Here is a 54,297-nt window from a genome sequence, read left to right as displayed (position 1 = left end):
TCCTCGCAGGTCAGCTGGATGGCGGAATTGGCGCTGCCCGCGGCGGGATAGACCGTCTCAAACCGCTGGAGGGAGCGGTCCAGGTACGTGGTGACATCGGGGTTGGTAATGCCGAAGGGGCACACGCCGCCCACCGCGTGGCCGGTGAAGGCCTCCACCTGCTCCGGGGTGAGCATTTTGGCTTTGGTGTGGAACTGGGCTTTGAACTTGGTGTTATCCACCTTGGCGTCACCGGCACAGACCAGGAGCACGCACTTACCGTCCACCAGGAAGGAGAGAGTCTTGGCGATCCGGGCGGGCGCCACGCCCACCGCCTGGGCGGCCAGCTCCACCGTGGCACTGGAGACGTCAAATTCCAGAATGTCCTCCTCACGGCCCAGGGTGCGGAAGAACGCGCGGCACTGCTGAATGGACATGGTCAGTTCCCTCCCCGGCTCTGGGCCTTGGCGAGAAAGCGCTCATTCATGATGAGGAACCGCTCATGGGTCCCGCCGCCGATGGGGCCTGCCTCGTCATAGGCGCGGACGGAAAAGGTGAGCTTCCGGCCATCAATGGCGGTGAGCTCGGCCTCGGCGTAGACCTTCTGGCCGATGGGGGTGGCGGCGTCATGGGTAATGTTCAGGCAGGTGCCCACGCTGCCCTGGCCCTCTTCCAGACCGCCCTCACAGGCGTTGACCGCGGCATTTTCCATCAGCGCCACCATGGAGGGAGTGGCAAAGACGGGGAGGAGGCCGCTGCCCACGGCGGCGGCGGTGTTCTCCATGGTGACAACGGTCTCGGCACGGCCCTTACAGCCGATTTGAAGCGACATAAAACATCACACTCCTTATCATTACCAAATATTGTACACGGTTTCGCCACCCTTTGCAAGGCGCGAGGAAAGAAAAAGCCGCCGTCTCCCGCAAAGAGGAGACGGCGGCTTTCAGCGGGAAGGAGAGGGCGATCAGATGCCCAGCTCATTCCACAGGTCGTTATACAGGGTGCGGGTCTCTTCGGGGAGGCCCAGGTAGGACTCACACTTGTCCAGGATCTCCTGGGGCGCGGCCATGACCTCGTACAGGGCGGGGTCCAGAGGCTCGCCATTCTGCTTCTCATAGTAGGCGGGATACTGCTCCAGCGCCTCCTTGTTGGGAGTGGCGTACCAGATGAAGTCCATGTTCGCCAGAGAGGCCTCGGTGGAGGTGATGAAGTTGATCCAGGCCTCGGCCTCCTCCTTGTGCTCGGCGTCCTTCAGCACGCACATGGCGTCCACGAACCAGTTGGAGCCATTCTCGGGCACGGCCCAGCGCAGGCTGGGGTTGTTCTCATACATGACCAGATAGTCGCCGGCGTAGTAGGTGCACACGGAGGTCTCGCCGCCCTCCATCTTGTCATAGATCTCGTCCATGAAGAAGCCCTGGTACACGCCGTTGTTCTTGGCATCGGCGATGAGCTGATAGGCCTCCCGGATCTCGTTCTCATCCGTGGTGTTAATGGAGTAGCCCAGCTTCATCAGCGCGATGCCCAGAGCGTCCCGGGGATTGTTGATCATCGCGGTCTGACCGGCATAGGCGGGATCAAACATGATGTCCCAGCTGGTCACGTCCTCTTTCACCACATCAGAGTTATAGATAATACCCAGAGTGCCCCAGGTGTAGGGGACGGTGTACTTGTTCTCCGGGTCATAACTCAGATTCTTGAACCGGTCATCCACGAGAGAGAAGTTGGGAATGTTGTCGAAGTTGAGTTCGGCCAGCATATCCTCTTCGATCATCTGGGAGATCATGTAGTCCGAGGGAACGATGACGTCATAGTTGGCGCCGCCGTTCTTGATGAGGGCGTACATGGCCTCGTTGCTCTCAGCGGTCTGATAGTTGACCTTGATACCGGTCGCTTCTTCGAACTGGTCGATCAGTTCGGGCTCGATATTCTCGCCCCAGCCGCACACATTGACCACCCGGGCGTCTGCGGAGTTCCCGCCGCCGGAGCATCCGGCCAGCAGGGCGGTGGTTACAGTGAGGGTCAGCGTCAAGGCAAGCTTCTTTTTCAATTGATCATTCCTCCAGTGTGGGTAGATTTATCTCAGGGCCATACCGCGGCCGGGAGAACGGGGAAATCAGGACCGGGCGGCATTCTTGGCCTTGGCCTGGTGCGCCTCGCGCACATTGACGATCACCAGCAGGATCAGCACGGTCACAAAGAGCAGGGTGGACACGGCGTTGATCTTGGGGCTGATGCGCTTTTTGGTCATGCCGTAGATGGTCATGGCCAGGGTGGAAGTCGAGGAGCCGGCTGTGAAGTAGCTGATGACAAAGTCATCCACGCTCATGGTAAAGGCGATGAGCATACCGTTGACGATGCCGGGCTTGATCTCGGGGATAATGACCTTCCAGAAGGCCTGGCGCCAGGTGCAACCCAGGTCCTGAGCGGCCTCCACCAGGTGCTTGTCCATCTGCTGGAGCTTGGGCATCACCGCCAGCACCACATAGGGGGTATTGAAGGTGATGTGGGCAATCAGCAGGGTGGGGAAGCCCAGATAATACCGGGTGGGGAGGTTGGTGCCCAGGGTGTTGTTGAGCCACTGGGCCGCCGTACCGAAGAGGCCGAAGGCGGCCACGAAGAAGAGGCACAGGGACACGCCCATCACGATCTCCGCACTCATCATGGGGATGTTGTTGATGGTGATGAGGGGATTGCGCCAACGCCGGCGCATGTTGTAGAAGCCGATGGCGGCAAAGGTACCGGCCACCGTGGCCACCACCGTGGCGATCACCGAGACCAGCAGGGTGGTGTAGATGGAGCTCATGATGGCGCTGTCCTGAAAGAGCTCCACGTACCAGTCCAGGGTGAAGCCCTGCCACACAGTCCGGCTCTTGGAGTCGTTGAAGGAGAAGATGATGAGCAGGAAGATGGGGGCGTACAGGAAGAAGAAGACCAGGCCCATGAACAGGCGGTCCAGGATGGAGCTGCGCTGTTTCATAGCATCACCGCCTGTTCCTCGCCCTCACCGAAGCGATTCATCACATACATACAGATCAGTACCACCAGCATCATGACCAGGGAGATGGCGGAGCCCAGCTGGGCGTTGTAGGCGGAACCCAGGAACTGCCGCTCGATGAGGTCACCCAGCAGCAGCTCGTTGCCGCCGCCCAGCAGGCGGGAGATGGCAAAGGTGGACACCGAGGGTACGAACACCATCGTGATGCCGGAGAGCACACCGGGCAGGCTGAGGGGGAAGATGACCTTCCGGAAGACCCGGCCGGTGCTGGCGCCCAGGTCCCGGGCGGCCTCCAGCAGGGAGTGGTCCAGCTTCATGATGACCGAGTAGATGGGGAGGACCATGAAGGGCAGATAGTTGTACACCATGCCCAGCACCACCGCCCCGGAGGTGTTGATCATCTTGAAGTATTCCATGTTGGTGTCCCGGGCGGTGTTGAGGGAGAGACCCAGAAGGTCGTTGAGCCCGGCACAAAGATTGTTGAGCCAGCCGTTGATCAGATTGCCCAGATCGATGATGCCCACCGCCTGGAAGAACTGATTGAGGAGACCCGTATTCTCCAGGATGGACATCCAGGCGTAGGTGCGCAGCAGGAAGTTCATCCACATGGGGAGCATGATGAGGACCATGGCGATCCGCTGAAAGCCGGGGCCCTCCTTGGCCATGATGTAGGCCAGGGGGTAGCCGATGAGCAGGCAGATAAAGGTGGCGATGAGCGCCAGCTCGAAGGAGCGGACGAAGACCACCCAGTAGGTGCTCATCTTGGTGAAGTTATCCAGGGTAAAGCCGCCTCCCGCGCTGGAGAAGGCATAAATGACCACCAGGAAAATGGGGGCGACCACGAAGAGGGCCATCCACACCACATAGGGGCCGGCCAGAAGGGAGAGCCTATTCTTCATCGCCTTCCTCCTGCTCCTCCTCGGCGTCAGGATCATAGTCCGCGTCGCTGATCTCCTCGTACTCCTCACTGTAAGAGCTGTAATCGCCGAACATGCCGGAGTACTGACTCTTCTTCATGACATGGATGCCGTCGGGATCGATCTTGATTCCGATCACGGCGCCCACCGGGCAGAAATCGGTGGTCTGGATGAGCCACTTGAACCCGTAGAAATCCACGATGATGTCGTAGTGGACGCCCTTGAAGGTCACGTTGGTCACGGTGCCGCGGAGCTGGCCCTCGCTCTCGGGGACGATGTCGATGTCCTCGGGGCGGATAACCACATCCACCGGCTCGTCCTTTGCAAAGCCCTTGTCCAGGCACTGGAACTTCCGGTTGAAGATCTCCACCACACCGTCGGCGCGCATGATGCCGTCGATGATGTTGGACTCGCCGATGAAGTCGGCCACAAAGGCGTTTTTGGGCTCGTTATAGATGTCCTCGGGGGTGCCGATCTGCTGGATCTTGCCGCCGTCCATGACCACCACGGTGTCGGACATGGCGAGAGCCTCTTCCTGATCGTGGGTGACATAGATAAAGGTGATGCCCATCTGCTGCTGGATGCGCTTGAGCTCGTTCTGCATGTCCTTGCGCAGGCGCAGGTCCAGGGCGCCCAGAGGCTCGTCCAGGAGGAGGACCTTGGGCTGGTTGACCAGGGCGCGGGCGATGGAAACGCGCTGCTGCTGGCCGCCGGAAAGGGAGGCAATGGAGCGTTTCTCGAATCCCTTGAGGTTGACCACCTCGAGCATCTCCATGACACGGCGCTGGATCTCTTCCTCGGACAGCTTAATCTTCCGCTGCTTCTTTCCGTCCGATTCGGTTTTGGGGATGCGCAGGCCGAACGCGATATTTTCAAAGACGTTCAGGTGCGGGAAGAGGGCGTACTTCTGGAACACCGTGTTGACCGCCCGCTTGTGGGGGGGCACATCATTGATTTTGGCACCGTCAAAAAGCACCTCTCCGGAAGTGGGTTTCAAAAACCCGCCGATGAGGCGCAGGGTCGTCGTTTTGCCGCAGCCGCTGGGACCCAGCAGTGTCAAAAATTCTTTGTCATTGATGTAGAGATTGATGTGATCCAAGATGATGTCGTCGTCAAACTGGACAAAGCAGTCGGACAGGCGGATCAGCTCCTTAGCCATGTATCCTCCCCCATTTCAGTCGAAATAGAGGCGTACCCATACGGCGAATGGGTACGCCCCTTTGTGTCGAGACAACTATATCTGTTTCTGTGGGAAATGTCAATATGAATCGACATTTTTTTCAGAGTCTTTACCTGGGGCGGAAGCTGGTGGAACAGAATGGATAAAGTGTGTTCACTTGTCTCCAAAGTACTCGTCCACAAAGTCCACGTGCTCCACCTGGAAGGAGCGGCCGTTGAGATACTCCAGAAGCCCCCCGTCGGTGGTGAAGTCAAAGGAGAGCCGGTAGGAGTAGAGAGCCTGGAAGGAGCGCCCGTACTGCTTGTTGTCCCGCTCCCGGCCGTACTTGCCGTCCCCCAGGAGGGGGTGGCCAGCGGCGGCGAACTGGGCGCGGATCTGGTGGGTCCGGCCGGTGAGCAGGTCGCACTCCACCAGGGAGAGCCCTCCCTTCACCTTTAATGTCTTGTAGACCGTGGCGGCCGTCTTTCCGCCCGGGATGGGGTGGTCAAAGACCCGGACCTGCTTCTTGCTCTCGTCCTTGAGGATAAATCCCTCCAGCTTGCCGCTGGGCGGGTTCATCCTGCCGTGGATAATGGCCAGATAGTACTTGGAGAGCTCCCGGTCCTTGATCTTCTGGTTCATGATGCGCAGGGTCTCGGCGTTTTTGGCGGCAATGACGATGCCGCCGGTGTTCCGGTCAATGCGGTTGCACAGGGCGGGGGCGAAGGAGTTTTCCCAATAGGGGCTCCACTCCTTCTTTTGATAAAGGTAGGCCTGGATGTGGGTGATGAGGGTGTTGACCCGCTCATGCTCATCCGGGTGGACCACCAGGCCGGGACGCTTGTTGACCAGAAGAAGGTTTTCGTCCTCATAGACCAGGTCCAGATGGGGCTTGAACACCGAGAGAAAGGCATTCTCCGGCGTGGGGGCGTCAAAGAACTCGTCATTGATATATAGTTGAAGGAGATCCCCCACCTGGAGACGGACATCCCGCTTGGAGCCCTTTCCGTTGACCTTCACCCGCTTGAGGCGGATGTACTTCTGGGCCAGGGGCGCGGGGAGGAGGGGAAGGGTTTTGGCCAGCCAGCGGTCCAGCCGCTGACCCGCGTCATTCTTGCCGATGGTAAACTCTTTCATAGGTGATCCTCACAGTAGCGGGCCGGAGAGGGGCCCGGTGGTCTTGCAATTGGTACGAGTATAGCATAAAATCCCCCTGAGCGCAAAGGTTCTTCGTACACCTTTGGGGGTTGCATTCTCCCAAAAGAATGTGCTATGATATACGGGACGGCGGGCGTAAAGTAGTACAGCTTACCGTCCTATGAAAAAATACGGATTTTTTGCGAAAAAGTATTTGACAATATCCGTAGTATTCGTTATAATGTCTGCTGTGACATTGTGAGAGGTGTGCCATGCGACTGAATCTCCGCGACATCATCCATCAGCCGGGCGCCAGCGTGCCCTTCTCCTTCCAATTGGAGCTCTCTGAGCTGGACTTTTTCGGAAGCAAGCCCTTCGCCCATCCGGTGGAGGTCTCCGGCCAGGTCCGCAATCAGGCCGGGGCTCTGGTGCTGGAGGGGGAGGCCCATACCACGCTGGAAGTGGTCTGTGACCGCTGCCTCAAGCCCTTCTCGGAGGAACTGGTCCTCCCGGTGGAGCATCTGCTGGCTGAGACGCTGGAGGATGAGGAGAACGATGACATCCTGCTGCTGGACGGCGGAGAGCTGGACCTGGAAGAGGTCTTCACCACCGATCTGGTCCTCGCAATGGAACCCAAGCACGTCTGTTCGGAGGAGTGCAAGGGGCTGTGCCCCAAGTGCGGCGCCAATCTGAACGACGGCCCCTGCCAGTGCAGGGCTGAAGTTGATCCACGTTTTGCTGTCCTCGCACAGCTGTTGGATAAAGAGTCTGATGACTGAGAAATATTGCCCGGCCAGGGCATTGACCTAAGGAGGTGTCATAAATGGCAGTCCCTAAGAGTAAAGTGTCCAAGCAGCGCCGTAACAAGCGCCGTAGCTCCGTTTGGAAGCTGGAGACCCCCGGCATCACCACCTGCCCCAAGTGCGGTGCGTTCCGGCTCCCGCATCGGATGTGCAAGTCCTGCCTGAGCTACAACGGCCATGAGTTCGGCAAGACCGAGGCTGTGGCCGAGGCGAAGTAAATAGCCTGAAAAGAGGAGAGGGGAAGTGTCCCCTCTTTCTTTTTGCCCGGAAATGGAAGATCACACCAGAGAGTACTTGCGGCTTTTCCGGGTCTGTATTACAATGTATCTATATATGTCCCCTTCACCGTTGGGCCGCTGGGCGGTCCGGCGGCGGGGGAGAGTGAGGGAGCGCTATGAGCCTGACAAAGATCCAGAGCATCGATCCGGGCAGTCCGGCCCACCGGGCGGGCCTGCGCCCGGGTGAGACGGTCACGCAGGTAAACGGACACGCCATCGTGGATGTGCTGGACTACAAATTCTATACCTATGACCCCAGCCTGGAGCTGGTGCTCCGGGCGGCGGACGGAACGGAGCGGACGGTCTCCCTGGAGAAGAACGTGGGCGAGGATCTGGGGCTCAATTTTGAGACCTATCTGATGGATAAGGCCCGCTCCTGCGCCAACAACTGTATCTTCTGCTTTGTGGACCAGATGCCCCCCAACATGCGCGAGACGCTGTATTTTAAGGATGACGACGCCCGGCTCTCCTTCCTGATGGGGAATTATATCACGCTGACCAACCTGTCCGAGCGGGAGATCCAGCGCATCATCGACCTGCGGGTCAGCCCCATCAACATCTCGGTCCACGCCACCGACCCGGAGCTGCGCCGGCAGCTGCTGAAAAACCGCCGGGCCGGGGAGTGTCTGGACATCATGCGGCGCTTTGCCGGGGCGGGCATCACCATGAACTGTCAGGTAGTGGCCTGCCCGGGCATCAATGACGGCCCTGCCCTCCAGCAGACCATGGAGGAGCTCTCCGCCCTCTGGCCGGGCGTGAACAGCGTGGCAGTGGTGCCGGTTGGCCTGACCAAGTTCCGGGAGGGCCTGTGTCAGCTGGAGCCCTATACGCCCGAGGGCGCGGCCGCGGTCATTGACCAGGTGGAGGCCTTTGCCGCCCGCTCTCTGGCCGAGCGGGGGACCCGGATGGTCTGGTGCTCCGACGAGTTCTATCTGAAGGCGGGCCGTCCCCTCCCCGACGAGGAGAGTTTTGAGCGCTTTGTCCAGCTGGAAAACGGCGTGGGCATGCTGCGCCTGCTGGAGAGTGAGTTCCGTGCCGCCCTTCTCAGCGTGGAGGGGGACGAGGAGCCCTCCTCCTTTACCATCGCCACCGGACTGGCGGCCGCCCCCACCATTGAGAAACTGGTGGAGGAGGCCTGCGGGAAATGCCCCGGCCTCCAGGGCCAGGTGGTCCCCATCGTAAACCACTTCTTTGGAGAGAATATCAATGTGGCCGGACTGGTGACCGGACGGGACCTGATCGAACAGCTCCGGGACCGGACCCTGGGAGAGCGGCTGCTCATCCCGGTGAACATGCTCCGCCATGAGGAGAACGTGTTCCTGGACGACACCACCATCGAGGCGGTGGAGGAGGCCCTGCACGTGACGGTGGTCCCCGTGGAGCAGGACGGCGGCGCGCTGCTGGATGCTCTCTTTGACGTGGACTGGGACGACGGCGGCGCCGTGGAGTGGGTCTCCTGCGAGGACGAGGAAGACGAGGACTCCTGGGACGACGCCTATGAGGAAACCGACGGGGAGGGGGATGCCTTCCCGACCGATACGGAAGACTATTACCGCTATAACCCGCCGCGCAGACGGCGGACGGAAGAGGAGTGTGAGCCGAAATGAAACCGTTAGTCGCCATCGTGGGCCGGCCCAACGTGGGCAAGTCCATGCTGTTCAATAAGCTGTGCGGACAGCGGCTGTCCATTGTGGAGGATACCCCCGGCGTCACCCGGGACCGGCTGTACGCCGAGTGTGAGTGGCGCAACCGCAAATTCAATATCGTGGACACCGGCGGTATCGAGCCGGGCACCGACAATGAGATCCTGGCCTTCATGCGCGCCCAGGCGGAGATCGCCATCCAGAACGCCACGGTCATCATCTTCGTGTGCGACATCAAGACCGGACTCACCGCCTCCGACCACGAGGTGGCCAAGATGCTCCTGAAGTCGGGCAAGCCGGTGGTCCTGGCCATCAACAAGATGGACCAGGTGGGCCACACCAACCCGGACATCTATGAGTTCTACAACCTGGGTCTGGGCGATCCCATCCCGGTCTCGGCCGTCCACGGCCACGGGACCGGCGATCTGCTGGACGCCTGCTTTGAGTACTTCCCCCCCGAGGAGGAAGAGGAGCTGGACGACGACGTCATCAAGGTGGCCATCATCGGCAAGCCCAACGTGGGCAAATCCAGCCTGGTGAACCGCATCCTGGGGGAGCAGCGGGTCATCGTCTCCAACATGGCGGGCACCACCCGGGACGCGGTGGACAGCTACTTTGAGAATGACAAGGGCAAGTACCTGCTCATCGACACCGCCGGTATGCGGAAGAAGTCCAAGGTGGACGATCCCATCGAGAAGTTCTCCGTCCTGCGGGCCACCATGGCCATTGAGCGCAGCGACGTGTGCCTCATCCTGATCGACGCCAACGAGGGCGTCACCGAGCAGGACACCAAGGTGGCGGGTCTGGCCCACGAGGCGGGCAAGGCCTGCATCATCGTGGTCAACAAGTGGGACGCCGTGGAGAAGGACGACAAGACCATGGACCATATGCGGGAGGAGGTCCGCCGGGATCTCTCCTACATGCCCTACGCGCCCATCCTCTTTATCTCGGCCCTGACCGGCCAGCGGGTCCCCCGCCTCTTTGAGCTCATCAACTATGTCAACGACCAGGCGGCCATGCGCATCACCACCGGTATGCTCAACACCCTCCTGGCCGACGCTACCGCCCGGGTGCAGCCCCCCAGCGACAAGGGCCGCCGTCTGAAGGTCTTCTATATGACCCAGGTGGGGGTGCGTCCGCCCCACTTTGTCTGCTTCTGCAACGACGCAAAGCTCTTCCACTTCTCCTACCAGCGCTATCTGGAGAACCAGATCCGCAACACGTTCGGCCTGGAGGGAACGCCCGTGCGTCTCACCATCCGGCAGAAGAGCGACAAGGAGGGGTAAGGGATGCTGGACTCCTTTCGCGCGCTGGTCAACGGCGGGCCGGACTGGGCCATGAACGCTTTGCCCAACCCCATCCTGCTGGCCGTTCTGGCGGTGGTCATCGCGGTGTTCTCCTACTTCCTGGGCTGCTCCAACGGAGCGATCATCGTGTCCAAGTATATCCTGCACAACGACGTGCGAAATCACGGCAGCGGCAACGCGGGCCTGACCAATTTCCACCGGGTCTTTGGCGGAAAGCTGACGCTGGTGGTCATCCTCTCCGATGTGGTGAAGGCCATCGTGGCCATCTGCCTGGCCCTCTTCGCCGTGTGGCTGGTGGGCTGGCCGGGCCTGTCGGTGGGGGCCAAGTACTGGGCGGGCCTGTGGTGCCTGCTGGGACACATGTTCCCCTGTATGTTTGGGTTCAAAGGGGGAAAGGGCATCCTCTCCGGCGGCGCCATCGCCATCATGATGGACTGGCGCATCGCGCTGGTGGTCTGGGGGGGATTCCTGATCCTGGCCATCCTCACCAAGTATGTGTCCCTGGGCTCCTGCTGGGCGGGGGCCAGCTTCCCCTTCGCCACCTGGTTTGTGTACCACAGTGTGGCGCTCACCCTGCTGGCCGCGCTGATCGGCGGCCTGATCCTCTGGAAGCACCGGGGGAACATCCAGCGTCTGATCCAGGGAAATGAGTCCAAATTCAGCCTGCATAAAAAGAAGGAGGGGTCCCAATGAAGACGGCGGTATTGGGCAGCGGCGGCTGGGGCACGGCTCTGGCCATGGTGCTGCTGGAAAACGGAAATGAGGTCACGCTCTGGTCCTATCAGGAGGCCGAGTCCCGGGTCCTGCGGGAGACAGGTGAGAATCCCATGCTCAAGGGCGTGCCTCTGCCCCGGGAGCTGGCGCTGACCAGCGACCTGAACTGCGTCCGCGGATGCGCCATGGTGGTTCTTGCCACCCCGTCCTTTGCGGTGCGGACCACCGCCCGGAGCCTGAAGGGCGTCCTGGACCCCGGAACCGTGGTGGTATCGGTCTCCAAGGGCATTGAGAAGGACACCTCCCTGACTCTCACCGACGCCATCGAGCAGGAGCTGGGGCCGGACCATCCGGTGGTGGCTCTGTGCGGTCCCTCCCACGCGGAGGAGGTGGGGCGGAAGGTGCCCACGGCGGTGGTATCCGCCTCCCGGAACCAGAAGGCCGCCGAGCTGGTGCAGGATCTCTTCATGAACGAGCGCTTCCGGGTCTATACCTCTCCCGACATCGTGGGCGTGGAGCTGGGCGCCGCCCTCAAGAACATCATCGCCCTGTGCGCCGGCTGCTGCGACGGCATGGGCTTCGGCGACAACACCAAGGCGGCCCTGATGACCCGGGGACTTACCGAGATCGCCCGCCTGGGCGTGGCCATGGGCGGCCGGAAGGAGACCTTTGCGGGCCTCACCGGCGTGGGCGACCTGATCGTCACCTGTACCTCCATGCACTCCCGCAACCGCCGCTGCGGCATTCTGATCGGGCAGGGCGTCCCGGTGCAGGAGGCCATTCAGCAGATCGGCGCGGTGGTGGAGGGCTACTACGCCACCGCCACCGGAAAGGAGCTGGCCGAGAAGATGGGGGTGGAGATGCCCATTACCGAGGCGGCCTACTCCGTTCTCTATGAGGGGAAGGATCCCCGTAAAGTCATTACCGAGCTGATGACCCGAGCCAAAAAGCATGAGATTGAGGACAGCTGGCTGTAACGGTCATCGAAAAAGCCCTCGGCAGAGTTTTGCCGCCCGCAGGCGGCAAAAGAAGGTCCAAATCCGTTTTTTCCGAGGACATGTGCCTCGGAAAAAACACTTCTCAGCCCACAAGCGTGCGCGCTTTGCGCGTGCGACGCAGGGGGCTGTATCCCCTCGAAAAAATGCTTGCATTTTTGAGAAGCGTGTCGAAGTTTTTCGACACGCATAAAAAGGCAGACAGCCTGTGGCTGTCTGCCTTTTTGATCCTCGCGTTTTGATTACTTGCGCAGGGCGATCTCGTGGCGCTTGGGGCCGGTGGAGACGATGGAGATGGGGTAGCCGATGTGGCGCTCCAGGAAGTCCACATAGTCCTTGGCGGCCTGGGGGAACTGGCTGTAATCGGTGATGCCCCGCATGTCGCACTTCCAGCCGGGCAGAGTCTCGTACACGGGCTTAGCCTTCTCCAGCAGAGCGGGCACGGGGAAATCCGTGGTGACCTTGCCGTCGATCTCATAGCCGGTGCAGACCTTGATCTCATCCAGGTAGCCCAGGCAGTCGATGGCGGTCAGGACCACCTGGGTGGCACCCTGGACCATGCAGCCGTACTTGGTGGCCACGGCGTCAAACCAGCCCACCCGGCGGGGACGGCCGGTGGTGGCGCCGTACTCGCCGGCATCGCCGCCCCGGCGGCGCATCTCCTCGGCCTCCTCGCCGAAGATCTCGCTGACGAAAGCGCCCGCGCCCACGGAGGAGGAGTAGGCCTTGGTGACCACCACCACGTCGCGGATGGCCGTGGGAGGCACCGCGCCGCCCACTGTGCCGAAGCCGGCCAGGGTGTGGGAGGAGGTGGTCATGGGGCAGATGCCCAGGTTGGGGTCCTTCATGGAGCCCAGCTGGCCCTCCAGCAGGATCTCCTTGCCCTCGGCCAGGGCCTGGTGGACATAGGTCACCGCGTCGCCCACATAGGGCTTGAGGCCATCCCGATAGCCCATCAGCTCTTCAAAGAGGGCGTTGGGATCCAGGAGGGGCTTGTGATAGAGGTGCTCCATGAGCACGTTTTTCAGGGTGCAGATGTGCTCCAGCTGCTCCTTCAGGCGGGCCTCGTCGTAGAGATCGGCCACCTGAATGCCGATCTTGGCATATTTGTCCGAGTAGAAGGGAGCAATACCGGACTTGGTGGAGCCAAAGGCCTTTCCGGCCAGGCGCTCCTCCTCATAGGTGTCCAGCAGAATGTGGTAGGACATGAGCAGCTGGGTGCGCTGATCCACGATCACGTGGGGAGCGGGGACGCCGCCGTCCTCCAGGGTCTTGAGCTCCTTGAGAAACGCGGGGACATTCAGCGCCACGCCGTTTCCGATGATGTTGGTGGTGTGGGGGTAAAAGACGCCCGAGGGGAGCTGATGCAGGGCGAATTTACCGTAGTCGCAGATGATGGTGTGGCCGGCGTTGGCACCGCCCTGAAAGCGGATGACCACGTCGGACTTTTCGGCAAAGAGGTCGGTGATTTTTCCCTTACCCTCGTCGCCCCAGTTTGCGCCAACAATTGCTTTGACCATAATGAGCCTCCTGCCGCGGGGATTCGCGCATTGGCCTTTTCCCGCGCGCAAACGTCGCTGCCTGCGGATGTTGTCCCCAAAACAGCGGTGATATTATATCGCGTTTTTTCTGGGATGACAAGGCGTAAAAGTCGAAAAAATCACCTTATTTTTTCGTGACAGCAGCAGAAAAGGAAAAGCGCGGGGCGCCGGCCGAGGGGGCCGCGAGGGTGTCCGGTGCGAACCAGACGGTCACTCCTTCCGAGGTAAGAAAGAACTGCTCCGGCTGAAAATACCGGCGCAGCATGGCTGCGGAATCGGGGCGGAAGGGCTCACCCGAGGCGGTCCGGGCGGCCATTTGGTTCGAAATCTCTTCCAGCAGCCGATGCTTCCAGCGGCGTCCCCCTGGCAGGAAGCCGCGCAGGGGAAGGGGGGACCCATCCAGGAGGGACCAGGTATCCCCGTGCTGCTGGGCGCGTTGGACCCCGGACCGCTTCTCCTCCACCTGCCAGGTCAGACTGAGAACCTCCGGGGTTTGCAGGGTGAGGGTATAGTCCAATGTGGCCTCCCACGGGGAAAAGGAGGCTCCCTCCGCCAGGGCGGCCTTCTGGGCGGCGCAGGCCCGGGTATAGAGGACGCCGGTCCAGCGGCTTCGCCAGGCGTCGGAGAGCTGGCGGTAGTAGCGGTTGATCCTGCGCGCGCCCCGGCTGTCGCTCACCAGGCGGGGCAGACAGCAGGAGATGCGCAGGACGGGCGCGCCATTCAGCTTCAGCTGCTGCACAAAGCGGCTGGGCTGTATGGGGATCTGTCCGCCGTGGATGGATATGGAAGTCATGGGTCAGGCCCCCTTTTCTCATTCAAACAAACTCTGTACGCAGTATATGGGAGGAGATGTTAAAAGGTGTTTCTGTGAAAAAAATCGGAAAACCTGTTTACTTTGCCGATTCACTTTGGTAAAATACATATGGCCCTGTTGTTGAGCCGATCCGGTACGGGGCAAGCTTAAAAAAGCGGGAGGTAACCGTTTTGCCTAAAAACATGAAAAAGGAGCAGGGAGACCTGCTTTATGAGACCATTTTGTCTCTCAAGGATCTGGATGAATGCAAAAAGTTCTTCTCCGACCTGTGCACCATGGCGGAGCTGCGCGCCATGGAGCAGCGCTTTGAAGTGGCGCTGCTTCTCAGCGATGGAATGATCTACAACGACATTCTGGAGCGCACCGGCGCCAGCAGCGCCACCATCAGCCGTGTGAACCGCTCGCTCCAGTATGGCGCGGACGGCTATCAGACTGTTCTTCCCCGCGTCAAGGAGAAGCTGAAAGCCAATGGCCAGCTATGAGTTTTTGGCCGGGTGCTATGACGAGCTGACCACCGATGTGAAATACGCCCAGTGGGCTGACTATCTGGAGAAGCATTTTGCCCGTGCCGGGATCGGGATCCATACGGTATTGGATCTGGCCTGCGGCACGGGCAGTCTCACCTGGGAGCTTGCCCGCCGGGGCTATGAGATGATCGGCGTGGATCTCTCGGAGGAGATGCTGGCCCAGGCCAATGAAAAGGGCGTGGAGCAGGAAGTGGCCGAGCGGCCCATTTTCCTCCATCAGTCCATGGACCGGCTGGACCTCTACGGGACCATCGACGCCTGCGTGTGCTGCCTGGACAGCGTGAACTATGTCACCCGTCCGGCGCTGCTGCGCAAGGCCTTTGAGCGGGTCCATCTCTTCCTGATGCCGGGGGGCATGTTCATCTTTGACATCAACACGCCCGAGAAGCTGCGTGGACTGGACGGACAGGTCTTTCTGGACGAGACGGAGGACACCTACTGCGTCTGGCGGGCGGAGTACTCCAAGCGGAGAAGGATCTGCACCTACGCCATGGATCTCTTCTGCCGGACGGAGGACGGCCTCTGGGAGCGGGGCGAAGAGCTCCACGAGGAATATGCCTATGAGCCCGACGAGCTGGAGGAGATGCTCCGTGCCGCCGGGTTCCGGAAGATCACACGCTATGGAGAGCGGATCATGCGCCGGCCCCGGGCAGGGGAAGAGCGGATCTTCTTTGTGGCACGAAAGGAATTATAAGGAATATGTCAGATCAAATTGTACGGGTGCTGGCCAAAGATGCACCGATCAAGGCCAGTGCCATTTCAGCGCGGGACCTGGTGGAGCGCTCCCGACAGATCCATAAGACCCTGCCGGTGGCGACCGCTGCCCTGGGCCGGGCGCTGATGGGCTGCTCCATGATGGGCAATCAGCTTAAGGAGGAGCATGGCACCGTCACCTTGCAGATCAAGGGCGGCGGACCGCTGGGCTCCATCACGGTCACGTCGGACAGCGAGGGAAATGTCCGTGGCTATGTCCAGAACGGTGAAGTGGAGCTGATGGAGAAGGTCCCGGGCAAGCTGGACGTGGGCCAGGCGGTGGGCGTGGACGGCACGCTGACCGTCATCAAGGATATCGGCCTGAAAGAGCCCTATGTGGGCAGCATCGGCCTGCTGTCGGGGGAGATCGCGGACGACATCACCGCCTATTTCGCGGAGAGCGAGCAGATCCCCTCGGCCTGCGCCTTGGGCGTGCTGGTGGACACCGACCAGAGCGTGCTGTGCGCGGGCGGATATCTGATCCAGCTCCTGCCCGGCGCGGATGACGAGGTCATCAGCAAGATCGAGCGGGGCGTCCATGCGGTGGGGCCGGTCACCACGGCGCTGAAGGAGGGCATCTCCGCGCTGGAGCTGGTCCGCCGGGTCCTGAGCGATTTCGAGCTGGAGGTCCTGGAGGAGTCTCCGGTGGAGTACCGCTGCTATTGCAGCCGGGAGCGGGTCAGCCGCGCCCTGATCAGCATGGGGCGGGAGGAGCTGACCGCCCTGCTGGAGGAGCAGGGGAGTGCGGAGCTCACCTGCCAGTTCTGCGATGCGGTCTATCATTACAGCCGGGAGGACCTGGAGAAACTGCTCTCTGAGATCTGACCGGACAGGCCGCCGGACGGGATTTTTACCCGGCCCGGCGGCCTGTAAAAAGGCCTTAAAAAAATATGAAAAAAGTGGTTGACATCTCGGGGAAAGCCTGCTATAATAACATCCGTCGTGTGAGGCACGACAGTGAAAGAGAATGAATGAGGGAGCATAGCTCAGCTGGGAGAGCGCATGCCTTACAAGCATGATGTCACAGGTTCGAGCCCTGTTGTTCCCACCAGTATGGCGCGGTAGTTCAGTTGGTTAGAACGCCGGCCTGTCACGCCGGAGGTCGAGGGTTCAAGTCCCTTCCGCGTCGCCATATGCCTCTGTAGCTCAGTTGGTAGAGCAGGGGACTGAAAATCCCCGTGTCGCTGGTTCGATTCCGGCCGGAGGCACCAAAACCCTCTGAGATACATATCGTATCTCAGAGGGTCCCGAAAGGGTCTGCACGATGCAGGTGTAGCTCATCTGGTAGAGCGCCACCTTGCCAAGGTGGAGGTAGCGAGTTCGAGCCTCGTCACCTGCTCCATGTACGAAAGTACATACAAAAGAGAACAGTTACACTGTTCTCCATATGGCGCCATAGCCAAGCGGTAAGGCAGAGCTCTGCAAAAGCTTTATTCCCCAGTTCGATTCTGGGTGGCGCCTCCAAAGAAACACCAGCCAATCGGCTGGTGTTTCTTTTTGTACCTGGGAATTTTAAAATGTTCGTTTAGCCAAAACGTTTATAAGGGGCATCGGTCTGCTGACCGGTGTCCCTTGCTGTATTTTGGTGATTTGTTCCGGGCGGAAAGTCCCATGTAAAGCGGAGTGAATCAGAAGCTGCACCCAGTTCCAGCTCTGTTTTCAAACCATGCCTTTTATTTACAGTGCGATCGAAATTGCCATTCTGAAAAATAGAAGAAAACTAAGCGGAAAAGCTGGACAAACGACATAAAATGCGGGGGAATGCAATTCTGCGGCGGAATATGCGCCACGGCGCTGATTTTACAGGTGTTTTGCATAAGATGCGTTGTACAGTTTACACGGAGTTTTTAGAATAGTAGATGGACCGAGCCACGGGCGAGATCTCCCGGTTGGAGCGGTAATCTATAAAAAGGGATGGATAGAGACATGCACTGGAAACGCAATTTTTCTGGTATGCTGGCTGCGACTTTGCTGATCGGCACGATGCCTGCGGCGATGGCCTGGGAGGCCCCCGCGGTGGACGGCTGGCAGGAGGCCGGAAGAGAGGGCGTCGCCGCGCGCTTTTTTGTGGGCAGCGATACGCACATCGGCCGGGGCGGCGCGGATGAGAAGGTCGCCAATGCGCTGGATGTGTTTTATCAGGTAGACCCCCAGGCCGACGGAGTGCTCTTTGTGGGCGACCTGACCGACAGCGGCTCGGAGGCGCAGTATGACCGGCTCATGAGCATCATCAACGAGAGCGACCTGGGCGCGGCCGGAAAAGTCGTTCTCTCCATGGGCAACCACGACATGGGCGGGGGCATTGACCGCTTTGAGTCCAAGACCGGGCAGGAGTCCAGCGAAGTGCTGGACCTGGGCGGGATCACCGTCATCAAGATGACGCCGGTGGGCGGAAGCAATTACACCGGAGACTATGACATGGTCAAGGCGGCGCTGGAGCAGGCCGATCCCGATGAGCCGGTCATCGTCATGGGCCACCACGGCATCCGCGATACCGCATATGTGACCAACGAGTGGTACGGCAACTACGGAGAGGGCACGGACCGGGACCTGACCCAGCTCTTTGAGCAGTATCCCCAGGTGATCCACATCTCCGGCCACTCCCACTCCACGCTGGAGGACGCCCGCTCCATCTATCAGGATGACGGCTATACCGCCATTCAGGACAGCACCATCGGCGCCTATTTTGAAAATGAGAGCGGCAAGGTGGACCCGGTCACCGGGCAGGCCTCTACCTATCCCTACGATGCGGATTACTCCTCGCAGGCCCTGCGGGTGGATGTGATGGAAGACGGCACGGTGGAGATCTACCGGATGGACCTGACCGAAGGGACGTATATGTACGAGTCTGAGCCCTGGGTCTTTGACGGCGGAAACGATGGTGAGCGTCCCTACACCGAGGAGCGCACGTCTTCCGCGGCGCCCTCCTTTGCGGAGGGGTCTGTGGTGACCGTCAGCGATGTGACCGGCGACTCCATGGTGGTGCATTTCCCCACTGCCGCGGAGGCGACCGGGGACAATGCAGACATGATCCATGAGTACTGGATCACGCTGACCAACACCGCCGATCAGAGCAAGGTGGTCCGCAAGGTGTTTTCCGACTACTATAAAGAGGACCGCCAGAGCGAGATGTCCGTGAAGATCACCGATCTGAATGGCAACACCACCTATTCTATCCAGGTGGAGGCGGTGACCTCCTTTGATGCCATCAGCAATCCCATCGTGGCCGAGGAGGACGTGACCACCGGCGCTGGTTATGTGCCCACCTATCCCGCCGAGGCTATCTTTGACGTGGACTTTGCAGAAAAGGACAATGGCGCCGATGCCGCCGGCCACACCCAGACCGTGTTTGGCGAGCCCTCCTACCGCGTGGATGAGGAGCTCAACCGCACCGTGGCTGTGTTCGACGGCCAGAACGACGGCCTGCGCTACTCCATGACCAGCGAGGACTACGCCAAGCTCACCAAGAACTACACGGTGGAGCTCTTCTACAAGCCTCTGGACAACAAGAACAACAACCCCATGGGCAATACGCAGGTCTCCGGCTTCTGCTTCGAGCAGAAGGGCGGCACCAACACCCTTCAGTTCTGGTCCCATATCGGCGGCAGCTACAAGACCCCCGAGGTGGATGTGGCGGCCAATGAATGGAACCACATCGTGGGTACCTATGACGGAGAGAACGTCAAGATCTATCTCAACGGCGAGCTGAAGGACTCCGTTCCCGCCTCCGGCAGCATGAAGGAGCCCCCTCACTACCTCTTCCTGGGCGGCGACACCACCTCCGGCGGCGAGCTGGAGTACCAGGCAAACTGTGAGATCGCGCTGGCCCGGGTGTACACCGGCACGATGACGGCGGAAGACGTGCAGAAGGCCTATGAGGCCGCCGTGACCCCCGTGGAAGAGCCCGAGGAGACCGCTGTGACCGTCTCGGTCAGCGGCCCGGAGAAGGCGGGCCAGAACGCCCGCGTGTCCTACACCTTCGCACTCAACGGCGATGTGACCGGGCTCAAGACCGTGCATCTGACCTTTGACATCCAGGGACAGGGCATGTTCACCGACACCCAGGCCCTGGAGGCCGCCGAGGGCTTCCAGCTGCTGGGCCAGAAGAAGACCGCTCTGGAGGATGGCGTCCGGTATGACGTGGTTCTCAGCTACGGCCTGTCCGATGCGGAGGCCATGGCGGAGCTGAAGGAGATGCTGGAGCTGTATGTCCGCACCACGGAGCAGAGCGGGGAGGTGCAGGTCACCCTGCGCAATGTTCTGGTCAACGACGGCGTTCAGGCTCAGGTGGATGAGGCTGCGTCCGCAGTACACACGGCGGTGAGCGACCTGTTCGATGTGGACGGCGACGGCGATCTGGATCTCAACGACATCGCGGCGGCTCAGGACTACTACCAGGCCAAGGAGGGCGATGCCAACTGGACCGAGGCCCAGAAGGCGGACGTCAACCAGGACGGCGCAGTCAACCTGCAGGACCTGGTGGAGCTGGCCAAGGCCTACCTGGACGTGGTGTAAGGCCTGCTTATCTCCAAGAGAACGCATAAAAGATTCCCCCTGCCGCAGTCAAGCGGCAGGGGGAATTCGTTTATGGGGCGGAGGACTGCATCTCCTCCAAAGTCTGGCAGGAGCGCTCGGCCAGGATTTGCAGGGTGTGGAGCAGCTGCTCCTGGGTCTCGGGGGGGAGTTCCCGGGTCAGGGAGTCGGTCCAGTGGTCCCGCAGACGGTAGACCCGTTCGATCAGGGGACGGGCCTGCTCTGTGACATACAGATGGCGTACCCGCCGGTCGTGGGGGTCGGGCTCCAGATAGACATAGCCCTGCTCACTGAGCTTCTGCACGGCCTTGGTGACCGTGCCCTTGTCGAAATGCCCCAGCTTGGCCAGGTCATACATGGTAATGCCCTCGTGCTCCGCGATGCGCAGGAGAAAAAACTGCTGCCCGCTGCCGATTTGATTGGGCTCCAGGGTGAGATCAAAATACCGGTTGGTATTGCGCTGCAAGATGGAGATATACCGCAGGATGGTAATAGACTCGTGTTTCATGGATTTGCCTCGTATGGATGGAGCGTCACGGCCTGCTCAGAGGGAGTAGAGGCCGTCCCCACAGCAGGTAAAGGGACGCTGGTAGAAGGCACGGACCGCGGCGGTCATGTGGGCGATATCCTTGGTGCCGGCCGTCTCCACGGCGGAGTGCATGGCCAGCTGGGCCAGGCCGATGTCCAGCATGGGGGAGGAGACGCTGTGGCCCTGGAGATTGCCCAGGGTGGAGCCGCCGGGCATATCGGCCCGGTTGGCAAAGCGCTGGACGGGGATCTGGGCCTCCCGGCAGATCTGCTCAAAGAGGGCGGCGCTGACGGCGTCCGTGGTATATTTCTGGGAGGCGTTGACCTTGATGACCACGCCGCCGTTCATGCGGGGCGCATTCTGGGGATCGGACTTTTCCGGATGATTGGGGTGGATGGCGTGTCCGTTGTCCGCCGAGAGGATGAGGGAGTTGGCGGCGATCTGCCAGGCGTCCTGGGCATCCTGTCCCAGACAGTGCAGGATGCGGTGAAGGGTGTCGGACAGGAAGGTCCCCTCCGCGCCCTGGCGGCTGGAGGAGCCCACCTCCTCGTTGTCCAGCATGCCCCACACACCGGCAACAGCGGGCTGGGGCTCACTCCCCAGGAAACCCAGAAGGGTGGTGGCGGCGCACTCCAGATCATCGATCCGGGGACTCATGAAAAAGGCCCCGTCCGGTCCGATCCGGGTGGCCTTCTGCCGCACGGCCAGGCAGAGATCCCAGGTCAGGATGTCGGCGGGCGCGACGCCGGCCTCTTGAGCGATCAGCTCCAGCAGGGCCAGACAGCCGGCCTCGCCGTAAAGGGGCTGGAGATCCACCTGGGGATCCCATTTGCGCCCGTCGTTGACGCCCCGATCAAAGTGGATGGCGACGCTGGGGATGGTGAGGAGATCCCGGTCCAGATAGACCAGGCGGCTGGCCAGGCCCTCCGCTGTGCGGACCACCACCCGTCCGGCCAGGGTGAGGGGACGGTCCAGCCAGGTGCCCATCAGCATACCGCCGTAGCCCTCGGTCTCCAGCTTGGTGTACCCGGCCTGCTCCACACAGGTGTTCTTGACCCGCCAGGTGGGGGCGTCGCTGTGGGAGAGGGCAAGGCGCCAGCCGCGGATGGGCTGGACGGGGAGCCGGAAGGCCAGCACGGCCGAGCCGTTTCGGGTGACATAGTAGGAGCCGCCCGGCGCGAGGGCCCAGGGAGCGGATTCCTCCAGCCGGAGAAAACCCGCCTCCTCCAGGCGGCGGACGGATTCCGCCGCCGCGTGCCAGGGGCTGACGCCTGCATCCAAAAAGGAAAATACAGAGGAGATATGATCCATCAGTTCCAGATCCTTTCTAACAGAGAAGGTGATATCCGCTTGGGAGCGGCCCTGGAGAGGGCCGCTTGTTCTATTATACAGGGGATACTTGGAAAGAGCAACGTGTGGGCAGGGAACGGAGGATAAAACAAAAGAGAGACATGACTCACGTCACATCTCTCTTTTGGTACGGCTGAAGGGATTCGAACCCCCGACCTTTTGGTTCGTAGCCAAACACTCTATCCAGCTGAGCTACAGCCGCATACCGTTTCGCGATTACTTATCGCTGACAGCTCAATTATATTAGCACATCATTTGGAAAAATACAAGCCTTTTTTGCAAAAAAATAAAAAAAGAAAAAGCACGTACTCCGACGTGCCCGCTGAGATGGTCTGCCCCTGCGGCGGGGAACCGCTGCTCCCCGCCGCAGGACAGTGTGAATAGAAAAGAGAGGGAAGAGAGAGGAGGAGTTTTTTCTGTGTCATTTGCTTCCTGACGAGGATATCATACCAGCTTTGCGCGGGAAATGGATGGACAGTTTGCAAACGGTATATGAACTTTCTGTGAACGTCAATCAGACCAATGTAATGAAATCGGAACTGGCCCATCCCACCATCCCGTCAAACCGGACGGAATACCAGTCCTGCCACTGCCCCAGAACGGTGAGAGGCGCGCCGTCGTAGGCCTTGGCCAGGACGGAGGAGGCGGTGTCCGGGCGGTCCCGGATGTTGAGATAGCCCCAGTTCACATCCACCACCGCCGGTCTGGGGGGCTGTGGCTCCAGGAAGGGGAGGGAGAAGTACTCGGTCAGAGCCAGCACGATGCTGCGGGCGATGGCGTCCAGATTGCCCTTGACCCAAGCCGCGTCGTCGGGGTTGTCGTGATATCCAAGCTCCAGAAATACAGAGGGGGCCCGGACCCGCCGCACCTCGCCGATGGAGGTGGTGGGCTCCGCCCGGACCTTGTTGGGGAGGGGGTAGACCGTCTTCAGGTTATCGGCAATCAGATTGGCGGCCTCCTGGCCCTGGATGCTGCCGGGGAAGTAAAAGACCAGCACACCCCGGACCTGTCCATAGCGCCCCTCCGGCGCCGCGTTGGAGTGGAGGGCCAGGTGCAGGTCATAGGTCCCGGCGTTGGAAGCGCGAATGGAGGAGAGGGCGGTCATATCCGGCGTATTGCGGACATAGCGGATGCCGCTGGCCGAGAGGTAGGGGACCATAGCGTCGGCCAGACGGTTCATCCACTCCTCTTCGGTGCCCCCGGTGACATACAGGTTGTTCTCCTGGGTGGAGGGGGAGAGATAAATGATGGGCATAGGAACAGACCTCCTTTTAGCCCATCCTATGAATCGGGGGAGAAAGCGGTGCTAACGGGCGGGATCGATGCGCTCTGGGCAGGCGTAGAGGTTCATCCGCTCCCCGCGGATGAAGCCCGCCAGAGTGATCCCGTGGGCACGGGCCAGCTGGATGGCCCGGTCGGTGGGGGCCCCCTTGGAGAGCACGATGGGGATGGCGGCCCGGGCGGCCTTTTCCATCATATCGGCGGAGAGCCGCCCGCTGACCGCCAGAACACAGCGGCACAGGGAAACATGGTGGAGCAGGGCGTGCCCGATGATCTTGTCCACGGCGTTGTGGCGGGCCAGATCCTCCCGGGAGATGAGAGAACCGTCCGGGAGGGAGAGGGACACGCAGTGTACCCCGCCGGTGCGCTGGAAGAGAGCGGAGGCACTCAGGTTCCGTCCCATGATGGCGTAGGCCGCCGAGGCGGGCAGGCGGATGTCCTCCGGACGGTCCGGGGCTGAGGGCACGGCCGCGGGGGTACGCGTCACATAGGCGGTGTGCCGGTCAGGGGAGAAGGAGAGGGTATGCAGCTCCCCGGCCGACGACAGATATCTCCGGCAGAAGAGGTTCCCGGTCACCAGCTCCTCCAGGTGGGCGGGGGAACAGGAGAGCAGGAGGGAGTCGGTCCCGTCGATCTCCACCCGGAGGGGATGCTCGACCACCACCTCGTCCTGTCCGGGGGTGTCGGTGGAGCGGGAGATGTGGACCACGTCGCACAAAACAGAGAGAGCGTCAGTCATACAAAATCCTCGTAGAAAAAAGGGGCGGCCATGGGAACTCCCGTGGCCACCCACAGACGGTCAAAAGGTGTACTGCTGCGATCGGTGCTGCAAGAGCCTCGCAGAGTTCCGCCGTCCGCAGACGGCGGAAGAGAGTCAAATCGTGTTTTCCGGCGGCGTGTACGTCGGAAAACACTCTGCTCAGGCCACAAGTGTACGAGCGTCAGCGAGTGCATGCGGTGGCCTGTATCCCCAGGGTGGGTTGGTGGTTATGCCTTTGTGATCTGGATGGCGCAGACCTTGTACTCGGGGGCCCGCGCGATACGGTCCAGCGCCGCGTTGGTCAGCCAGTTGCAGTTCCCCTCCAGGTAGTGGAAGGGCATCCAGCACTCGCCCGGGGAGGTCTTGCCGCTGACCCGGGCCGTGGTCTCGATGGTACCCCGGCGGGAGGAGACCCGGATGGTGTCGCCGTCGGCGATGCCCAGGCGCGCGGCGTCCTGGTCGTTGAGCTCCAGGAAGGAGCCGCCGGCGATCTCCACGATCTCGGGCGTCTTGTCCGTCATGGCACAGGCGTTGTAGTGGTAGAGGATGCGTCCCGTCATCAGGAGGAAGGGATAGCTCTCATCGGGCAGCTCCATGGAGGGGACGTAGGCGTAGGGGGCGAAGAGGCCCCGTCCGCGGCTGAACTGTCCCACGTGGAGGATGGGGGTGCCGGGATGCTCCGGCGAGGGGCAGGGCCACTGGAGACCCTGGCCGTGGAGCTCCTCGCTGTCCAGCCGGGCGTGGCTGATGCCGCCGTAGCTGGGCGTGAGGGAGGAAATCTCCTCCATGATCTGAGCGGGGGTGAGGTGGGGCTGGGGATATCCCATCCGGTTCATGAGCTCGGTGAAGATCCAGGTGTCGGGCTTGGCATTCCCCGGGCTGGGAACCGCCTTGCGGACCCGCTGGACCCGCCGCTCGGTGTTGGTGAAGGTGCCTTCCTTCTCGGCGTAGCTGATGCCGGGCAGGACCACGTCGGCCAGCTTGGCGGTCTCGGTGAGGAAGAGCTCATCCACCACCAGGAAGTCCAGCGCACTCAGGGCGCGGCGGACGTGGTTGGTGTCGGGATCGGTGCGCATGGGGTCCTCACCGAAGATGAACAGGCCACGGATGGTCCCCTCCAGCATGGCGGGGAAGCAGTCGGTGGCGAACATGCCCGGCTCGGCGGGGAGGGAGACCCCCCAGGCCTGCTCGAATTTGGCCCGCACCTCGGGGTTGGTCACCTTCTGATAGCCGGGGAAGTCGGTGGGGGAGGCGCCCATGTCGCAGGCGCCCTGGACGTTGTTCTGTCCGCGGATGGGATTGACGCCGCAGCCGGGGCGGCCCAGCTTGCCCACCAGCATGGCCAGGTTGGACAGGGACATTACGCCCTCAGTGCCGCTGGAGTGCTCGGTCACGCCCAGGCAGTAGAGGATGGGGGCACGGTCAGCCTTGGCGTAGAGCCGGGCAGCGGTGCGCAGATCCTCGGGATCGATGTGGCAGATCTCGGCCACCCGCTCGGGGGTGTAGTCCTTGACCAGATCCCGCAGGGCCTCGAAGCCCTCGGTGCGCGACTCGATGAAGGACCGGTCCTCCAGGCCCTCCTCCAGAATGACGTGCATCATTCCGTTGGCGAAGGCCACGTTGGTGCCGGGCTTGAGTTTTAGATGGACGGCGGCCTGCTTGGACAGACCGATGTTGCGGGGATCGACGACGATCAGCTTGGCGCCGCGCTGAAGCGCCTGGCGGATCTGCATACCGAAGACGGGGTGAGCCTCCTCGGGATTGGAGCCGACGAGCAGAATCACGTCGGACTCACGGGTCACATCGGCGATGGTGTTGGTCATCGCGCCGGACCCCAAAGTGGTTGCCAGACCGGCAACTGTGGGGGCGTGTCACACACGTGCGCAGTTGTCGGTATTGTGATTACCGAAACAAGTGCGCACCATCTTCTGAAGCATGTAGATGTCTTCGTTGGTGGAGCGGGAACAGGCAAAGCCGGCCAGCGCGCCGTTGCCGTACTCCCGCTTGATGGCCTGGAACTTGGAGGCCACCAGGTCCAGCGCCTCCTCCCAGGAGGCTTTGCGGAATTCTCCGGTGGAGCGATCCTTGATGAGGGGATCGGTCAGACGTCCGTTGGAGTGGATGAAGTCATAGGAGCCGTAGCGGCCCTTGACGCAGAGGGTGTTGTGGTTGGAGGGGCCGTCCGCGGCCTCCACGCCCACGACCTTGTTGTCCTTGACCATCAGATAGTACTGACAGCCCACCGCGCAGTGGGGACAGGTGGTGAGCACTTTCTTCTCCACCTGCCAGGGGCGGTAGTTCTGCTTGCGCTTGGAGGTGAGAGCGCCGGTGGGACAGGCGGCCACGCAGTTGCCGCAGGACTCACAGTTGCTCTCCCGCCAGGGCATGCCGAAGGCCGGGCTGATGACCGACTCAAAGCCGCGCTCCATGGTGTCGATGGCGCCGCAGCCCACGATCTTGTGGCAGGTGTTGACGCACCGGTGGCACAGGATGCACAGGTTGGGGTCGTAGGTAAAGAAGGGGTTGGAGTCGTCCACAGGACGGTTGCTCATCTCGCCGGGGCAGGAGGTCTCCTTCACTCCGTACTCATAGCACAGGTCCTGAAGCTTGCACTCGCCGTTGGAGGGGCAGGAGAAACAGTTGGTGGGGTGGTTGGAGAGGAGCATGTCCAGAATGCCCCGCCGGGCTTTCACCACGGCCTCGCTCCGGGTCAGGATGGCATCCCCCTCGGAGCAGTGGGCGGAACAGGCGGTGTCCATTTTGGACCGGCCCCGGTTCTGGATCTCCACCGTACAGATCCGGCAGGAGCCGTCGGGCATGAGACCCTTGATGTGGCAGAGGGTGGGGATCTTGACCCCGACCCGCTCGGCCGCCTCCAGGATGGTCGTGCCCTTTTCTACCTCGACGGGGATGCCGTCGATGGTAACGTGCAGCAAACTCATAGCAGTGATTTCCTCCCTTAATCCACGTAGATCGCACCCACCGGACAGCCGGACAGACAGGTGCCGCATTTGATGCACTTGTCCGGGTCGATGGCGTGGGGCTGTTTGACCGTACCGGAAATGGCCTCCACCGGACAGTTGCGGGCGCACTTGGTGCAGCCGATGCACTTGTCCGGGTCTACCTTGTATTGCTTGAGGGCCTCGCAGACGTGGGCGGCACACTTGTGGTCCACGATGTGCTCTTCATACTCTTTGCGGAAGCGCTTGAGGGTACTGATGACGGGCAGGGGTGCGCTCTTGCCCAGGCCGCAGAGGGAATTCTTGCGGACGAACTCGGCGATCTCCTCCAGCTTGTCCAGGTCCTCCAGCGTACCCTTTCCGGCCACGATGCGCTCCAGAATCTCCAGCATCCGCTTGGTGCCGATGCGGCAGGGGGAGCATTTTCCGCAGCTCTCCCGCTGGGTGAAGCTCATGAAGAAGCGGGCCACTTCCACCATGCAGGTGTGCTCGTCCATGACCACCAGGCCGCCGGAGCCCACGATGGCGTCGTATTTTTTCACCGTGTCGAAGTCCAGGCCCACGTCCAGGTGCTCCCGGGTGAGGCAGCCGCCCGAGGGACCGCCGATCTGGACCGCCTTGAAATCGCCGCCGCCCTTGATGCCGCCGCCGATGTCATAGATGATCTCCCGGAGGGTGGTGCCCATGGGCACTTCGATCAGGCCGGTGTTGGCGATGGAGCCGGTGATGGAGAAGGTCTTGGTGCCGGGGCTGTTGTCCGAGCCGATGGTGCGGAACCAGTCAGCCCCCCGGAGGACGATGTTGGGGACATTTGCGTAGGTCTCCACGTTGTTGAGCACGGTGGGCTGCTCCCAGAGGCCGTGGTCCACGGTGCGGGGCGGCTTGGTCCGGGGCATGCCCCGGTTGCCCTCGATGGAGGCGGTCAGAGCGCTGCCTTCGCCGCAGACAAAGGCCCCGGCGCCCCGGTTCACATGGAGGTGGAAGGTGACGCCGCTGCCCAGGATGTTCTCACCCAGCAGACCGGCTTCCTCCGCCTGGGCAATGGCATAGTGCAGGCGGGAGACCGAGTTGGGGTACTCGGCCCGGACGTAGATATAGCCCTCCGTGGCCCCCACCGCATAGCCTGCGATGGTCAGGCCCTCAATGAGCTTATAGGGATCGCCCTCCATGACCGAGCCGTCCATGAAGGCACCCGGATCGCCCTCGTCGCCGTTGCAGACCACGTATTTGACGGGGGCCTCCGTGTGGGCGGCCACCTGCTTCCACTTGGTGCCGGTGGGGAAGCCGCCGCCGCCGCGGCCCCGCAGGCCGGAGCGGTCCACCTCCTGGATGACCTGATCGGGGGTCATATCGAAGAGGGCCTTGCTCAGGGCGTCGTATCCGCCCACGGCGATGTACTCGTCCAGGGAGACGGCGTCGATGTTGCCGCAGTGCTCCAGCACCACCCGGGTCTGTCCCGCCATGAAGGGGATGTCCTCGGGCTTGGGGCAGGTCTTGCCGTTCTGGCTCTCGTAGAAGAGGCGCTCCACCGGCTCGCCCCGGCAGACGGTCTTTTCCACGATCTCGGCGCAGTCCTCGGGCTTCACCTTGACGTACTGATAGTGATAGGGCTCGATCCGCACCAGGGGACCCAGCTCACAGATGCCCTGACAGCCGGTGTTGGCGATGCCGATGTGGGGCACGTGTCCGCAGCACTCCACCTCCACATTGGGCAGATCCTGACAGAGCTTCCGCATGGTCTCGGCGATGACCTGGGAGCCGGAGGCGATACAGCCGGTGCCGGCACAGACCAGGATGCGGCAGCGATAGGCGCTCAGGGCCTGCTGGGCCGTCTCCCGGCGCTCCAGAAGGGAATTGCGATCTTCCATCCTCATTGGGCTTCACCTCTCAGTTCCTGCAGCAGGGCCACCGCTTTTTCGGGCGTCATTTTGGGATGTACTTCGTCGTTGACGGTTAGCGTGGGAGCCAGGCCGCAGGCGCCCAGGCAGGAGACCGTCTCCACCGTAAAGAGCATGTCGTCTGTGGTGTGCTTCTGGGCGCTCAGGCCCAGTTCCTTCTGCATAGCGGCCAGAATGGGCGCGGAGTGCCGGACGTGGCAGGCGGTCCCATCACAGACCTTGATGACGTACTTTCCCTTGGGCTCAAAGGAAAAGTTCTTGTAGAACGTGGCGATACTGTATGCCTTGGATTCTTTGATCCCCAGCGCGTCGGCCACATAGGTCAGAAGCTCACGGGGAATATAGCGATAGGCTTCCTGAATGTCCTCCAAGACCGGAATGATCGCGCTTGGCTGCCTGCCGTAGCGGGCAATGAGCTCGTCGGCCTTGGCAAAATAGGACTGCTCTAACATAGACGCTCCTCCTTGCTTCCGGGCGGCCCCGCTGGTTGGACCATGGAACGCCGGGAAGTCAGATTTCTCTACCCTTATACCATACAACATTTTGACGGAATTGACAACTAAAATTTAACCTCATTAGTTTAAAATAAATGGTTTAACAAAAGGCCCGCCATATGATCCATATGGCGGGCCAGGTCAATTATTTCAGCCGCGCTTCCAGGGCATCCAGTTCCTGGGCGAGTACCGGGGGGAGCTTATCGCCGAATTTGGCGTAGAAGGAGCGGATGGCCGCCACGTCCTCCAGCCACAGGTCCCGGTCCACCGAGAGCAGGCCCCGAAGGGTCTCCAGATCGACGCCCGAGTCCTCCAGATCGATGTCCTCGGGCCGGGGCTCATAGCCCAGGGGGGTCTCGTCGGCGTCCACCTCATCGAAGCAGCGCTTCATGATCCACTCCAGCACCCGCAGGTTGTCGCCGAAGCCGGGCCAGAGGAAATGACCCTCGTCATCGGTGCGGAACCAGTTGACATTGAAGATCTTGGGGAGCTTGGCGGCGTCGGTGCACTGCTCCATATCCAGCCAGTGCTGCCAGTAGTCCCCCATGTGATAGCCGCAGAAGGGGAACATGGCCATGGGGTCCCGGCGGACCACGCCCACGGCACCGGCGGCGGCCGCCGTCGTCTCAGAGGCCATGATGGAGCCCACAAACACGCCGTGCTCCCAATCCCGGGCCTGGTAGACCAGGGGAGCGGTCCGGGCTCTGCGTCCGCCAAAGACGATGGCGGAGAGGGGCACGCCGTGGGGATTCTCAAACTCAGGGGAGATGCAGGGGCAGTTCCGGGCGGGCGCGGTGAAGCGGCTGTTGGGGTGGGCGCCCTTCTCCGAGGAGGTCTTGCCGTTCCAGGGATTTCCCTTCCAGTCCACCGCGTGCTCGGGCGGGTTCTTGTCCAGGCCCTCCCACCACACGGTGTTGTTGTCCAGGTTATGTACCACGTTGGTGAAGATGGTGCCCCGCTGGGTGGTGTGCAGGGCGTTGGGGTTGGACTTCTCGTTGGTGCCGGGCGCCACGCCGAAGAAGCCGTTCTCCGGGTTCATGGCCCACAGGCGGCCATCCTCGCCCACGCGGATCCAGGCGATGTCGTCGCCCACACACCAGACCTTCCAGCCCGCTTTCCGGTAATGCTCGGGCGGGATGAGCATGGCCAGGTTGGTCTTGCCGCAGGCGGAGGGGAAGGCGGCGGCCAGGTAGCGGACCTCGCCCGCCGGATTCTGCACGCCCAGGATGAGCATGTGCTCGGCCATCCAGCCCTGCTTCCGGCCCAGGTAGGAGGCGATGCGCAGGGCGAAGCACTTCTTGCCCAGGAGCACGTTCCCGCCGTAGCCGGAGTTGACCGACATGATGGTGTTGTCCTCGGGGAAGTGGACGATGTAGCGGTTTTCCGGGTCCAGGTCCGCCTTGGCGTGGAGTCCCTTGACATAGTCGGGGGAGTCGCCCAGCGCCTCCAGAACGGCGTTGCCCACCCGGGTCATGATGCACATATTGAGCACCACATAGATGGAGTCGGTCAGCTCGATGCCGTACTGGGCAAAGGGAGAGCCCACCACGCCCATGGAGTAGGGGATGATGTACATGGTGCGCCCCTTCATGGCGCCGGTATAGAGGCGGCGGAGCTTGGCATACATCTCATCGGGCGCCATCCAGTGGTTGGTGGGGCCCGCGTCCTCTTCCCGGCGGGAACAGATAAAGGTGCGGTCCTCCACGCGGGCCACATCGTTAACTGCGGTGCGGTGCAGGTAGCAGTCGGGCAAAAGTTCCTCGTTCAGCTTTTCCAGCTCGCCCGTAGCGCAGGCCTGGGCCCGTAGCGCGTCGATCTGTTCCTGACTGCCGTCGATCCAGACCATCTGATCGGGCTGGGTCATTGCGGCCATATCAGCGATCCAGTCCAGGACCGCACGATTCTTCGTAGGTGCCATAGAGAATACCCCCTCGAAAATGCTTTGGTTTTATTTTACAGGATTGGGGGAGAAAAAACAAGCTCTTTTTCTCTACCGCACTAAAGAGAGTGAAAAGGGGTAGATGGAGCAACTTAAATAGTAAAAATAGATACTAAGAATTATCTTAAGACTGTTTGGAATTGCTTTGCAGGCGGAAAGCTAGCTCCGCAAAGGCGTCAATTCCAAGGCGTTCGCCTCGGATGGTCTCTTCCAGCCCGCATTCCGCCAAAACAGAGCGTAAGATATCCTTAGAGTATCCTCCACTGCTGTTTAAGCTGTTCAGTAAGGTCTTTCTGCGCTGGGCAAAGGCGGCCTTGACCACCCGGAAGAAAGTCTTATCGTCCACCAGCGTCTGGGGAGGGGCCTTCCGGGGTACCAGACGCACCACGGCGGAGGTCACCTTGGGCGCGGGGAGGAAGCACTCCGGGGGCACGTCAAAGAGGAGCTCGGTCTCAGCGTAGTACTGACAGAACACGGAGAACGCGCCGTAGTCGGAGGAGCCGGGGGCGGCGCAGATCCGCCGGGCCACCTCCCGCTGGATCATGACGGTGATGGCGGAGAAGCACCCCGCCTCCAGGAAGGAGGTGATCACCGGTGTGGTGATGTTGTAGGGGAGGTTGGCGCACACCATGGGGGTGAGCCCCGCCAGATGGGATTCCGCCAGGGCGCGCAGGTCCAGCTTCATCACATCCCCGGGGATGACCTCCGCATTTGGGAAGTCGGCCAGAGTCTCCGACAGGATGGGGAGGAGGCTCTTGTCCAGCTCAACGGCGGCCACCTTGTCGGCGCGCTGGGCCAGCTGGACGGTGAGGGGGCCGATGCCGGGGCCAATCTCGATCACGCCCACCCCCGGGCCCGCACCGGAGGCCTCGGCGATCTGCTGGGGCACCCAGCTCTCGATGAGAAAGTTCTGTCCCATGGATTTGGAGAAGTGAAAGCCGTGCCGTGCCAGCAGGGCCTTGATGTCTTTCAGATTACAGAGATCCATTTGCTACCACCTTAAATTTCATTACAAACTTGCGAAAATGAGTAAGAACAGTATACCTGAGGGGAAAAGCGCCGTCAAGGCGGGGGGGGGAAGACAGAACAGAGCCCGCCGCCTGCTCCGGTGAGCAGACAGCGGGCCCTGCGGGCATGTTTTTCTTTCGATCAGCGGTAGGAGAGGAGGGTCTCCACATCCTTGCGCTTGGGGGCGACGGCCTCGCCGTCGGGATGACCGATGGCGATCAGGGCCATCAGCTCCTGGTCCTCCGGGATCTGGAGGAATTCCTCCAGCCCCTTGCGGTCAAAGATACCCATGATCACGGTGCCGAGGCCCAGGTCATGGGCGGCCAGGCACAGGGTCTGGGCGGCGATGCCGCAGTCATAGTACTGCCAGCCCCCCTCCCGGTCGGTGGAGAAGGAGCCGTCCCGCTCAAAGCCGGAGCGGTTTTTCACAAAGGTCTGGGCGATCAGGGTCTTGCATCCGCCGATGATGCGGCCGTTGAAAGCGGCATATTTCTCACAGATCGTCTGGAGGGCCGCCGGGTCCTCAATGGCGATGTAGCGGCTGATCTGCGTGTTTTTCCAAGACGGCGCCCAGGCCGCCAGAGAAATGACCTGCTCCAACAGGGCATGGCTGACCGGCTCATCGGTGAATTTCCGCACGCTGCGGCGGGTTCGGATACAGTCCTGAAGTTCCATCTGTAAAAACCTCCCGGAAAAAGTTGGTGATACTATCGTACCGTCTGTGTTTGGAAAAGTCAAGTCCCCGCCCGGGAGAAAAAGAGAGCGGGCCGCTCTGTCCCGTTCCGACAGAGCAGCCCGCTGACCGGCTGATCAATAGGCGGCCACAATGCCGCCGTCATTGGCGTAGACCGTGGAGATTCCACCGGTCTCGCAGATAAGGATTTCACCGAATTTGCAGCTCTTCAGCGCCATCTCCTTGAGCTGGAAGGCGCGCTCCAGACAGTTGCAGTGGGTGATGCAGAGGGTCCGCCCGCTGTGGGCCGGGTCCTTGGCCATGAGTTCCACCATCTTGGAGAGGGCCTGCTTCATGGACAGGGCCTGCCCGCGCTTGCAGATCTCGCCCTCCGGCGTGGCGCCCATGAGCAGCTTGATCTTCAGTGTCCCGGTGACCAGGCTCTGAAGACGGGTCAGGCGCCCGTTTTTCCGCAAGTTATCCAGGGTCTCCAGCACGAACAGGGTCTCCATCTCGTTGATGAAGCGGGAGGTCTGCTGGACCACGGCGTTGAAGTCCAGACCGGACTGGGCCAGCTCCAGCACCTTGAGGGCCACCAGCACCTCGCCGGAAGAAGCGGAGCAGGAGTTGAAGATGTGGATGCGCACCCCGGGATGATCCTCCAGGAACATGAGCCGGGCCTGCGCCGCGCTGTTGTGGGAGCCGGAGAGAAGGGCGGAGAGGGTGACCACATAGATGTCGTCCGCCCCGCAGTCAAAGGCCTCAAGATAGGCAGCGGGGGAGGGGCAGGAGGTCTTGGGGGCCTCCTCGCTCTCCTTCATCCGCCAGAGCAGGTTGGCCTGATCGAAGGTGTCGTCATCCACAAAGGTATGGGGCCCGACCTGAATCGTAAGGGGAACCTTACAGAAGGCGGAATTGTGCAGCAGCGCGGGGGTGAGGTCGCAGCAGCTGTCAACAATGATTTTAAAACTCATGTGAACCATTCCTTGATATCATTTTGAAAATTATATTTCGGAGTATGGAGCCATTGTATCATGCCGGGCGGAAAAAGTAAAGGGAAAGGAGCCGAGATCGGGCACGCTACGCCTGGGAATCGGGCTCCGCCGGGTCTGAAGCGGTCTCCAGACGCTGGCGCTCCTCCTCGGCGATCTCCCGGAGCAGCTTCTGGTCGGCCTTGGAGCTCAGATCCAGCTTGGCGTAGAGATCGGGGCGCCGGTCCCGGGTGCGGAGGATGGACTGCTTGCGCCGCCACTTTGCGATGTTGGCATGGTGCCCGGAGAGGAGGATGGACGGAACCTTGCGGCCGTGCCACTCCTCGGGACGGGAGTACTGGGGGTACTCCAGCATGCCGTTCCAGTGGCTCTCATCCTCAAAGCACTCGGGGTCGGCCAGCACGCCGGGGACCAGGCGGGCCACTGCGTCGGCCACGCACATGGCGGGCAGCTCGCCGCCGGTGAGAACGAAATCGCCCAGGCTGATCTCCTCGTCCACGCACTCCTCGATGAAGCGCTCGTCGATGCCCTCGTAGTGGCCGCAGACCAGGATCAGGTGGTTGTACTCCTCCTTAAGCCGGCGGGCGTCAGCCTCGGTAAAGGTCTTGCCGCAGGGGGAGAGGTAGATGGTGCGCACCGGCCCCTCACCCAGGGCCTTGGCGTGCTCCCAGCAGCGGAAGAGAGGATCGGCCTGCATGACCGCCCCCCGGCCGCCCCCGTAGGGGTAGTTGTCCACTTGCTTTTGCTTGTTGAGGGTGTAGTCCCGGATCTGGTGGGCCTCGATGCGGATGAGGTCCCGCTCCTGGGCCCGGCCCAGGATGGACTCGTTCATCATGTCGCCCACGGTCTGATCAAACAGGGTCAGGATATCGATGCGGTACATTTAGCCCTCCATCCCTTCGATCAGGTGGACCCGGACCCAGCCCTCGTCCACGTTGGTGCCCCGGAGGAAGGCGTCCACCGCCGGGATCATATAGGTCTTGCCCTCGCCCTTGACCACATAGACCTCGTGGGCAGGCGGGGTGAGGACTTCATCAATGACGCCGATGGAGGCCCCGGTGTCGTCGTCGATCACGGTGAGCCCGATGAGGTCGGCGATGAAGTGGCGGCCCTCGGGCAGCACGATCCCGGAGCGGTCGATCTCCACGATCTTGCTTTTCAGGCGCATGGCGGCGTTCACATCCTCCACGCCCTCCAGCCGGGCCAGGACATTGCCCTTGTGGGCCCGGGCGGCGCGGACCTTCACCGGCGCGCCGTCAATATAAAAGGTATCAAAGCCGCAGAGAAACTCGGGGGAGTCGCACCAGGGGACGATCTTCACCTCGCCCTGGATGCCGTGGGTGTTCACGATCTGTCCGGCTTCGAGAAACTGGCTTTTCATGGTGGTTTTCCTCCTTGCGTTTGGATACAAAAAAACAGCGGGGGAGTCCCCGCCGTTTTTGTTAGTCGACGATCTCAACCGAGACCTTGCCGCCCTGACGCTGGGCCACCGAACGCATCAGCGTGCGGATTTCTTTGGCGATGCGGCCCTGACGGCCGATTACCTTACCCATGTCTTCCGGAGCGACCCGGAGTTCCAGGATGGTCTCGCCATCGCCCTCGTGCTCGGAGACCGCCACCGCGTCGGGGTGATCCACCAGATTACGGGCGATATAAGTGAGCAGTTCCTTCATGCGGCCAAGGACCTCCATTAAAGGGCGCCGGCTTTTTTCAGCAGGGCCTTAACGGTCTCAGTGGGCTGAGCGCCGGTCTTGATCCAAGCCTGAGCGCGCTCGGCGTCCACCTTCAGCTCGGCGGGAGCGGTCAGGGGGTTGTAGGTACCGATCTCCTCGATGAAACGGCCATCACGGGGATAGCGGGAGTCGGCGACCACGATGCGGTAGAAGGGAGCCTTCTTGGCGCCCATACGACGCAGACGGATTTTAACCATGGTAGATTCACCTCCAACATATTCTACATCTCTATATGGTCAGCGCATGTGCGCGTACCAAACGGGGATCAGAAGGGGAATTTCATCCCTTTCATCTTGCCGAACAGTCCGGCCTTGCGCTTCATGCGTCCGCCGGAGAACTGCTTGGTCACCTGCTGCATCATCTCAAACTGCTTGAGCAGACGGTTGATGTCCACCACCTGGGTGCCGGAGCCGGCGGCGATGCGCTTTTTCCGGCTGTTGTTCAGCAGGGAGGGGTTTTCCCGCTCGGCGGGGGTCATGGAGAGGATGATGGCCTCGGTCCGGGCCAGGGCACGCTCGTCCACATTGGCGCCCTCCAGCGCTTTGGCGTTGACGCCGGGCAGCATGCCGGCAATGTCGGCCAGAGAGCCCATATTTTTGATCTGAGCCAATTGCTCATAGAAATCAGCAAGGGTAAATTTGTTCTTGCGCAGCTTCTGCTCCAGCTCGGCGGCCTTCTGCATGTCGAAATTCTGCTGCGCCTTCTCGATCAGGGAGAGGACATCGCCCATACCCAGGATGCGGGAGGCCATACGGTCGGGGTGGAAGACCTCGATCTGGTCCAGCTTCTCGCCCACACCCACAAACTTAATGGGCTTTCCGGTGACCGCCTTGATGGAGAGGGCTGCACCGCCCCGGGCGTCGCCGTCCAGCTTGGTGAGCATGACGCCGGTGATGTCCAGCGCCTCGTCAAAGGTCTTAGCTGCGTTGACGGCGTCCTGACCGATCATGGCGTCCACGATGAGCAGGATCTCGTCGGGGGAGATGGCGGCCTTCATGTCCTTGAGCTGCTCCATGAGCTCTTCGTCCACGTGGAGCCGGCCGGCGGTATCGATGAATACAATGTCGTTGCCGTGCTTGCGGGCGTGTTCGATGCCCGCCTTGGCGATGTCGATGGGATCGATCTGCCCCATCTGGAAGACGGGGACGTCCAGCTGACCGCCCACCACTTCCAACTGGGTGATGGCCGCCGGGCGGAAGGTGTCGCAGGCCACCAGAAGGGGACGCTTGCCGTGCTGCTTTTTCATGTAGCCGGCCAGCTTGGCGCCGTTGGTGGTCTTACCCGCGCCGTTGAGACCCACCAGCATGACCACAGTGGGGGGCTTGGGGGAGATATTGAGCTTGGCAGTCTCGCTGCCCATCAGGTTGGTGAGTTCCTCGTTGACGATCTTGACGATCATCTGGGCGGGGGTGAGGCTCTCCAGTACGTCGGAGCCCACCGCGCGCTCGGTGACCGTGGCGACGAACTGCTTGACGATCTTGAAGTTGACGTCGGCCTCCAGCAGGGCAACCCGGATCTCGCGCATGGCCTCCTTGACGTCGGCCTCGGTGAGGCGGCCCTTGCCGCGCAGCTTCTTGAACGCCGCGGATAGTTTTTCGGTGAGTCCTTCAAAAGCCATAGATTACTCCTGCCTGAGCTGGTCCAGGATGGACTGGATGTCGTTGCAGCTGCCCTCAATCCCGTTATCGTAATAGCGGCGCTCCTCGTTGATCTGCCGGATGCGGTCCACGGCGGTCTGAATGTCGGTGAACTGCTCCTGCATCTTGTGGAAGCGCCGGATGATCCCGGTCTTGTCCTCCAGTTCGGTCAGAATGGCCTCGGCCCGGACGATCACGTCCCGGACGCCCTGGCGGGTGATGCCGTAGTTCTCGGCGATCTCGGCCAGGGAGAGGTCTTCATTGTAATAGAGGTCATAGAATTCCTTCTGGCGGTCCGTGAGCATGTCGCCGTAAAAATCGAACAGCATCGCCATGCGGTACGCCTGGTTTTTCATTCCGTGACCTCCTTCTGAGAACCGGTTTGTAAAGGTTGGGCACTTTGTAAAGTTCGTGAGCTTTACAACACAAAAGATGATACCTGATTTTGCCCCTCTTGTCAAGGGAAATTCCAACATCCGCAATATAATTTCCGGGTGCTCCGGGATGGGTTTTCGTGCGGAATGCCGAAAGGGGGGAGGGAAGGTCAGCGCTTCCAGCCCCACCAGTCGGGGATTAGCTCTTCCAGGCGCACCGTGCGGCGGCTGGCATAGTCCACGAGGATCTCGGCGTCTCGATTTTGCGGATTGAGCTGCATCAGAAATTCCCGGCAGGCCCCGCAGGGCATCCCGCTGCCCTCTGTGGGGGGTGCCTCCCGGAAGGCGAGGACCCGCCGGATCAGCGTCTGCCCGCTGCTCAGGTACATGTGGAGTGCGGCGGTCCGTTCCGCGCACAGGTCCATGACGCCGCAGGCGCTCTCGATGCAGAAGCCGGTATAGATGCGTCCGTCTCCGCTCTCCACGGCGGCCGCCACATGGTGGGCGTAGAGGAAGGGGGAGAGCTGGGTGGGGTGATACTGCTCCCGTGCGGCCAGATACATGCGTTCCCAGATATCCATAGGGAATGGCTCCTTTCCAAGTGGTATGGACTTCTATTTTAGGATATATGGGTGGACCTGTAAACAGGGGTGTAAATTTATTCTATCCGCCGGCGGGATGATAAAAAGGCCTGCCAGAGCACCCGGGTTCTGCCGGGCCCTCTGGCAGGCTTGCAAAAAAGAGAGGGGAGGGGATCAGTCGGCGCGCTTGTAGAGGATGGGTTCATCATACCCGAAGGTCTTTTTGCCGTTGACCTCCATGCTCTCACTGACCTCCAGGCACTGAGACGAGAAGCGCTCGAACAGGGTGAATTTCAGCACGGGGGAGAACATGCTGACGCTGCCGCCCTCCCATACACCGTCCTTCTCCACATACAGGGCGGGGGTGAATTTTTCCGACTGCTTCAGATCCCGGAAGTCGATCTCCTGGAGATTCTGATAGGTAAAGGTGTTTTTGTCATAGCCGGCGGGGATCTCGTAAGAGGTCAGCCGGATGCCGCCCTCCTCCTCGGTGAAGAGGAACAGGTGCGGGGTGGCGTGGGTGTTCCCCTTAGCGGTGTAGTAGCTCTCCTCCAGCAGGAAGGCCCCCTGGAAATCGGCCGGCAGGTGGGAGATCTTGTCGTTGCAGACGGTGTTCACATGCCGGGCGTAGGGAAAGTCGGGCTGGTCCGCTTTTTTGGCTTCAAACTGCTCCGCATTGTCAAAGTTTCCGGACAGGAGCGCAAGAAAGGCATTGAGTTTATTCATGATTTGATTCCTCCATGTGGTGATTCATAGAAAATGTGATCTGCTTCAAAAGGTCGATCAGCAGGTGTCGGCTGTTTTCGTCCAGGGGAGAGAGGACCTGTTCATCCCACTCGGCAAAGAGGGAGCGGCTGGCCGCGAAGACCGTGCTGCCGCGCTCGGTCAGGCATACGATATTGGCTCTCTGGTCCATGGGGTTCTTGCGCTGGTCCACAAAGCCGTGCTCGATCAGCTTGGAGAGGGTCCGGTTCAGTTGCCCGGCGTCCAGCTTGAGGGATTCGGAGATCTCTTTTGGCGAGCACTGCCGCCGCTTGCCGATATAGATGAGGATGAAGAGCTGACTGTAGGTGACGCCCAGCTCCGCCATTCTCTCGGAGCAGTAGGCGACAAAGTGCTTTCGTAGTACGGAGATAGAAAAGGCAAAGGAGTCGCTGTACAAGGAATCACCTCCATTTATTTGACAAAATCAAGTATAGGACATATACTTGATAAAGTCAAGTATAAAATTCAAACAAGAAAGGGGATTCTTCGCCCCTCCGATCAAACGACAAAGCCCCCCGTCCTGTGCCACCGGCGGACCGGCACAGGATGGGGGGCTTCTCTTTTATTTGGGGCAGTGGGGCCCAGTTTGCCGGCGAAGCCATTGGCTGGCCTCCGCTCGGCGGCGGAACACAAAGACCGTCTTTCCCGCCTGGTACCGTTCCAGAAGGGCGTAGATCTGCGGCAGCTGCGTCTGTGGGAAGTCCTCGATGCACTGCCGGAACTCCGGGTCAAAGGTCTCCTCCACCCAGGGGAGATCTTCACGGGGCATGCCGATGCGGGATGCGGCTCCCCTCAGGCAGACCGAAGGGGGATAATCCAGCAGGAATACCGTGTCGCAGTGCCGCAGCCGGAGCTCCAGCGTGCGCAGATAGTTGCCGTCCACGATCCAGCGTTCCTGGCGTAGGATTTCGGACAGACGCGCGTCAAATGCGGAAGGGGAGATCTGCGTCCCATCCGGCCGGTGCCAGATCTGGTCCAGGTAGTAGAGAGGCAGGCCGGTCAGATCCCGCAGGGCCCGGGCAAAGGTGCTCTTTCCCGCCCCCGGGCAGCCAATCACCAGAATCCGCTCCATCACCTCACCGCTTCCTCATCTCCGGCCTTGAAGTTGTAGATGGGGCGGATGATCTTTACCACATCCGCGGTGGGGCCGATGTTGTCCAGAATGTCCTGCATCCCCTTGTAGGCCATGGGGCACTCGTCCAGGGTGGCCTTGCTCACCGAGGTGGTGTAGACCTCTGCCATCTGCTTTTTGAACTCGGACACGGTAAAGGACTGCTTGGCGTCCGCCCGGCTCATCAGGCGGCCTGCCCCGTGGGGGGCGGAGCAGTTCCAGTCCTCGTTGCCCTTGCCGACACAGAGGAGGCTCCCGTCCCGCATGTTGATGGGGATGAGCAGCGGTTCCCCTGCCTTGGCGGAGACGGCCCCCTTCCGCAGGATCATGGCGTCGGTGTCGATATAGTTGTGGATGGTAGTGAATTGCTCCTCCACGTGGAGCTTCATGCCCTTGATGATCTCGTCCATGATGGCCTGCCGGTTGAGCATGGCAAAGTGCTGGACGAGCTTCATATCGTGGATGTACTGCTCAAACAGCGCCCCGGACACATAGGCCAGGGCCTTGGGAATACTGGTCTGCTTGAGATTCTTACGCTTTTTCAGCTCTTTCTGAATCTCCTTCTCCCGGCCCTCCGCCTTCATCTGGGCGACCAGGGCCTGGAGAGAGGCGTCGTCCGTGTGGTTGAGGACCTTGTAGCCCTCTTCCTGGTAGTAGCTGGCCACCTCCACGCCCAGATGACGGCTGCCCGAATGGACCACGAGATAGAGGTTTCCCTCGTCATCCCGGTCCACCTCGATAAAGTGGTTCCCGCCGCCCAGAGTGCCGATGCTCTTTTCCGCCCGCAGAAGGTCCACGTGGCGGGCACAGCACAGCTCACCCAGGTCGATCTCACTGCAATAGCGGTGGGCCTTGTCCCGGATGGAGAAGCCGGAGGGGATCTTCTCATAGATCAGCTTGTCCAGCTTTTGGAGCTCCAGCCGGCGTTCCCGGATGCGCACGGTCTCCATGCCGCAGCCGATGTCCACCCCCACCAGATTGGGCACCACCTTGTCGGTGATGGTCATGGTGGTGCCGATGGTGCACCCCGCGCCGGCGTGGATGTCGGGCATGAGCCGGATGCGTCTGCCCGCCGCAAATTCCTGATTGCACAGCTCCTGGACCTGTGCGATGGAGGCGCTGTCCACCACGTCGGTGAAGATCTTGGCCTCGTTGTATTTTCCTTTGATTTCGATCATGATAACCTCGCTGAATGGTGTTCGTTGTGATTCGATCGGTACCGCAGAGCTTGTCTGCGGCATGCGTCAACCCCGGCGGATCTGCCCTCACAGCGTCAGCAGACAGCGCCAGAGGCTGGACACGATCAGCACGATCCCCAACAGGAAAAAGATCGCCCGCCGGGAGCCGCGGCTATAGCGATGGGATTCGGGCTTGCCGGTGGGATCGCAGAGCCAATTCCAATTCAGAATGGCGCCGAGCAGCAGCAGTATGCCAATCGCCAGGGAAATCAAGTACCAATGCTCCCGCAGTATGGCTGGAAACTTCGCTCCTTCCATTTGGCGTTCCTCCTTACGCAAACAACACTCCAGGTGCAGCAGCCAGGGCAAAGGGCATTTCTCTTGGCGAGTGGAGAAAGCCCCCCTGCCACACGGCCGGGCAGATTTCGTTTTTTCATGACATGGGGAGGGGAATCGGAGATCCTGCTTCAAATCCATCATACATAATTTTATGGAAACCATCAACTGAAAGTTTTGTTCCTGCACCCCTGTGCTGGCAGAAAAGAGAACAGAGAGGGGGCTGATGCACCGCACCAGCCCCCATTCCAATCTTTTATGTTCTTATCCTTGCGCCGCCGGTACGCTGCGTTTGACTTGCAGAAGCAGCAGCACCAGACTGACGCCCAGCAGGATATGGCCGATCCCGGCCATGCCGGAGATGGCCGCGTTCACGCCGGAGGAAAGGGTGTTTCCCAGCACCTGGATCACACCCCGGACGGCCAGCATCACAGCGGTCAGATTCAGACCCACGTGATAGACGGCCAGTACCCGCCCGGTGGCGGCTCCTGTGAAGGAAAAGTTCTTCTCCAGCACAAGCAGCAGCAGGAAAAATACCATGCCCAGCAGGAAGTAGTGGGTATGTACCATGGAGAGGGTCGTTCTGGCCGTAAAGCCGTTGAACTTGGTAAACTCCCGGTAAAATACACCGCCCACCATGGCGAGGATGGCGTACACCAAAGCCGTGTTGCTATATCGTTTCATACCGGATTCTCCTTTATTTGCACTCCTGCTTCATGGCAAAGTACCCGATGAGCACCGTCCAGACATAGGCGCAGGTCTTGGGGATCATCAGCATCCCGATCATGGGGATGGCGTCTGCCCACAGCACTACCGGGATGTAAAAGCCGAAGCTCAGCACGATGGTCAGCCACATCCAGCGGAAGGCCCGGTCCCCCTGAGCCTTGGCGCTGCGGTAGAAGAGCACGATCACCAGAAGGCCCAGCAGGGCAAAGGGAATGTTGCGGTAGATGCCCCAGGAGAGGGGCGCGTCGGCGCTGAGCCACTGGTTCTGGGGCATCATGCAAAGGAAAATTCTCAGCCCCGCCAGGACATACACCGCGGCGGTGAGGCCACTCTGTCCCTGCACGCGGTACCGCTGCCGCCACACATAGTAGAGCAGGACATAGAAGATGGTCATGGTGACCGAGGTGATCCATTTGCCCAGCCCCAGCGGAACGGTATAGTGTTCCAGGCCCGTGGTGCACAGAGCCACCGCACGGGGGATCAGATGGAAGGCGTCGCCCGCGCCCAACACCACCGCCATGAGACCGAACAGCCGGAATTGACGATTTCCCTTGCTGCCCTGGATCATCCGGACCCCGATGGTAATGACGGAGATCAGATAGACGGCATCAAACAGTGTTTCCATAATTGCCTGCATGGTTTACTCTCCTTTTTGCTCCATATTGTTTTGTGCAGAGGATGCGGCAAAGACCGCCTTGCCGAAGTTTCGGCCGAACAGCAGCCCGGCCAGCAGAAGGGCCGCGCCCAGTCCGGTATAGAAGACGGCGATAAACCGCTCCGGGGCCAACCCGCTCACGCGCAGGCCGATGCCGCCGGTCATCATCACCGCCATGATGGCGAAGGCCTTTCCGTCAAAGAATTTCAGGAAGAAGTGCCGCTCCTCCAGGTAGGAAATGATCCTGGCCGTGTGCTTTTTCACCAGCTTTCCGAAGATAAACCGCTGGAACACGACAAAAACCAGCACAGACAGCAGATAATTCACCACCGTAAGATAGGGCGGATAGGCCATCAGACCGATGCGGAGAATATTGAAGCCCGCCGCGCTCCACACCAGACAGGCGAGCAGCAGCGTATTCCGTTTTACTTTCATTTGGGTCCTCCTTTTGGTGAACGATGTTCAATTTCGTGGATATAAAATTCCCACGGCAGAGTGGGAATTTTAATAGAGGGTCCTGCGGACGATCTCCAGTACCGGCGCAGGGTCGTAATCCTGCCGCAGCAGGGCGGACAGCATCAGAGAGAACAGGAGGTCCGCAAATTTCTCCGCCGTAAAGGCCGCGGTAAAGGCGTCCGGCCGGACTTTGCGATCCCGCCTCAGGACGGAACACAGCCCCTCTAAAATATGCTGCCAAGTCTGCTGCATCCGCCGCTTTCCATCCGATTTGTCCTCGCCCAGGAAGCCCAGGGAGTGGAGGGTGAAAAAACCAGGATACTCGTTGCAGCCGTATTCCATCCGCCCATACAGCCAGGTAATGCAGGCCTGGGTGTCCTGAAACACGGCCCCGTCCTCCGGACGGTGGAAGATCTCACACCAGACGCTCTCCACCGTGGCGCCCATCAGGGCGGCCTTGGAATCGAAATAGTTGTAAATGGATCCAACCGATACTCCGCAGGCCGCTGCCACCGAGCGGATGCTGATCGCCGACCAGCCCTCCCGGCGGATCAGCTCCCGGCTGGTCTTCAGGATCTCCTCTTTGGATGTGACAATGGTATTCATCCGATCACCTCAATATGAACACTGTTCATTATAGCGGTTTGGGCGCTCTTGTCAAGGATTTTCCGTTCCGGCGCTGTCTGGGGATGTTGACGGTGGAGAAGCAGGGGTATACAATGGAGAAAAACAAGGAGGGATATTCCATGGAAGAAGTCTACAAATTCCTGAAAACCTGCGGCACTTATTATCTGGCTACCATGGACGGAGATCAGCCTCGGGTACGCCCCTTCGGCACCGTGGATCTGTACCAGGGCCAGCTCACCATCCAGACTGGACGGAAAAAGGATATTGCGCGGCAGATGCTGGAAAATCCGAAGGTGGAGATCTGCGCCTTTGATGGACAGCGTTGGTTGCGTTTGGCGGCTAAGGCTGTGGAAGTGCCCGAAGTGGCGGCTCAGGAACATATGCTGGATGCCTATCCCGATCTCCGTGCCATGTATGCCCCGGGTGACGGGAACACCATGATTTTTGCCCTGACGGAAGCCACTGCGACCTTCTCTTCCTTTACCGAGCCCAGCCGCACGGTTACCTTCTGATCATTCTCACCATCCAGCCGGCACTGCGAGTTGCAGTGCCGGTTTTTATACTGTCCGAGGGCCAGAACCAATCTGGTTGTCAGGGGTAAGTGCGTATGGTATGATGAAAGCACAAAATGGAGGGAGGTATTTTTATGCCCCGCACCGATGTAACACAGATGCCCTTTTCCAAGCTCTATCCGCTCCTGGTCAATAAGGCCGGGAAGAAGGGCCGCAGCAGGGAAGAGGTGGACCAGGTGACCGCTTGGCTCACCGGATACACGGCCGAGGAGATTGCCCGGCTGGAGGAGTCCGACACCAGCTATGGGGACTTTTTCCGCAACGCCCCCGCTCTGAACCCCAACCGCACCCTCATCACCGGCAAGGTGTGCGGCGTCCGGGTGGAGGAGATCGAGGACCCCCTGATGCGGGAGATCCGGTACCTGGACAAGCTGGTGGACGAGCTGGCCAAGGGAAAATCCATGGAGCAGATTTTGAGAGCATGATGGTTTGACGGGCGATGCCGAACCATCCGCACAGGAGTGTACAAGAATGAAAGAAATCAGAAAAAAACGGGCGGTTGCCACCCCAGGATGCCGGAGGAAGGATGTGATCGAAACATAAGAAAGGATGACAGGCATGCATCAGATACCAGACCCCAATCAGGTCTTTCCAAACGAATATAAGACCTCCTGCTTTATCAAAAATGTGGTCAAGGCCCCCAATATCTCCATCGGGGACTACACTTATTACGACGATTCGGAAGACCCAACCGGATTTGAACGGAACAATGTGCTCTTTAACTACCCGGAGTTTGGGGACCATCTCATCATCGGGAAGTTCTGCGCCATCGCCTCGGGCACAAAGTTCATCATGGGGCCGGCCAACCACCGCATCAGCAGCGTTACGACCTATCCGTTCCATGTGTTCGGCGGAGCTTGGCAGGAGAACACCCCGCCCCACCTGGATCAGCTCCCCCGAAAAGGGGATACCGTGCTGGGCAATGACGTCTGGATCGGGCGGGAGTGCGTCATCATGCCGGGTGTCCGGATCGGCGACGGCGCGATCGTGGCCGCCTGTTCCGTGGTGGTCCGGGACATCCCGCCCTACACGGTGTTTGGGGGCAATCCGGCGAAGTTCATCAAGAACCGGTTTGACGAGGAGTTGACCGGCCTGCTGCTGCAATTCCGGTGGTGGGATCTGGAGCCGGAGGAGTTGGTGGAGGTCCTGCCCCTGCTGTGCGATCCGGATCTGGAGAAGGTCAAGCGAGAGATCCGCGCAAGAGTTCGCACGAAGTAACATGAAATAAGCCTGCGGGCGAGCCATCAAACAAGAGACTCCCTCCATCCTGTGACAGCCTATGGGCCGCACAGAATGGGGGAAGTGTATTTTTCACATCTGGCCCTTCCACACCCGGGCCAGAATGTCCTTGAGCACCAGTAAGGCGTCGGTGTGATTGTAGCCGTAGTCCACCCGCAGCTGGGTGAGCATCTCCCGCAGAGCGGGGGCATAGTCGTTGATGCGCACCCTCTGATGGTAGGTGGAGAGCACCGGGTACTTCTTGCTCCATACCTTGTTCCAGTCGATCCGGGCCTGGGCCTCGTCGCTGACGCTGTCGATCATCTGCTGGGCCTGCTGCTCGTCAAAGTCGTACTCGATCAGCTCGTCCAGGGTCATGTGGTAGAGCATGGCCAGCCCCTTGGACTGGCGGATGTCGGGCAGGGTCTCATTAGTCTCCCACTTGGAGATGGTCTGGCGGCTCACCCCCAGTTTTTCAGCCACATTTTCCTGCGACAGCCCGCTCTTTTTCCGGGCGTGATATAAGCTGCTTCCCAAACTCATGGTATGTTCCTCCTGCGTTCCGGTTTCTGCATTTCAGTATACCGTCCGGGCGGCCAAAAATCTACCAGGGAAAGCGGTCACTTTCGCCCGGATTCCTGACATTTTTTCCGACTATGTGCTATACTGAAGAAAAGCAGATCGGGAGGGATGTGTATGACAGACGAGGCATATCAGGCCGCTGCCCGCTATTGGGAGGAAAAGGACGCGGTCAGCGTCCGGCTGGAGCAGGATAAACTGCGGGCCATGGTGGAGGAGTATATCCAGTCCAACAACACCTGTGCCCTGGCCACCGGGACCGGGGACTATGTACGCTGTACCCCCATCGAATACAGCTGGCACGACGGCGCTTTCTGGATGTTCAGCGAGGGAGGGAAAAAGTTCATCGGCCTTCAGAGCAACCCCCATGTGTGCCTGGCCATTTATGACCGGTATGAGGGCTTTGGAAAGCTCCATGGGATGCAGGTGATGGGCCTGGCCGAGCTGGTGGAGCCGTTCAGCGAAGCCTACAACGCCCACGCCACATGGAAAAAGCTCTCCCTGGAATTTCTGCGCAGGCTGGAGAGCCCCATGCACCTGCTCCGTGTCCGTCCTACCCGCATCGAGTGCCTGTTCTCCGACTTCAAGGAGCTCGGGTGCGCCCCGCGGCAGACGCTGCTGCTGGAGGGGACGATCCTGGAATGAAAATAGAGCGCCCGGAGTTTTCAAGCTCCGGGCGCTTTTTGCGTGGTCAAATGGGATTTGTCATTTCACTTCATGGGGAATGATGACCTTTTCCACCTGAATCTTCCCGTCCGTCAGCTCCGCCATCATCATGGTGATCTCCTGATGGAACCGCCGGGGACCGCAGGAGCCGGGATTGAGCCAGAGGATACCGTCCCGCTCCTCCTGCACATACTTGTGGGAGTGGCCAAAGACTACCACATCCACGCCGGAAAGGTCCGCCGGGACCTCTTTTTTGTTGTGGACCATGGCAAAGGTCACGCCGTCCAGGGTCACGGTGAGGTCGTGGGGGATGTGCTCGGCCCACTCCTTGTCGTTGTTGCCCCGGACGATGTAGAGAGGGGCGTATTGCCGCAGCTCGTCCACGATACTGGGCTTGTTGATGTCGCCGCCGTGGAGAATGGCGTCGGCGGTTTTCAGATGTTCCACCACCTCAGGCCGCAGCAGGCCATGGGTGTCGGATAGAATGGCAAGTTTCATGCGCTGTCCTCCCATCACGGCTCGATGCGGCGGATCTGCGCGAGATCACCGCTGCACAGGGCCTCCAGGTTCCGGAAGATTTTTTCCGCATCCCAGTCCCACCAGCGGAGTTTCCGCAGGTAGTCGGTCAGCTCCGGGTCAAAGCGGGGGCGGATCACCCGGCAGGGGTTTCCGGCCGCGATGGTATAGGGCGGGATGTCGCCGGCCACCACGGAATTGGCCCCGATGATGGCCCCGTCGCCGATGTGGACGCCGGGCAGTACAGTGACATTCTGTCCCATCCACACGTCGTTGCCCACCACGGTATCCCCTTTGAAGGGCAGCTCGTCCAGGGTGGGGGTGCACTTCTCCCACCCGTGGGCGAAGATGTTGAAGGGGTAGGTGGTGACCGAGGCCATGCGGTGGTTGGCCCCGTTCATCACAAACTCCACCCCCTTGCCGATGGCACAGAACTTTCCGATGATCAGCTTGTCCCCGATGAAGTCATAGTGGTGGGTCACATGGGCCTCGAAGTCCTCGCCTCCGGTGGACGCGTCGTCATAATAGGTGTAGTCGCCCACCTGGATATTGGAGCGGGTGATGACATTCTTGATATAGCAGACGCTGGGAATATATTCGTTGGGGTGGACAGCGTCCGGGTTCGGTCCAAACATCGTATGACCTCCTTTAGTCTGCATCCTCGTCCAAGGCCTCCACCAGGAAGCTCACCGGACGGAAGCCATCGTTGCAGGAGAGCATGGCGGACTTGGGGTTCTTCATCCAGCCATCGTAAAAGTTTTCCGCGCCGTGGCTCAGGGCCAGCACAAACGGGGAGAGGGTATCCCAGGCGCTGGGACAAAAGCCCTCCGGTTTCTCCCAGCCGTTGGCGACGAAGGTCTGCCCCACCGCCATGTCACAGGCGTGGGAGATGGGGTTTTCATATTGGGCCATCAGGTCCTCATAGCGGACGATGCGCATGACGGTGATTTTACACTTTTTCATATGAGGATGCCCTCGCAGTGGTCGATCTCGTGCTGGATGATCTGGGCCGTCCAGCCGGTAAAGGTTTTCAGCCGCTCCTGGAACTTCTCATTCTGCCAGCGCACCTTGATGGACTTCCAGCGCTTGGCCGGGCGGGTGCCGGTGAGAGAGAGGCAGGCCTCCTCCGCATCGTAGGGACCGGATTGTTTGACGATCTCCGGGTTGAACATGACCATATAGGTGCCCTCGTTGTCGAAGGCGATGATGCGCTTGTTCACGCCGATCATATTGGCCGCCATGCCCACGCAGCCCGCTTTGTGGTGCTCCAGGGTCTCCAGCAGGTCGGCGGCGACGGGCAGGTCCGCTGGCGTGGCAGGTTCCGCCTTTTGGGCCAGAAAGGTTTCATCCTTGCAGATATCTCGAATCATACTTGCTGCTCCTTCTTTGCCTTATTGCAGAAATTATAGCACAGCAGGCGGGGAAATGCCATGAGGAAGGATGTGTTTGCCCCGCAGGAAGAATTCGATGGCGGCTTATGTACGCAGCCGGAAGGTCTGCGGAGCGAATTTGTAGACCAGGATACAGGCGACCATGGAGTACAGTACGCAAAAGACGATGCAGGCCACGCCGAACACCAGCAGGGGCAGCCGGAGATCCATCATGAGATAGCACACCACATAGGTCAATACCATTGCGATGCGGTAGGTCCCGCTTTTCATCTCGGTTCCCGCTGTGTAGGGCTGTAGCAGGTAGTAGAGGGTCAGATAGTGGATGGAGAAGAAGAGGCTCATGGACAGAATGGAGGCCAGAAGCACCACATAGTTGAGGGGATTGTCCGTCCCACCGGAGGCGTAGAGGATCAGGACGAGCCCCACGCCGAGCACCAGGGCGGGAACTGCGTTGATCTTCATGATCTCCCGCAGGCGGATCTGAAAGAGTTTGAGGATCGATCCGGGCTGCTTGTAGAAGGAGTAGGTCAGCAGACTGTGGTCGCAGTTCATAAAGAGGGCCTGTGTAAAGCCGGTACCCCGGTTGATGAAATAGAGGATAAAGGCGAAGTAGGGCAGCCAGGTCATCCCGGACTGATGGATGTTGGTCTTGGCCTCTGGGAGCAGCTCCATGAGCAGCAGTACCCCGCAGCAGAGCACCGCGCAGATACCGGCGATGCGCAGAGAAGAGCGCCATAAAATCTTCCGGTGCCGCTGGATGAACAGCTCGTTGAGGTACTCAAAGCCCACTTTCTGGCTGGTGATGGAGGTATCCGTGGAGATGGCCTTCTCGCTGGCGGCTTTGGTGGCCTTCTTGGCCGAGTCCATCTGGGTGGGCACCTGGGAGAGAAGCTCCTGGTTGATCTCCCGGTAATACCGGAAGTTCACCACCTGGCGCAGGCTCACCAGGCCTGCCGGAATCCAGATCAGAAACAGTCCGGCGGAAACGGCCAGGGGCAGGACGAACCCGAGAGCGGGCGGCAGATAGGCCAGCACCAACAGCACTCCCGTCAGCAGCCAGACAAGTTTCTGAAGCTTATTTTCCTTGTGGACGGAGCCTTTTTTCTCATAATCCCGCAGGGAGTAAGCGGCCACGGACAGCTTGGCCCCTGCCACACAGAAGGGAAGCAGCAGGCACAGCCACAGGGGGACCCCACGCTCCAGCCCGAGCAGGAGGGTGAAGGGAAGGAAACCCACCACCGTCTTCAGGAGCGCATAGCCGTAATGGACCAGCGTGTAGGAGCGGGCGTTCATCCGCAGGAGGATCATGGCGTAATACTTGTCCCGGGTGGGCACAAAGAGACTGGTGTTCATATAGGAGCCAATCAGCGTCAGAAAGAGCAGAATGTGCAGAAAGGAGAGCGGGGACGGCACGTTCTGATAGAGAAGCCCCAGACCCCATACCATCGCCAGGAAGTAGAGGGCCTTAAAGAGAAAAATGGAGACCAGCTCCCAGAGCAGGGACAGGACATTGGCAAAGATCTTGAGTCCCCGGACCTGATACAGGGCGGCGGGGAGGAGGGATTTGAGCAGCGGGATCTGCCGCAGGGAATAGAGAATGTTGTTGACCCGATAGGTGTTTTTCAGAGAAAAGGACAGCCGCAGTGTGTTAAGCATAGGTTTCCTCTTTCAGCGCTGCAATGATTCGTTCTTTGAATTCCCGATCGTCCAGATTGGACTTCTCCACCACTTCCAGGGTTCCGTGACTGAGCAGCACGATCTCGTCACAGAGGTCCAGGGCCAGATCCAGAATGTGGGTGGAGAAAAGGGTGATCCGGCCGTCCTTCAGGGAGCGAAGCAGCTGCTTCATCTCCTCAGCCACCACCACATCCAGAGAGGTCAGCGGCTCGTCCAGCAGCAGGATCTTGGGCTGGGCGATGATGTTGACGAGCATCTGCATCTTGTTCTTCATGCCGTGGGAATAGTCCTTGAGGAGCTTATCCCGGTCCTCCGGCGCAATGCTCATCCAGTCAAAGTACTCATCCAGGGACTTGGGGCTTTGGATGGAGGCCCTGTTGATGTCCAGGAAGAACTTTAAAAACTCCCGCCCGGTCAGAAATTCGGGGACAGTAGGGGTGGAGAGCACATATCCGATGTCCTCCGCCGCCACATCCCGGCGCACCCCGTCCTCCTCCAGGTAAAAGGCGCCGCCGTCTGCTTTCATATCCCGGTTGAGACAATTGAAAAGGGTTGTCTTGCCGGCGCCGTTCCGCCCCAGCAGGCCGTAGATCTTCCCCTCCTGAAAGGTAAAATCAATATCTCTCAAAACCGTTTTTAGCTCAAAGCGCTTTGAGAGGTGTTCAATGACAAAGTTCATGGATCTCTCCTCGTTCTATAGTATTCCGATCAACGGACCGATTCACTGGATACGAAAACCGCTGGCCCCTTTCTGAAAGACATATTCCATCTTGTCTTTACGGGTGGCAAATTCCAAACGCTCATATCCCATTTCCTCGTGAAAGGATACGATGTGGTTTGTCCAGTCGATCCAGAGTACGTGAAGCTTCTGTGCTCCTGTGTCGTCGTCCATCGGGTTGTCGATCCTTCTTTCAAACTGTTTCATATGCGGTCCGCTCACATGGGCACGCTGTCTACCAGGCGTGTGATTTCCTGCTGGAGACTGTCCCGCTCTGCGGTGGCCTGGTCCATCAGAGTCTGTAAATGGCCCAGTACGCCGCAGATCTGATTTCTGGTATCCTGAATCTGGGCCTGGGATTGATGGATCTGATCCAGCACGGCCCAGTCGGCAAAGAGACCGTCAAAAAAGTAGTCGGCCATCCGCAGAAAGCCGTCGATACTGACCTGAAAATCGGCGGTGATGGTCACATCGGCCAGCTCCGTCTTGAAATGGCGCAGTCGAGACTGAAGAGATTCCACAGATGCCTGGGCCTTATCCAGATGGTCGTGCTTTGCCAGGTCGGCAAACAGGCCGCCGCCCACCAGATCCCAGGTGCCCCAGCTTTCCGCGCTCTGCAGGCTGTCGGCGATCTGGTCCGCAGTGACCAGCGCGGCCTGCCCGGCGGCACAGGCCTCTTCCAGTTCCCGCACCTGGCTCTCCAGATAGGCCGACCGCTCCTCCAGGGTCAGGATCTCTTCCGCCGTGCTGCCGCCGGCCGCTTTGACCGCCTGTGTTTTTTCCTGCCGCAGGGAGGCATAGCGCTGCTCGCAGTCCCGGAGGGAATCCAGCTCCTCCTCGGACCTGCGCAGATCGCACTTAACCCCGTCCAGCTCCCGGACGGCGGCGTCATATTTGACCCGGGCGGCGTAGGCCTCCCGCTTCTCCTGGGTCAATTTCTCATCCATTTTTCCGATGACTTGGTAGAAGAAGGCGGAAAGGCTCCGCCCTTCCAGGCGGTCCACATCCGCCTGTTCCTCCTGAAATTGCTGCTCCAGCTCCTGAGTCCGGGCGGTATACGTATCCCGCTGAGCACGCAGCTCTGCCACCGTGGCCTCCAGCTTCTTTTTCCGGGCGCACTGGGCCTGCAAAGCGCGCAGCTGTTCGTCATAAGGGCGCATACCCTCTGCCTCCTTTCCACGATACACACAGATCTCATCTCTCATTATCAAACCCTCCCAGCTTGCAAAAAAGGGCTTCACAGCACGGTGAGGCCCTCTGTTTGGAGATGGGAGTGGATAGAAGGTGGAAGCCGCTTTTTCAGGGCGGCTTCCACGCCCAAGGACTGCACATAGGCCGGATCGTTCCGGAGTCGCTCCATCAGACGGAGTGCCAGAATCCGCGCTTTTGTGTCCATTGGGATCACCTCGCTGTACATGGTCTCAGAGTGCTGCCCCTCTGCTTATGGGGATATTTTACCATTCCATCGGAGGAGCAACCAGGACAGATACAGCAAAATAGGAGCGCCTATTTCCACTGCGGCAGCAAAATGGTTCCGTTTAATTTTCCTCGGTTTCCAGCCGTTCCTTGCAGGCATGGTACTGCCTGGCATCAATGGCACCGGTGGCCAGCATCCGCTCCGCCCAGAGCTGCAGCGTCTCCACTGTGATGGAGATGCGCTCCAGTTCTTTCTGGATGAAGATGAAGTCTGTCAGCTCATCCTCGCTGATCATGCCGTCCGCCGTGATCTCAATGAGCCGCTCTTTGCGCTTGTTCATAGAGTTGAGAGAGGCCAGCATTTCCAGAACGATCTGGGACAGGTCCTTGATTTTTACTTCCGGCACATACTGCTGCCCGATGGGGCACTGGTTGGCACAGTAGTAGTTGCAGAGGCTGGGCTGTTTGTACTTATCCGCCATGACCAGCACTTCATCCGGGTGAGGCAGGCAGCGCTCGTTCTCGATCTTCTCGATGCGCTCGGGCGCAAGGGATTCCAAAAGTTCGCTGGCTGCTTCCCGGGTCAGGTGCAGCTCCTCCCGTGTTTTGTGGTAAATATTCTTATTCTCTTTCGTGGATACTCTCGCCATAACCGTCATCCCACCCTTATATATTCTCGTGGTCATTATACGGTTTTCCGACGAGAAAGGCAATTCCGGAAAAGTATCTTCTTGAAGAAAGCAGTCGGTTGCCCACGATGGGGAGCTGTGATAAAATCTACCTACCGCGGCCATCCAAACCTGATTTGACGAACAGAATGGAGAACCATATGAGAGAAGTAGACCCGAAGAGCACCTCCCGGGCACAGGCCTTTGCACTCTGGATGAAGGCGCCCCTGCCTATGGTGACTCTGATGAAAACCTTGGATGTAACCCCGCTGGTGCGCCTGAGCCGGAAACGGGGTTATAGGTTCAATATGCTCCTGTGCTGGTGCATTGGAAAGGCGGCGGCCGGAATGGAGGACTTTTACCTCCTTCCGGTGGGCGACAAGCTGATGCAGTACGACCGCCTGGCCGTCAACACGGTGGTGACCACCCGGGACGGCGGCATCGCTACCTGTGATATTCCCGTTTCCTCGGATCTGGAGCAATTCAACCGGGATTACCAGAAGCTTACCGGACAGGTCCACGAGAGCGGGGAGAGTTTTGAGCTGGGCGAGGAGTATATGGTCATCGGCACCTCCGCCCTGGCGAGGTATGAGATCCTTCAATTCGCAAAGTAACAGATAAAAAATTTTTTAGTGAAGGCCATGCGTAAGCGTGGCCTTCTTTTATTTCATCCAATCGGCATCATCTTCATCAATCAAACCCATAGCCGCTAGAC

General features: G+C 60.2%; 62 protein-coding genes and 6 tRNA genes (1 of these 68 only partly in view). 20 read left to right on the top strand and 48 right to left on the bottom strand.

Going from position 1 to position 54,297, the window contains the following annotated elements; all coding sequences use genetic code 11:
- From H8S34_RS08045 to H8S34_RS08015, 7 genes are all read right to left on the bottom strand, one after another.
- Positions 1–416: the 5' portion of a YbaK/EbsC family protein gene (locus H8S34_RS08045; RefSeq protein WP_101692931.1), read on the bottom strand. 73 nt of this gene lie to the left of the window's left edge; only the first 416 of its 489 coding nucleotides appear in the window; the start codon lies at positions 414–416; its stop codon lies off the left edge, out of view.
- 2 nt (positions 417–418) lie between these two features.
- Complete coding sequence (locus H8S34_RS08040) at positions 419–811, bottom strand: thioesterase family protein (protein WP_101692932.1); 393 nt, start codon at positions 809–811, stop codon at positions 419–421.
- Between the two features lie 132 nt (positions 812–943).
- Positions 944–2,029, bottom strand: a complete 1,086-nt coding sequence (locus tag H8S34_RS08035) for an ABC transporter substrate-binding protein (RefSeq protein WP_101692933.1) — start codon at positions 2,027–2,029, stop codon at positions 944–946.
- Positions 2,030–2,095: 66 nt separating this feature from the next.
- Positions 2,096–2,959, bottom strand: coding sequence for an ABC transporter permease (locus H8S34_RS08030; RefSeq protein WP_101692934.1), 864 nt, complete (start codon positions 2,957–2,959; stop codon positions 2,096–2,098).
- Positions 2,956–3,876 carry an ABC transporter permease gene (locus tag H8S34_RS08025; protein ID WP_101692935.1) on the bottom strand — a complete coding sequence of 307 codons (921 nt, stop codon included), beginning with the start codon at positions 3,874–3,876 and terminating at the stop codon, positions 2,956–2,958. Before H8S34_RS08025 ends, H8S34_RS08030 begins: the two co-directional genes overlap by 4 nt.
- Complete coding sequence (locus tag H8S34_RS08020) at positions 3,866–5,053, bottom strand: ABC transporter ATP-binding protein (RefSeq protein WP_101692936.1); 1,188 nt, start codon at positions 5,051–5,053, stop codon at positions 3,866–3,868. Before H8S34_RS08020 ends, H8S34_RS08025 begins: the two co-directional genes overlap by 11 nt.
- A 174-nt stretch (positions 5,054–5,227) precedes the next feature.
- A complete protein-coding gene (locus H8S34_RS08015) occupies positions 5,228–6,190 on the bottom strand; it encodes an RluA family pseudouridine synthase (RefSeq protein WP_101692937.1) in 963 nt (320 codons plus the stop codon).
- A gap of 272 nt (positions 6,191–6,462) precedes the next feature.
- On the opposite strand from H8S34_RS08015, the gene H8S34_RS08010 reads away from it, so the two are divergent.
- From H8S34_RS08010 to H8S34_RS07985, 6 genes are all read left to right on the top strand, one after another.
- Positions 6,463–6,969 carry a YceD family protein gene (locus H8S34_RS08010; protein WP_101692938.1) on the top strand — a complete coding sequence of 169 codons (507 nt, stop codon included), beginning with the start codon at positions 6,463–6,465 and terminating at the stop codon, positions 6,967–6,969.
- A 44-nt stretch (positions 6,970–7,013) separates the two neighbouring features.
- Positions 7,014–7,211 (top strand): 50S ribosomal protein L32, encoded by a 198-nt coding sequence (rpmF, locus tag H8S34_RS08005; protein ID WP_101692939.1) that lies wholly within the window; start codon positions 7,014–7,016, stop codon positions 7,209–7,211.
- Positions 7,212–7,387: 176 nt separating this feature from the next.
- A complete protein-coding gene (locus H8S34_RS08000; protein ID WP_186963639.1) occupies positions 7,388–8,878 on the top strand; it encodes a DUF512 domain-containing protein in 1,491 nt (496 codons plus the stop codon).
- Positions 8,875–10,200, top strand: coding sequence for a ribosome biogenesis GTPase Der (gene der / locus H8S34_RS07995; protein ID WP_101692941.1), 1,326 nt, complete (start codon positions 8,875–8,877; stop codon positions 10,198–10,200). The genes H8S34_RS08000 and der overlap by 4 nt, the downstream gene beginning before the upstream one ends.
- 3 nt (positions 10,201–10,203) lie before the next feature.
- Complete coding sequence (locus tag H8S34_RS07990) at positions 10,204–10,914, top strand: glycerol-3-phosphate acyltransferase (RefSeq protein WP_101692942.1); 711 nt, start codon at positions 10,204–10,206, stop codon at positions 10,912–10,914.
- Positions 10,911–11,912: an NAD(P)H-dependent glycerol-3-phosphate dehydrogenase gene (locus tag H8S34_RS07985; protein WP_101692943.1), complete on the top strand. Its 1,002-nt coding sequence runs from the start codon at positions 10,911–10,913 to the stop codon at positions 11,910–11,912. Before H8S34_RS07990 ends, H8S34_RS07985 begins: the two co-directional genes overlap by 4 nt.
- Before the next feature lie 260 nt (positions 11,913–12,172).
- Here H8S34_RS07985 and H8S34_RS07980 read toward each other — a convergent pair whose 3' ends face one another.
- The gene (locus tag H8S34_RS07980) at positions 12,173–13,450 is read right to left on the bottom strand and encodes an adenylosuccinate synthase (RefSeq protein ID WP_101692944.1); all 1,278 of its coding nucleotides are present in this window, start codon (positions 13,448–13,450) and stop codon (positions 12,173–12,175) included.
- Positions 13,451–13,595: 145 nt separating this feature from the next.
- Positions 13,596–14,264, bottom strand: coding sequence for an RsiV family protein (locus tag H8S34_RS07975; protein ID WP_186963636.1), 669 nt, complete (start codon positions 14,262–14,264; stop codon positions 13,596–13,598).
- Between the two features lie 191 nt (positions 14,265–14,455).
- Here H8S34_RS07975 and H8S34_RS07970 point away from each other — a divergent pair, with 191 nt between their 5' ends.
- From H8S34_RS07970 to H8S34_RS07930, 9 genes are all read left to right on the top strand, one after another.
- Positions 14,456–14,767, top strand: a complete 312-nt coding sequence (locus H8S34_RS07970) for a YerC/YecD family TrpR-related protein (protein WP_101692946.1) — start codon at positions 14,456–14,458, stop codon at positions 14,765–14,767.
- A complete protein-coding gene (locus H8S34_RS07965; RefSeq protein WP_101692947.1) occupies positions 14,754–15,506 on the top strand; it encodes a class I SAM-dependent DNA methyltransferase in 753 nt (250 codons plus the stop codon). Before H8S34_RS07970 ends, H8S34_RS07965 begins: the two co-directional genes overlap by 14 nt.
- Positions 15,507–15,511: 5 nt before the next feature.
- Complete coding sequence (gene hslO, locus H8S34_RS07960) at positions 15,512–16,390, top strand: Hsp33 family molecular chaperone HslO (protein WP_186963635.1); 879 nt, start codon at positions 15,512–15,514, stop codon at positions 16,388–16,390.
- Positions 16,391–16,540: 150 nt separating this feature from the next.
- Positions 16,541–16,616 (top strand) — tRNA-Val (locus H8S34_RS07955).
- A 4-nt stretch (positions 16,617–16,620) separates the two neighbouring features.
- Positions 16,621–16,697, top strand: a tRNA-Asp gene (locus H8S34_RS07950).
- 3 nt (positions 16,698–16,700) lie between these two features.
- Positions 16,701–16,776 (top strand) — tRNA-Phe (locus H8S34_RS07945).
- A 55-nt stretch (positions 16,777–16,831) separates the two neighbouring features.
- A tRNA-Gly gene (locus H8S34_RS07940) sits at positions 16,832–16,907 on the top strand.
- 47 nt (positions 16,908–16,954) lie between these two features.
- Positions 16,955–17,029, top strand: a tRNA-Cys gene (locus H8S34_RS07935).
- Positions 17,030–17,518: 489 nt separating this feature from the next.
- Positions 17,519–20,080, top strand: coding sequence for a LamG-like jellyroll fold domain-containing protein (locus H8S34_RS07930; protein WP_186963633.1), 2,562 nt, complete (start codon positions 17,519–17,521; stop codon positions 20,078–20,080).
- 70 nt (positions 20,081–20,150) lie between these two features.
- On the opposite strand, the gene H8S34_RS07925 is transcribed toward H8S34_RS07930, so the two are convergent.
- The 28 genes from H8S34_RS07925 to H8S34_RS07790 all read right to left on the bottom strand — a co-directional run bounded on the left by H8S34_RS07925 (position 20,151) and on the right by H8S34_RS07790 (position 44,140).
- On the bottom strand, positions 20,151–20,606 hold the full coding sequence (locus H8S34_RS07925) for a MarR family winged helix-turn-helix transcriptional regulator (protein WP_186963631.1): 456 nt from the start codon (positions 20,604–20,606) through the stop codon (positions 20,151–20,153).
- A 36-nt stretch (positions 20,607–20,642) separates the two neighbouring features.
- Positions 20,643–21,938, bottom strand: coding sequence for a M18 family aminopeptidase (locus H8S34_RS07920; RefSeq protein ID WP_186963629.1), 1,296 nt, complete (start codon positions 21,936–21,938; stop codon positions 20,643–20,645).
- Between the two features lie 164 nt (positions 21,939–22,102).
- Positions 22,103–22,179, bottom strand: a tRNA-Arg gene (locus H8S34_RS07915).
- A 312-nt stretch (positions 22,180–22,491) separates the two neighbouring features.
- Entirely contained in the window at positions 22,492–23,232 is a 741-nt protein-coding gene (locus tag H8S34_RS07910) for an N-acetylmuramoyl-L-alanine amidase (protein ID WP_186963627.1), read from the bottom strand.
- Between the two features lie 51 nt (positions 23,233–23,283).
- Complete coding sequence (locus H8S34_RS07905) at positions 23,284–23,997, bottom strand: formate dehydrogenase accessory sulfurtransferase FdhD (protein WP_186963625.1); 714 nt, start codon at positions 23,995–23,997, stop codon at positions 23,284–23,286.
- A 248-nt stretch (positions 23,998–24,245) separates the two neighbouring features.
- Positions 24,246–26,960 (bottom strand): formate dehydrogenase subunit alpha, encoded by a 2,715-nt coding sequence (fdhF, locus tag H8S34_RS07900; protein ID WP_207724930.1) that lies wholly within the window; start codon positions 26,958–26,960, stop codon positions 24,246–24,248.
- Between the two features lie 17 nt (positions 26,961–26,977).
- Positions 26,978–28,852: an NADH-ubiquinone oxidoreductase-F iron-sulfur binding region domain-containing protein gene (locus tag H8S34_RS07895; protein WP_101692955.1), complete on the bottom strand. Its 1,875-nt coding sequence runs from the start codon at positions 28,850–28,852 to the stop codon at positions 26,978–26,980.
- Complete coding sequence (locus tag H8S34_RS07890) at positions 28,849–29,328, bottom strand: NADH-quinone oxidoreductase subunit NuoE family protein (RefSeq protein ID WP_186963624.1); 480 nt, start codon at positions 29,326–29,328, stop codon at positions 28,849–28,851. The genes H8S34_RS07895 and H8S34_RS07890 overlap by 4 nt, the downstream gene beginning before the upstream one ends.
- A gap of 187 nt (positions 29,329–29,515) precedes the next feature.
- Complete coding sequence (locus H8S34_RS07885) at positions 29,516–31,288, bottom strand: phosphoenolpyruvate carboxykinase (GTP) (RefSeq protein WP_186963622.1); 1,773 nt, start codon at positions 31,286–31,288, stop codon at positions 29,516–29,518.
- Positions 31,289–31,433: 145 nt separating this feature from the next.
- Positions 31,434–32,297 (bottom strand): 16S rRNA (adenine(1518)-N(6)/adenine(1519)-N(6))-dimethyltransferase RsmA, encoded by an 864-nt coding sequence (gene rsmA / locus H8S34_RS07880; protein ID WP_186963620.1) that lies wholly within the window; start codon positions 32,295–32,297, stop codon positions 31,434–31,436.
- 161 nt (positions 32,298–32,458) lie between these two features.
- Positions 32,459–32,992: a nitroreductase family protein gene (locus H8S34_RS07875; RefSeq protein ID WP_186963618.1), complete on the bottom strand. Its 534-nt coding sequence runs from the start codon at positions 32,990–32,992 to the stop codon at positions 32,459–32,461.
- Positions 32,993–33,127: 135 nt separating this feature from the next.
- Entirely contained in the window at positions 33,128–33,964 is an 837-nt protein-coding gene (locus tag H8S34_RS07870) for a DegV family protein (protein WP_101692960.1), read from the bottom strand.
- 106 nt (positions 33,965–34,070) lie between these two features.
- Entirely contained in the window at positions 34,071–34,865 is a 795-nt protein-coding gene (trmD, locus tag H8S34_RS07865) for a tRNA (guanosine(37)-N1)-methyltransferase TrmD (RefSeq protein ID WP_101692961.1), read from the bottom strand.
- A complete protein-coding gene (rimM, locus tag H8S34_RS07860) occupies positions 34,866–35,363 on the bottom strand; it encodes a ribosome maturation factor RimM (protein WP_186963616.1) in 498 nt (165 codons plus the stop codon).
- Between the two features lie 61 nt (positions 35,364–35,424).
- Positions 35,425–35,655 (bottom strand): KH domain-containing protein, encoded by a 231-nt coding sequence (locus H8S34_RS07855; protein WP_101692963.1) that lies wholly within the window; start codon positions 35,653–35,655, stop codon positions 35,425–35,427.
- Between the two features lie 17 nt (positions 35,656–35,672).
- Positions 35,673–35,912, bottom strand: coding sequence for a 30S ribosomal protein S16 (rpsP, locus tag H8S34_RS07850; RefSeq protein ID WP_101692964.1), 240 nt, complete (start codon positions 35,910–35,912; stop codon positions 35,673–35,675).
- 68 nt (positions 35,913–35,980) lie between these two features.
- The gene (ffh, locus tag H8S34_RS07845; protein ID WP_186963614.1) at positions 35,981–37,333 is read right to left on the bottom strand and encodes a signal recognition particle protein; all 1,353 of its coding nucleotides are present in this window, start codon (positions 37,331–37,333) and stop codon (positions 35,981–35,983) included.
- Positions 37,334–37,336: 3 nt separating this feature from the next.
- Positions 37,337–37,708 carry a YlxM family DNA-binding protein gene (ylxM, locus tag H8S34_RS07840; RefSeq protein WP_101692966.1) on the bottom strand — a complete coding sequence of 124 codons (372 nt, stop codon included), beginning with the start codon at positions 37,706–37,708 and terminating at the stop codon, positions 37,337–37,339.
- 188 nt (positions 37,709–37,896) lie between these two features.
- Positions 37,897–38,307: a cytidine deaminase family protein gene (locus H8S34_RS07835; RefSeq protein ID WP_101692967.1), complete on the bottom strand. Its 411-nt coding sequence runs from the start codon at positions 38,305–38,307 to the stop codon at positions 37,897–37,899.
- Between the two features lie 174 nt (positions 38,308–38,481).
- Positions 38,482–39,033, bottom strand: coding sequence for a hypothetical protein (locus tag H8S34_RS07830; RefSeq protein WP_101692968.1), 552 nt, complete (start codon positions 39,031–39,033; stop codon positions 38,482–38,484).
- Positions 39,026–39,469: a bilirubin utilization transcriptional regulator BilQ gene (bilQ, locus tag H8S34_RS07825; RefSeq protein ID WP_243207959.1), complete on the bottom strand. Its 444-nt coding sequence runs from the start codon at positions 39,467–39,469 to the stop codon at positions 39,026–39,028. Before bilQ ends, H8S34_RS07830 begins: the two co-directional genes overlap by 8 nt.
- A gap of 165 nt (positions 39,470–39,634) precedes the next feature.
- Entirely contained in the window at positions 39,635–40,144 is a 510-nt protein-coding gene (locus H8S34_RS07820) for a P-loop NTPase family protein (protein WP_186963760.1), read from the bottom strand.
- Entirely contained in the window at positions 40,144–41,361 is a 1,218-nt protein-coding gene (locus tag H8S34_RS07815; protein WP_186963612.1) for an RtcB family protein, read from the bottom strand. The genes H8S34_RS07820 and H8S34_RS07815 overlap by 1 nt, the downstream gene beginning before the upstream one ends.
- An 87-nt stretch (positions 41,362–41,448) precedes the next feature.
- Positions 41,449–41,679, bottom strand: a complete 231-nt coding sequence (locus H8S34_RS07810) for an Imm17 family immunity protein (protein WP_101692971.1) — start codon at positions 41,677–41,679, stop codon at positions 41,449–41,451.
- Positions 41,680–41,961: 282 nt separating this feature from the next.
- Positions 41,962–42,381 (bottom strand): DUF2871 domain-containing protein, encoded by a 420-nt coding sequence (locus H8S34_RS07805; RefSeq protein WP_101692972.1) that lies wholly within the window; start codon positions 42,379–42,381, stop codon positions 41,962–41,964.
- A gap of 13 nt (positions 42,382–42,394) precedes the next feature.
- Entirely contained in the window at positions 42,395–43,060 is a 666-nt protein-coding gene (locus H8S34_RS07800) for a hypothetical protein (RefSeq protein ID WP_186963610.1), read from the bottom strand.
- 3 nt (positions 43,061–43,063) lie between these two features.
- Positions 43,064–43,513: a hypothetical protein gene (locus H8S34_RS07795; protein ID WP_186963608.1), complete on the bottom strand. Its 450-nt coding sequence runs from the start codon at positions 43,511–43,513 to the stop codon at positions 43,064–43,066.
- A 69-nt stretch (positions 43,514–43,582) separates the two neighbouring features.
- Positions 43,583–44,140 (bottom strand): TetR/AcrR family transcriptional regulator, encoded by a 558-nt coding sequence (locus tag H8S34_RS07790; RefSeq protein WP_101692975.1) that lies wholly within the window; start codon positions 44,138–44,140, stop codon positions 43,583–43,585.
- A gap of 140 nt (positions 44,141–44,280) precedes the next feature.
- On the opposite strand from H8S34_RS07790, the gene H8S34_RS07785 reads away from it, so the two are divergent.
- From H8S34_RS07785 to H8S34_RS07775, 3 genes are all read left to right on the top strand, one after another.
- Positions 44,281–44,673 carry a pyridoxamine 5'-phosphate oxidase family protein gene (locus tag H8S34_RS07785; RefSeq protein ID WP_101693970.1) on the top strand — a complete coding sequence of 131 codons (393 nt, stop codon included), beginning with the start codon at positions 44,281–44,283 and terminating at the stop codon, positions 44,671–44,673.
- A 134-nt stretch (positions 44,674–44,807) separates the two neighbouring features.
- Positions 44,808–45,158, top strand: coding sequence for a DUF2200 domain-containing protein (locus H8S34_RS07780; protein WP_101692976.1), 351 nt, complete (start codon positions 44,808–44,810; stop codon positions 45,156–45,158).
- A 133-nt stretch (positions 45,159–45,291) separates the two neighbouring features.
- Positions 45,292–45,951, top strand: coding sequence for a CatB-related O-acetyltransferase (locus H8S34_RS07775; protein ID WP_101692977.1), 660 nt, complete (start codon positions 45,292–45,294; stop codon positions 45,949–45,951).
- A 93-nt stretch (positions 45,952–46,044) separates the two neighbouring features.
- Here H8S34_RS07775 and H8S34_RS07770 read toward each other — a convergent pair whose 3' ends face one another.
- Positions 46,045–46,494, bottom strand: a complete 450-nt coding sequence (locus H8S34_RS07770; protein WP_186963606.1) for a helix-turn-helix transcriptional regulator — start codon at positions 46,492–46,494, stop codon at positions 46,045–46,047.
- Positions 46,495–46,647: 153 nt separating this feature from the next.
- Here H8S34_RS07770 and H8S34_RS07765 point away from each other — a divergent pair, with 153 nt between their 5' ends.
- A complete protein-coding gene (locus H8S34_RS07765) occupies positions 46,648–47,175 on the top strand; it encodes a pyridoxamine 5'-phosphate oxidase family protein (protein WP_101692979.1) in 528 nt (175 codons plus the stop codon).
- Between the two features lie 60 nt (positions 47,176–47,235).
- Here H8S34_RS07765 and H8S34_RS07760 read toward each other — a convergent pair whose 3' ends face one another.
- The 10 genes from H8S34_RS07760 to H8S34_RS07720 all read right to left on the bottom strand — a co-directional run bounded on the left by H8S34_RS07760 (position 47,236) and on the right by H8S34_RS07720 (position 53,564).
- A complete protein-coding gene (locus H8S34_RS07760) occupies positions 47,236–47,694 on the bottom strand; it encodes a metallophosphoesterase family protein (protein WP_101692980.1) in 459 nt (152 codons plus the stop codon).
- A gap of 14 nt (positions 47,695–47,708) precedes the next feature.
- Positions 47,709–48,347: a Vat family streptogramin A O-acetyltransferase gene (locus tag H8S34_RS07755; RefSeq protein ID WP_186963604.1), complete on the bottom strand. Its 639-nt coding sequence runs from the start codon at positions 48,345–48,347 to the stop codon at positions 47,709–47,711.
- 13 nt (positions 48,348–48,360) lie between these two features.
- The gene (locus tag H8S34_RS07750) at positions 48,361–48,675 is read right to left on the bottom strand and encodes a TIGR04076 family protein (RefSeq protein ID WP_186963603.1); all 315 of its coding nucleotides are present in this window, start codon (positions 48,673–48,675) and stop codon (positions 48,361–48,363) included.
- Positions 48,672–49,082 (bottom strand): peptide deformylase, encoded by a 411-nt coding sequence (locus H8S34_RS07745; protein ID WP_101692983.1) that lies wholly within the window; start codon positions 49,080–49,082, stop codon positions 48,672–48,674. Before H8S34_RS07745 ends, H8S34_RS07750 begins: the two co-directional genes overlap by 4 nt.
- Before the next feature lie 105 nt (positions 49,083–49,187).
- Entirely contained in the window at positions 49,188–50,759 is a 1,572-nt protein-coding gene (locus H8S34_RS07740; protein ID WP_186963601.1) for a hypothetical protein, read from the bottom strand.
- Positions 50,752–51,459, bottom strand: coding sequence for an ABC transporter ATP-binding protein (locus H8S34_RS07735; RefSeq protein WP_186963599.1), 708 nt, complete (start codon positions 51,457–51,459; stop codon positions 50,752–50,754). Before H8S34_RS07735 ends, H8S34_RS07740 begins: the two co-directional genes overlap by 8 nt.
- 42 nt (positions 51,460–51,501) lie before the next feature.
- Positions 51,502–51,705 (bottom strand): hypothetical protein, encoded by a 204-nt coding sequence (locus H8S34_RS07730; protein ID WP_186963597.1) that lies wholly within the window; start codon positions 51,703–51,705, stop codon positions 51,502–51,504.
- Positions 51,706–51,716: 11 nt separating this feature from the next.
- Positions 51,717–52,658, bottom strand: a complete 942-nt coding sequence (locus H8S34_RS07725; protein WP_186963595.1) for a hypothetical protein — start codon at positions 52,656–52,658, stop codon at positions 51,717–51,719.
- A 77-nt stretch (positions 52,659–52,735) separates the two neighbouring features.
- Positions 52,736–52,858, bottom strand: a complete 123-nt coding sequence (locus tag H8S34_RS15340) for a hypothetical protein (RefSeq protein ID WP_279287846.1) — start codon at positions 52,856–52,858, stop codon at positions 52,736–52,738.
- Between the two features lie 178 nt (positions 52,859–53,036).
- Positions 53,037–53,564: an XRE family transcriptional regulator gene (locus H8S34_RS07720; RefSeq protein WP_186963593.1), complete on the bottom strand. Its 528-nt coding sequence runs from the start codon at positions 53,562–53,564 to the stop codon at positions 53,037–53,039.
- 179 nt (positions 53,565–53,743) lie between these two features.
- On the opposite strand from H8S34_RS07720, the gene H8S34_RS07715 reads away from it, so the two are divergent.
- Positions 53,744–54,196, top strand: coding sequence for a hypothetical protein (locus H8S34_RS07715; RefSeq protein WP_186963591.1), 453 nt, complete (start codon positions 53,744–53,746; stop codon positions 54,194–54,196).
- Positions 54,197–54,297 lie beyond the last annotated feature (101 nt).

It is taken from the genome of Pseudoflavonifractor hominis, assembly GCF_014288125.1.
In the GTDB taxonomy this organism is placed as follows: Bacteria; Bacillota; Clostridia; order Oscillospirales; family Oscillospiraceae; genus Pseudoflavonifractor_A; species Pseudoflavonifractor_A gallinarum.
The sequence above is the reverse complement of the archived record's forward strand: the minus strand, read 5'-3'. Positions and strand labels throughout refer to the sequence as shown.

Excerpts from the sequence above, each read along its gene's own strand:
- H8S34_RS08040 (WP_101692932.1), bottom strand. The coding sequence starts at position 811 with ATGTCGCTTCAAATCGGCTGTAAGGGCCGTGCCGAGACCGTTGTCACC.
- H8S34_RS08030 (WP_101692934.1), bottom strand. The coding sequence starts at position 2,959 with ATGAAACAGCGCAGCTCCATCCTGGACCGCCTGTTCATGGGCCTGGTC.
- H8S34_RS08025 (WP_101692935.1), bottom strand. The coding sequence starts at position 3,876 with ATGAAGAATAGGCTCTCCCTTCTGGCCGGCCCCTATGTGGTGTGGATG.
- H8S34_RS08020 (WP_101692936.1), bottom strand. The coding sequence starts at position 5,053 with ATGGCTAAGGAGCTGATCCGCCTGTCCGACTGCTTTGTCCAGTTTGAC.
- H8S34_RS08015 (WP_101692937.1), bottom strand. The coding sequence starts at position 6,190 with ATGAAAGAGTTTACCATCGGCAAGAATGACGCGGGTCAGCGGCTGGAC.
- H8S34_RS08010 (WP_101692938.1), top strand. The coding sequence starts at position 6,463 with ATGCGACTGAATCTCCGCGACATCATCCATCAGCCGGGCGCCAGCGTG.
- rpmF (WP_101692939.1), top strand. The coding sequence starts at position 7,014 with ATGGCAGTCCCTAAGAGTAAAGTGTCCAAGCAGCGCCGTAACAAGCGC.
- H8S34_RS08000 (WP_186963639.1), top strand. The coding sequence starts at position 7,388 with ATGAGCCTGACAAAGATCCAGAGCATCGATCCGGGCAGTCCGGCCCAC.
- der (WP_101692941.1), top strand. The coding sequence starts at position 8,875 with ATGAAACCGTTAGTCGCCATCGTGGGCCGGCCCAACGTGGGCAAGTCC.
- H8S34_RS07990 (WP_101692942.1), top strand. The coding sequence starts at position 10,204 with ATGCTGGACTCCTTTCGCGCGCTGGTCAACGGCGGGCCGGACTGGGCC.
- H8S34_RS07985 (WP_101692943.1), top strand. The coding sequence starts at position 10,911 with ATGAAGACGGCGGTATTGGGCAGCGGCGGCTGGGGCACGGCTCTGGCC.
- H8S34_RS07980 (WP_101692944.1), bottom strand. The coding sequence starts at position 13,450 with ATGGTCAAAGCAATTGTTGGCGCAAACTGGGGCGACGAGGGTAAGGGA.
- H8S34_RS07975 (WP_186963636.1), bottom strand. The coding sequence starts at position 14,264 with ATGACTTCCATATCCATCCACGGCGGACAGATCCCCATACAGCCCAGC.
- H8S34_RS07965 (WP_101692947.1), top strand. The coding sequence starts at position 14,754 with ATGGCCAGCTATGAGTTTTTGGCCGGGTGCTATGACGAGCTGACCACC.
- hslO (WP_186963635.1), top strand. The coding sequence starts at position 15,512 with ATGTCAGATCAAATTGTACGGGTGCTGGCCAAAGATGCACCGATCAAG.
- H8S34_RS07930 (WP_186963633.1), top strand. The coding sequence starts at position 17,519 with ATGCTGGCTGCGACTTTGCTGATCGGCACGATGCCTGCGGCGATGGCC.
- H8S34_RS07925 (WP_186963631.1), bottom strand. The coding sequence starts at position 20,606 with ATGAAACACGAGTCTATTACCATCCTGCGGTATATCTCCATCTTGCAG.
- H8S34_RS07920 (WP_186963629.1), bottom strand. The coding sequence starts at position 21,938 with ATGGATCATATCTCCTCTGTATTTTCCTTTTTGGATGCAGGCGTCAGC.
- H8S34_RS07910 (WP_186963627.1), bottom strand. The coding sequence starts at position 23,232 with ATGCCCATCATTTATCTCTCCCCCTCCACCCAGGAGAACAACCTGTAT.
- H8S34_RS07905 (WP_186963625.1), bottom strand. The coding sequence starts at position 23,997 with ATGACTGACGCTCTCTCTGTTTTGTGCGACGTGGTCCACATCTCCCGC.
- H8S34_RS07895 (WP_101692955.1), bottom strand. The coding sequence starts at position 28,852 with ATGAGGATGGAAGATCGCAATTCCCTTCTGGAGCGCCGGGAGACGGCC.
- H8S34_RS07890 (WP_186963624.1), bottom strand. The coding sequence starts at position 29,328 with ATGTTAGAGCAGTCCTATTTTGCCAAGGCCGACGAGCTCATTGCCCGC.
- H8S34_RS07885 (WP_186963622.1), bottom strand. The coding sequence starts at position 31,288 with ATGGCACCTACGAAGAATCGTGCGGTCCTGGACTGGATCGCTGATATG.
- rsmA (WP_186963620.1), bottom strand. The coding sequence starts at position 32,297 with ATGGATCTCTGTAATCTGAAAGACATCAAGGCCCTGCTGGCACGGCAC.
- H8S34_RS07875 (WP_186963618.1), bottom strand. The coding sequence starts at position 32,992 with ATGGAACTTCAGGACTGTATCCGAACCCGCCGCAGCGTGCGGAAATTC.
- H8S34_RS07870 (WP_101692960.1), bottom strand. The coding sequence starts at position 33,964 with ATGAGTTTTAAAATCATTGTTGACAGCTGCTGCGACCTCACCCCCGCG.
- trmD (WP_101692961.1), bottom strand. The coding sequence starts at position 34,865 with ATGTACCGCATCGATATCCTGACCCTGTTTGATCAGACCGTGGGCGAC.
- rimM (WP_186963616.1), bottom strand. The coding sequence starts at position 35,363 with ATGAAAAGCCAGTTTCTCGAAGCCGGACAGATCGTGAACACCCACGGC.
- H8S34_RS07855 (WP_101692963.1), bottom strand. The coding sequence starts at position 35,655 with ATGAAGGAACTGCTCACTTATATCGCCCGTAATCTGGTGGATCACCCC.
- rpsP (WP_101692964.1), bottom strand. The coding sequence starts at position 35,912 with ATGGTTAAAATCCGTCTGCGTCGTATGGGCGCCAAGAAGGCTCCCTTC.
- ffh (WP_186963614.1), bottom strand. The coding sequence starts at position 37,333 with ATGGCTTTTGAAGGACTCACCGAAAAACTATCCGCGGCGTTCAAGAAG.
- ylxM (WP_101692966.1), bottom strand. The coding sequence starts at position 37,708 with ATGAAAAACCAGGCGTACCGCATGGCGATGCTGTTCGATTTTTACGGC.
- H8S34_RS07835 (WP_101692967.1), bottom strand. The coding sequence starts at position 38,307 with ATGGATATCTGGGAACGCATGTATCTGGCCGCACGGGAGCAGTATCAC.
- H8S34_RS07830 (WP_101692968.1), bottom strand. The coding sequence starts at position 39,033 with ATGAATAAACTCAATGCCTTTCTTGCGCTCCTGTCCGGAAACTTTGAC.
- H8S34_RS07820 (WP_186963760.1), bottom strand. The coding sequence starts at position 40,144 with ATGGAGCGGATTCTGGTGATTGGCTGCCCGGGGGCGGGAAAGAGCACC.
- H8S34_RS07815 (WP_186963612.1), bottom strand. The coding sequence starts at position 41,361 with ATGATCGAAATCAAAGGAAAATACAACGAGGCCAAGATCTTCACCGAC.
- H8S34_RS07810 (WP_101692971.1), bottom strand. The coding sequence starts at position 41,679 with ATGGAAGGAGCGAAGTTTCCAGCCATACTGCGGGAGCATTGGTACTTG.
- H8S34_RS07805 (WP_101692972.1), bottom strand. The coding sequence starts at position 42,381 with ATGAAACGATATAGCAACACGGCTTTGGTGTACGCCATCCTCGCCATG.
- H8S34_RS07800 (WP_186963610.1), bottom strand. The coding sequence starts at position 43,060 with ATGCAGGCAATTATGGAAACACTGTTTGATGCCGTCTATCTGATCTCC.
- H8S34_RS07795 (WP_186963608.1), bottom strand. The coding sequence starts at position 43,513 with ATGAAAGTAAAACGGAATACGCTGCTGCTCGCCTGTCTGGTGTGGAGC.
- H8S34_RS07790 (WP_101692975.1), bottom strand. The coding sequence starts at position 44,140 with ATGAATACCATTGTCACATCCAAAGAGGAGATCCTGAAGACCAGCCGG.
- H8S34_RS07785 (WP_101693970.1), top strand. The coding sequence starts at position 44,281 with ATGGAAGAAGTCTACAAATTCCTGAAAACCTGCGGCACTTATTATCTG.
- H8S34_RS07780 (WP_101692976.1), top strand. The coding sequence starts at position 44,808 with ATGCCCCGCACCGATGTAACACAGATGCCCTTTTCCAAGCTCTATCCG.
- H8S34_RS07775 (WP_101692977.1), top strand. The coding sequence starts at position 45,292 with ATGCATCAGATACCAGACCCCAATCAGGTCTTTCCAAACGAATATAAG.
- H8S34_RS07770 (WP_186963606.1), bottom strand. The coding sequence starts at position 46,494 with ATGAGTTTGGGAAGCAGCTTATATCACGCCCGGAAAAAGAGCGGGCTG.
- H8S34_RS07765 (WP_101692979.1), top strand. The coding sequence starts at position 46,648 with ATGACAGACGAGGCATATCAGGCCGCTGCCCGCTATTGGGAGGAAAAG.
- H8S34_RS07760 (WP_101692980.1), bottom strand. The coding sequence starts at position 47,694 with ATGAAACTTGCCATTCTATCCGACACCCATGGCCTGCTGCGGCCTGAG.
- H8S34_RS07755 (WP_186963604.1), bottom strand. The coding sequence starts at position 48,347 with ATGTTTGGACCGAACCCGGACGCTGTCCACCCCAACGAATATATTCCC.
- H8S34_RS07750 (WP_186963603.1), bottom strand. The coding sequence starts at position 48,675 with ATGAAAAAGTGTAAAATCACCGTCATGCGCATCGTCCGCTATGAGGAC.
- H8S34_RS07745 (WP_101692983.1), bottom strand. The coding sequence starts at position 49,082 with ATGATTCGAGATATCTGCAAGGATGAAACCTTTCTGGCCCAAAAGGCG.
- H8S34_RS07740 (WP_186963601.1), bottom strand. The coding sequence starts at position 50,759 with ATGCTTAACACACTGCGGCTGTCCTTTTCTCTGAAAAACACCTATCGG.
- H8S34_RS07735 (WP_186963599.1), bottom strand. The coding sequence starts at position 51,459 with ATGAACTTTGTCATTGAACACCTCTCAAAGCGCTTTGAGCTAAAAACG.
- H8S34_RS07730 (WP_186963597.1), bottom strand. The coding sequence starts at position 51,705 with ATGAAACAGTTTGAAAGAAGGATCGACAACCCGATGGACGACGACACA.
- H8S34_RS07725 (WP_186963595.1), bottom strand. The coding sequence starts at position 52,658 with ATGCGCCCTTATGACGAACAGCTGCGCGCTTTGCAGGCCCAGTGCGCC.
- H8S34_RS15340 (WP_279287846.1), bottom strand. The coding sequence starts at position 52,858 with ATGGAGCGACTCCGGAACGATCCGGCCTATGTGCAGTCCTTGGGCGTG.
- H8S34_RS07720 (WP_186963593.1), bottom strand. The coding sequence starts at position 53,564 with ATGGCGAGAGTATCCACGAAAGAGAATAAGAATATTTACCACAAAACA.
- H8S34_RS07715 (WP_186963591.1), top strand. The coding sequence starts at position 53,744 with ATGAGAGAAGTAGACCCGAAGAGCACCTCCCGGGCACAGGCCTTTGCA.